Source organism: Streptomyces violaceorubidus (genome assembly GCF_000717995.1).
Lineage (GTDB): Bacteria > Actinomycetota > Actinomycetes > Streptomycetales > Streptomycetaceae > Streptomyces > Streptomyces violaceorubidus.
On the sequence record NZ_JODM01000001.1, the window covers coordinates 503891 to 560399 of the forward strand.

The following is a 56509-nucleotide window of genomic DNA, read 5'->3' on the forward strand; positions in this document are numbered from 1 at the left end:
GGAGGCCACGCCCTCCTGGATGCGGGCGCCGCCGGAGTCGTTGATGCCGACGACCGGGCAGCCGGTCTTCAGCGCGAAGTCCATCACCTTGACGATCTTCTGGCCGTAGACCTCGCCCAGCGCGCCGCCGAAGACGGTGAAGTCCTGGGAGAAGACCGCGACCGGGCGGCCGTCGACGGTGCCGTAGCCGGTGACGACGCCGTCGCCGTAGGGGCGGTTGGCGTCGAGGCCGAAGTTGGTGGAGCGGTGCCGGGCGAACTCGTCCAGCTCGACGAACGAACCCTCGTCGAGGAGGAGGTCGATGCGTTCACGAGCCGTCAGCTTGCCCTTGGCGTGCTGCTTCTCGACGGCGCGTGCGGAACCGGCGTGCGTCGCTTCCTCGATACGGCGCCTGAGATCCGCGAGCTTGCCCGCGGTCGTGTGGATGTCGGGCTGCTGCTCTTCCGGCTCGGACATCGGGATGCGGCTCCCTGCCTGCTCAAAAGGGGGGACGGTTACTCGTTCGTAGAGTAGTAGGGGGCCCTCCGTTCGGCAGTGCGGTGTTTCCCACACCTAGGGTGGGTTGCATGACGCCCCGAGATTCCTCCGGCTCCCCGGACGACGCCCCGACCAGCCGCTGGTCCGACCTGGACCGGCCGCCCCTCAACAGCACGGCCCTGCGCCGGGGGCTGGTGCGGGACGGCGGGCTGTGGCGGCAGGTGGACGTCGTGCAGCGCACCGGGTCCACCAACTCCGACCTCGTGGCGCGGGCCGCCGAGGGGGACCTGGCGGAGGGCGTCGTCCTCGTCGCCGAGGAGCAGAGCGCCGCGCGCGGGCGCCTGGACCGGCAGTGGACGGCGCCGGCCCGCTCCGGGCTCTTCTTCTCCGTGCTGCTGCGGCCCGCCGAGGTCCCGGTGACCCGCTGGGGCTGGCTGCCGCTGCTCACCGGCGTCGCCGTGGCGACCGGGCTGTCCCGCACGGCCGGGGTCGACACCGCCCTCAAGTGGCCCAACGACCTGCTGGTGACCGTCGGCGACGAGGAACGCAAGGCCGGCGGCATCCTCGCCGAGCGGGCCGGGGACGACGGCGTCGTCATCGGTGTCGGCATCAACGTCTCGCTCCGCGCCGACGAACTGCCCGTCCCGCGGGCCGGGTCGCTGGCGCTGGCGGGAGCCGTGAACACCGGCCGGGACCCGCTGCTGCGCGGGGTGCTGCGGTCGCTGGAGGACTGGTACGGGCGCTGGCGGGAGGCCGGGGGCGACCCGGCGGCCAGCGGGCTCCAGGAGACGTACGCGGCGGGCTGCGCGACGCTCGGGCGGATGGTGCGGGCGGAGCTGCCGGGGGACCGGTCGCTCGTCGGGGAGGCGGTGGCCGTGGACGGCGACGGGCGGCTGGTCCTGGCGACCGAGGCGGGCGTGCAGGAGCCGGTGGGCGCCGGGGACATCGTGCACCTGCGGTTGGCGTGAGCCGGACCCCGGGGCACGCTCGGAGTGCGGACCGCACGGGAGTGAGCTGGGGCACACCTGACGTAAAGTTGGGGCCGGTCGAACCTGACCGCGGCAGATCGGAAAGGCAGCAGGCGTGACCGTCGACGACAGCGGCTCCGGCGCGGACGGGGACGGCCGGGTGGACCCCGAGCCCGCCCCGGACTCCGCCGACCCCGGCGATGACCCGCTCGCGCTGCGCCTCGAAGGGCTCATCCTGGGCGCCGAGCGCCGCTACACCCCCTTCCAGGCCGCCCGCAGCGCGGGCGTCTCCATGGAGCTGGCCTCCCGTTTCTGGCGGGCCATGGGCTTCGCCGACATCGGCCAGGCCAAGGCGCTCACCGAGGCCGACGTCCTCGCCCTGCGGCGCCTGGCCGGTCTGGTGGAGGCGGGGCTGCTCAGCGAGGCGATGGCCGTCCAGGTCGCCCGGTCCACGGGGCAGACCACCGCCCGGTTGGCCGAGTGGCAGATCGACTCCTTCCTGGAGGGCCTGACCGAGCCCCCCGAGCCCGGGATGACGCGCACCGAGGTGACGTACCCCATCGTCGAGCTGCTCCTGCCCGAGCTCCAGGAGTTCCTCGTCTACGTCTGGCGGCGCCAGCTCGCCGCCTCGGCCGGCCGGGTCATCCAGGCCGGGGACGACGAGGAGATGGTGGACCGGCGGCTCGCGGTCGGCTTCGCGGACCTGGTCGGGTTCACGCGGCTGACCCGGCGGATGGAGGAGGAGGAGCTGGGCGAGCTGGTCGAGGCCTTCGAGACCACCTCCGCCGACCTGGTGGCCGCGCGCGGCGGACGGCTGGTCAAGACCCTCGGCGACGAGGTGCTCTACGCCGCCGACGACGCCGGTACGGCCGCCGAGATCGCCCTGCGGCTCATCGAGACGATGGCCCACGACGAGACCATGCCGGAACTGCGCGTCGGCATCGCCTTCGGCACGGTCACCACCCGGATGGGCGACGTCTTCGGCACGACCGTCAACCTGGCCTCCCGGCTCACCTCGATAGCCCCCAAGGACGCGGTCCTCGTCGACACCGCCTTCGCGGAGGAGCTGATCCGCACCCGGGACGCGCCCGCCTCGGAGGCAGCCGCGGCCGAGGAGGCCGCCGCCGCGGAGAAGGAGGGCGAGGAACCGCCGGTGTACCGCTTCGCGCTCCAGCCGATGTGGCAACGCCCGGTGCGCGGCCTCGGCGTGGTCGAGCCCTGGCTGCTCACGCGCAGGGACGGCGGCGGCGAGTCGTAGGGCGGGGCGGCGGGCCGTATGTCGCAGGCCGTCGGTCCGTCGGTCCGTCGGTCCGTCGGTCGTGAGTTGTCGGTCGTGGGGCGCCGGGCGCCGGTCGCCAGTCGTCGTTCGTCGTTCGTCAGTCGCGGAGCAGGTCCACGCAGAGGCCGATGACCGGCAGGCACAGGCCCGGGTCGTCGGGTTCCGGCTCCGGTGCGGATGTCGGTGGCGTGCCGTGGTCCGGTGGCGGGGTGGGCTCGGGGCGGTCGGACCGCGAGGGTTGCGGTGTTCCCGGGAGCGGGGTCCGGCCGTCGGTGTCCTCCGGCTGCTTCCCTCCGTCCCCCTCCGCCCTTTCCCCCGGACCACGGCCGTCGGGGGTCTCCCGGCCGCCCGGCCCGCTCGTGGCGCTGGGCACTGGGATGGCGAGGCCGCTCGCGGACGGGGCGGGCGCGGGGCCGGGTATGAGGGCCGGGCCGGGGGAGCCGCTCAGGCCGCCCATGGCGGACGTCGCCGAAGGGCCCGCTCCGGAGGGTCCGGCGGCGGTGGTCGCGGCGGCGGGTTCCGTCGACCCTCCCGAGGCCGTGCCCCGGGCGCCGCTCTCCACGCGCGGCACTGCCTCGGCGCCGAAGCCGCCCGGGTCGCCGCCGGGCTCGGGCAGCAGGCGTACGACGCTCAGGGCGCCCGCCGCCAGGGCGAGGCCGCCGGCGGCCAGCAGCACCTTGCGGGGACGGGGACGGCGGTGCCGACCGCGGCGGCACCACGCGATCCGCGGTTCCGTCGGCTCTGTCACCTCTGTCGGCTCTCTTGGCTCTGTCGGTGTGCCGGTCGTCGTCATGAACCCTCCCCGGTGCGCACGCGCCCCCGCTGCGCCGTGGCGGAGCGAGGCTACGGTCTGCCGTGGGCCGGGGTACGGCGGTCGCCCGCATGTCACTCGAACGGGTGGGCGGGGACGGTGTGCGGAGCGGGCCGGTCCGGCCTTCCCTCGCGCGGGTCCGCCTGCGATGATCGGTCGGTCGACTTGTTAACACGCGTTAACCGGAGGGTGTCATGAGCGAGGAGCGGTTCGGAGAGTTCGTCCTGGTGCGGCGGCACGCGGACGGGCATGTCGCGGAGCTCGCGCTCGACCGGCCGAAGGCCATGAACGCCGTCTCGACCGCGATGGCCCGGTCCCTGAGCGCGGCCTGCGCGACGCTGGCCGAGGACCGGGACGTGCGGGTGGTGGTGCTGACCTCGACGCACGAGCGGGCGTTCTGCGTCGGGGCGGACCTGAAGGAACGCAACTCCTTCTCCGACGCCGACCTGTTGCGGCAGCGGCCGGTGACGCGCGGGGCGTACACCGCGGTGCTGGAGCTGCCGCAGCCGACGGTCGCGGCCGTGCACGGGTTCGCGCTGGGCGGCGGGTTCGAGCTGGCGCTGTCGTGCGACGTGATCGTGGCCGACCGTACGGCCGTGGTGGGGCTGCCGGAGGTGTCCGTCGGAGTGATTCCGGGCGGCGGCGGTACCCAGTTGCTGCCGCGCCGGGTGGGGGCGGCGCGCGCGGCCGAGCTGGTGTTCACGGCCCGGCGGGTGGCGGCCGAGGAGGCGCGTGAGCTGGGGCTGGTGGACCAGCTGGTCGAGGAGGGGAAGGACCGGCAGGACGCGCTGGAGCTGGCCTCCCGGATGGCCGCGAACTCGCCCGTGGGGCTGCGCGCGGCCAAGCGTGCGCTGCGCCTCGGACACGGGCTCGACCTGCGGGCGGGGCTCGAGGTCGAGGACGCGGCATGGCGGTCGGTGGCGTTCTCGGGCGACCGCGCGGAGGGCGTGGCCGCGTTCAACGAGAAGCGGGCGCCGCGCTGGCCGGGTGAGTGAGGCGTCGCCGATCGTCGGTGGTCGGTGGTCGGTTGCCAGTTGTCGGTTGCCGGTTGCCGGTTGCCGGTGGTCGAGGGTCGGTTGCCGGTTGCCGGTTGCCGATGGTCGGTGATCGGGGGCCTGTCGTCTCTCGCCTGTCGCTGAGGCTTCGCCTGTTGCCTGTCGCCGGCCGTCTTCCCGACCTGCGGCGGGGGCTTGGCCTGTGCCGGGGTCCGTCTTGTGGCGGGGTTCGCCTGACGGCAGGGTCTGCCTCGTGCAGGGGTCGGCTTGCCGCCTTCGCGTCTCGCGTCGCCTTCGCGTCTCGCGTCGGGGGTCTCGCCCGTGCCGCGTGCCGCCTCGCTCTGGAGGGCTGCTCCGTGCCGGGGCCGCTCGCGTCAGGGTCTGTCTCCCCCGCGCGGGGGCCCGCTTCGCGCCTTCGCGCTTCGCGTCGGGAGCCCGCCGGCCACCTTCCCGCCCCGAGCCTGGAGCCCGCCTCGCGTCGGAGCCCGCCCGGTGCGGGGAGCCCGCCCCCGTACGGGGCTCCCCATCCGTGCCGGGAGCACCCGTCTTCCCAGACAATCGCCCGGTTCGCCCCGTTTGAGTAACGTTTCTTCTTGAATCTCCCTAGCCTGGAGTGATGGGTGACGACAGGCGGCTCGCGGCCGTGGTGGCGCTTGCGCAGGGGATGGCCGCCGCGCAGAGTGCGCGTGAGGCGTGGCGGGCGGCGGCCGTCGGTGGGTGTGTGGCGCTGGGCGGCAGCTTCGCCGCGCTGTCGGTGTGGGAGCGGGAGCTGGGGCGGCTCCGGGTGCTCGTGAACGTCGGACGGCGGGCCGAGGACGAGGAGGAGTTCCCGGAGGACGAGTCCTACCCGGTGCACCAGTTCGCGGAGATCACCGAGTTCCTGCACGAGCGCTGGGCGGGCGGCGGGGAGCCCGACGCCTGGGTCGAGACGGCCGCCGGGCCCGCCGCCGGGCGTCCCGGATACGTCCACCAGCGCGTCGCCGCCCTGCGCCGCCGGGGTCGCGGCTGCTGCGTGGTCGCGCCGATCGTGCTGCACGGGCGGGCCTGGGGCGAGCTGTACGTGGCCCGGCCGATGGGGGAGCGGGTCTTCGAGCGGGCCGACGCCGACTTCGCCACCGTGCTGGCCTCCGTCGTCGCCGCCGGGATCGCGCAGAGCGAGCGGCTGGAGGAGGTCAGGCGGCTCGCGTACACCGACGCGCTCACCGGGCTGGCCAACCGCCGTGCCGTGGACTCCGCGCTGGACGAGGCCGTCGAGCGGCACCGCGAGGAGGGCGTCGTCGTCAGCCTCGTCGTCTGCGATCTGAACGGCCTCAAGCGGGTGAACGACACGCACGGCCACGCAGTCGGGGACCGCCTCCTGGAGCGGTTCGGGTCGGTGCTGTCGCTGTGCGGGGCGATGCTGCCGGGGGCGCTCGCGGCACGGCTCGGCGGGGACGAGTTCTGTCTGCTCGCGGTCGGGCCGCCCGCCGACGCGGTGGTCAAGGCGGCCGAGGAGCTGTGCCGCCGGGCGGGCGAGCTGGAGCTGGGGGACGGCGTGGCCTGCGGGGTCGCGTCCACGGAGGACCCGGTCGGGCCCGTCCGTTCCGCCCGCCGGCTGTTCCGGCTCGCCGACGCCGCCCAGTACCGCGCCAAGGCCGGGCGCGCGGCCGGGCCGGTCGTCGCCGGGCGCGAGGGGCCCGACGACCCCGTCGTGCGGCTCGCGGACGAGCCCTCCCGGGAGGAGGACGGGGAGCGCAGGAGGTTCCGCGGGCGGCACTCGCCGTGACGCCGGGCCGGAGTCGGTGAGGGGCGCAGGCAGTGAGAGGCGGCAGGCAGTAAGGGGCGAAGTCCCGGTGCATCTGTGACGCACCCCCTCGTGACATCATCGAATTCACTGCGTACGCTCCTGAATATGGATATGCACACTGTGGTGGTGGGGACGTCCGGGGTCACCGCGTCCGACGTCCTCGCCGTGGCGCGCGGCGGCGCCCGGATCGAACTCTCCGAGGACGCGGTCGCCGCCCTGGCCGCGGCCCGCGGCATCGTGGACGCGCTGGCCGCCAAGCCGGACCCCGTCTACGGCGTGAGCACCGGCTTCGGCGCCCTGGCGACCCGGCACATCAGCCCCGAGCTGCGGGCCCAGTTGCAGCGCAACATCGTCCGCTCGCACGCCGCCGGGATGGGACCGCGCGTCGAGCGCGAGGTGGTCCGCGCGCTGATGTTCCTGCGGCTGAAGACCGTCTGCTCCGGACACACCGGGGTGCGCCACGAGGTCGCGCAGACCATGGCCGACGTGCTGAACGCGGGGATCACCCCCGTCGTGCACGAGTACGGCTCCCTCGGCTGCTCCGGCGACCTCGCCCCGCTGTCGCACTGCGCGCTGACCCTCATGGGCGAGGGTGACGCGGAGGGCCCCGACGGCACCGTACGGCCGGCCGGCGAGCTGCTCGCCGAACACGGGATCACCCCGGTCGAGCTGCGCGAGAAGGAGGGCCTCGCCCTTCTCAACGGCACCGACGGCATGCTCGGCATGCTGGTGATGGCCCTCGCCGACCTCGACACCCTCTACAAGTCGGCCGACATCACCGCCGCCCTGACCATGGAGGCCCTGCTCGGCACCGACAAGGTGCTCGCCCCCGAGCTGCACGCCATCCGCCCGCACCCGGGACAGGCGGCCAGCGCCGCCAACATGGCCGCCGTGCTCAAGGGCTCCGGTCTGACCGGGCACCACCAGGACGACGCCCCCCGGGTCCAGGACGCCTACTCGGTGCGCTGCGCCCCGCAGGTCGCGGGCGCCGGACGCGACACGATGGCCCACGCCGGCCTCGTCGCCGAGCGCGAGCTGGCCGCCGCCGTGGACAACCCGGTCGTCCTGCCCGACGGGCGGGTGGAGTCCAACGGCAACTTCCACGGCGCCCCGGTCGCCTACGTCCTGGACTTCCTCGCCGTGGCCGTCGCCGACCTCGGCTCCATCGCCGAGCGGCGCACCGACCGGCTCCTGGACAAGAACCGCAGCCACGGCCTGCCGCCGTTCCTCGCCGACGACGCGGGCGTCGACTCCGGCCTGATGATCGCCCAGTACACGCAGGCCGCCCTGGTCGGCGAGCTGAAGCGGCTCGCCGTACCGGCCTCGGCGGACTCCATCCCGTCCTCCGCGATGCAGGAGGACCACGTGTCGATGGGCTGGTCGGCGGCGCGCAAGCTGCGCACCGCCGTCGACAACCTGGCCCGCGTGATCGCCGTCGAGCTGTACGCCGCCACGCGCGCGATCCAGCTCCGCGAGGGGCTGACCCCGGCGCCCGCGTCGCGGGCCGTCATCGACGCCGTACGGGCGGCCGGCGTGGAGGGGCCGGGGCCCGACCGCCACCTGGCGCCCGACCTCGCCGCGGCGGACGCCTTCGTGCGCGCCGGGCACCTGGTCGCGGCGGCGGAGACGGTCACGGGGCCGCTGCGCTAGCGGACGCCGCGGGCGACGGGTGCGAGGGGCTCCGGCGGGACGACGCCGGGGCCCCTTCGTGCTGCCTCCTTTGGGGCGCTCCCGGTGATCGGGGCGGGCCGGAGGGTCGAGAGGGCCAGAAGAACGTCAAGCTCTCTCAAGAGCCGAGGCGTTCCCGGCGCACCGAGTAGCCCACGAAGCCGGCGCCGAGGCCGAGGCAGAGGGCGCCGCCGACGACGTACGGCGTGCTGTCGAAGCTGCCGGTGTCGGCCAGTCGGGTCGTGCCCTCGCCGGTCGCCGCGGTGTCCGCGGACGTGTCCGCGGAGGCGGCTCTCGCCTGGGCCGTGACCTGCGGGGACGGGGCCGCGGCCGCGGACTCGAGCACCGCTGTGTCGGGTGTCGCGTTCGCCGACGGGACGAACCACAGGGCACACAGCAGGCCGCCCGCGGAGGCGGCGGTCAGCAAGGAACGGCGAGCGGATGACACGGAATATCGATCCCCTTGTGGCGCTGGCGAATTGGCCGTGTGGGCAGATGTTAGTGAAAGGCGCGGGTCACAGGAAAGTCACGGGAGCGGTCGGCCTTACGCTCCGGGCATGAGTACTCCTGAGACATCACGGTTTGTACGGATTCGCGTCGAGCTGGTTCTCGAGGTCGGCGACGAGGAGGCCGTCACCGGGGCCGCGCTGCAGGCCCTCGCCGACGACACCGAGCTCTCCGACGCGGAACGGACCGACTCCGAGCGCGCTGTGACGGAGGACACCGCCGAGGCCCTGGCGCATCTGGTGGACCCGTTCGACCTGGTCAGCGTGGTGCCCGGGGTCGAGCTGCGGCAGGCCTCCTGGAGCAGTGAGCAGATCGACTACGACCCCGACTCGCCCGAGTGGGACCTCGACGAGGATGATGGCGGCGAGAACGACCCTGAAGACGAGGAAATGACGGTCGGCTGACGCGGTGTGGGGAAATTCCCGGCCCCGGGCGGCAACCGCCGCCCGGGGTTTCCTCGTCTCACGGTGCGCACTGACCGACACCTCCCCGCAAACCACCTCCGGCCTCCGGCACCAAACGTGGCATGCCCCACACCCGTGAGCGATGTGGAACGGGACGAACCGGTCGTAGCGTTGAAAGTTATTGACGGGGTATCTCGGGGTTTCGGGAATCGGCAACGATGGAGAAGCGTGTGATGACGGACGGTAAGCGGCGCAAGGGTCTGATGGCCGCGTCCGCACTGCTCGGCGGTGTGCTGGTGCTCTCGGCATGTTCCAGTAGCGACGCCGACACCTCCGGGGGTGGGGACGGCAAGACCTCGCAGGCCGAGGTCGACGAGGCGGCGGCCAAGAAGACGTCCGAGGCCCAGATCAAGATCACACCCCAGGACGGCTCGAACAACGCCTCCATCAACAACTCCGCCGGTGTCACCGTGAGCAAGGGCACGCTCACCGAGGTGAAGATGACCGCCTCGGACGGCACCGAGGTCAAGGGCGAGATATCCGCCGACAAGACCAGCTGGAAGCCCGAAGGCCAGCTGGAGCGCGCCACCAAGTACCAGATCACGGCCACCGCGCAGGACTCCGAGGGCCGCGCCGCCCACGAGAACGCGTCGTTCACCACGGTCTCCCCGGAGAACAGCTTCATCGGCACCTTCACCCCGGACGACGGCCAGACCGTCGGCGTCGGAATGCCCGTGTCGATCAACTTCGACAAGCAGATCACCAACAAGGCCGCCGTCCAGAAGGGCATCACGGTCAACAGCAGCAGCGGCCAGGAGGTCGCCTGCCACTGGTTCAGCACCCAGCGCATGGACTGCCGCCCCCAGGACTACTGGCAGGCCGGCTCGACCGTCACCCTCAAGCTGGCGCTCGACGGGGTCGAGGGCGCCCAGGGCGTCTACGGCGTGCAGCAGAAGACGGTCACCTTCAAGATCGGTCGCAACCAGGTCTCCTACGTCGACGCGAACACCAAGCAGATGAAGGTCACGCAGGACGGCAAGACCATCAAGACCATCCCGATCTCCGCCGGTTCCCCGGAGAACAAGACCTACGAGGGCCAGATGGTGATCTCCGAGAAGTTCAAGGAGACCCGGATGAACGGCGCGACCGTCGGCTTCACCGACGACGACGGCAAGGGCGAGTACGACATCAAGGACGTGCCCCACGCCATGCGCCTGACCAGCTCCGGCACCTTCATCCACGGCTCCTACTGGGGCGGCGACGTCTTCGGCCACACCAACACCAGCCACGGCTGCGTGGGCCTTTCCGACGCCAAGGGCGCCAACGACCCGAACACGCCGGGCGCCTGGTTCTACAGCCACTCGATCATCGGTGACGTGGTCGTCGTCCAGAACACCGGCGACAAGACCGTCTCCCCGGACAACGGCCTCAACGGCTGGAACATGGACTGGGCCCAGTGGAAGGCGGGTTCGGCGGTCTGACGCCGACTCCCCGCAGACCGAGAACACTTCGCACGGGCGCCCGCCACTCCCCGCACGGGAGCGGCGGGCGCCCGCGCCGCTCCCGGCTTCTCATCCTCCTCTTACGCGGGCCTTAACCCTTCATCACGGGCCGTCCCTAGCTTGCGGCCATGTTCTTCACCTACCTGAGGCGCGAGCTGCGCCGCCGCAGAAAGGCGGCCCTCGTCGTCGCCTCCGGCCTGGCGCTGGGCATCGCGCTGGTCATCGTCGTCGACTCCGTCTCCGCCGGCATGGGCCGCGCCCAGGACAAGGTCCTTCAGTCCCTGTACGGGCTGGGCACGGACATGACGGTCACCAAGGCCGCGGAGGCATCCTCCGGCACCACCGCCGAATGGCCGCGCTTCCGCTTCGACGCGCAGGACGACGGCTCCGAGAAGGAGCAGAGCACCGACCGCGTCATGGTGCAGGGCTTCCAGACGCTGGCGAGTTCCACCGTCGGCAAGGTCGCCGGACAGAGCGGTGTCGCCGACGCGGTGGGCGGTCTGAGCCTCCAGGTCGTCAAGGTCAGCGGCGAGTTCTCGCGCGGCCAGTTCCAGCAGGACGCCTCCGGCGGCGGCGCGGGCCAGGGCCGGGGCGGCGGTCCGGGCGGCGGCCAGTCCCCGCAGGGCCGGGTCCAGGGCGGCGGCGCCGACTTCGACGTCAACAGCTACTCCGTCTACGGCACCGACGTCGCCGAGCCCGCCCTCGGCCCGCTGACCACGTCCACCATCACCGGCGGACGCACCTTCAAGGAGTCGGAGACCGACGCCAAGGTCGCCGTCGCCGACGCGGCGTACGCCAAGGAGAAGAAGCTCAAGACCGGCAGCACGGTCACCGTCAAGGACACGAAGTTCGAGATCGTCGGCATCGCCACGGCCGACAGCGGTGACGCGGCGGCCGACCTCTACGTGCCGCTGAAGCAGGCCCAGACGCTGGGCGACGCGAAGGACAAGGTCACCACGATCTACGTCAGGGCGACCGACTCGCAGCGGATCGACGGCGTCAAGTCCGCGGTCCAGAAGAACGTCCCGGGTACGACGGTCACCACCTCCGCCGACCTCGCCGACACCGTCTCCGGCTCCCTGTCCACCGCCTCCTCGCTCGCCACCAGCGTCGGCAAGTGGCTGTCGATCGTCGTCCTCGTGGCCGCCTTCCTGGTCGCCGGTCTGCTCACCTCCTCCGCCGTCTCCCGCCGGGTGCGCGAGTTCGGCACGCTCAAGGCGCTCGGCTGGCGCTCGGGCCGGGTGACCCGGCAGGTGATCGGCGAGGCCGTCGTCAACGGCCTGGTCGGCGGCGCCCTCGGCATCGCGCTGGGGCTCGCGGGCGCCTGGGTCGTCACCGCCGTCAGTCCGACGTTGCAGGCCCAACTGGGCGGCGGCACGGGCGGTGGCCGGGGTGCGGGCGGGCCCGGCGGCTTCGGCGGCATGGGCGGCCCTGGCCGGCAGACCGCCGCCAGGACCCTGGACATCGCGCTGACCGCCCCCGTCAGCCTCACCACCATCGTCCTCGCGGTCGCCCTCGCCGTGGCCGGCGGGCTCGTCGCCGGCGGCTTCGGCGGCTGGCGCGCCTCGCGGCTGCGCCCGGCGGACGCCCTGCGCCGCGTCGAGTAACCGCCGCCCCGCACCCCATCGTTCGCTTCCCCAGGAGTCGCACCATGTACGAACTCAGCGGCGTCACCAAGCGCTACACCCGCGGCAAGGCCACCGTGCACGCCCTCGACGGCGTCGACCTGACCATCGCCGACGGCGACCGGCTCGTCATCCAGGGCCCCACCGGCGGCGGCAAGTCCACCCTGCTCCAGATGCTCGGCGCCCTCGACCGCCCCAGCTCCGGCGAGATCGTCCTCGACGGCACCGACCTCGCCACCCTGCCCGAGGCCAGGCTGACCCGGGTGCGCAGCGAGAGCATCGGCTTCGTCTTCCAGTCCTTCAACCTGATCCCGACCCTGACCGCCCAGGAGAACGTCGAGACCGCCCTGGTCCCGCTCGGTGTCCGGGCGAAGGACCGGCGCGAGAAGGCCGCCGAGGCCCTGGCCTCCGTCGGGCTCGGCGAACGCCGCGGTCACCTCCCCGGCGAGATGTCCGGCGGCCAGCAGCAGCGCGTGGCCATCGCCCGCGCCCTGGTCAAGCAGCCGAAGGTGCTGCTCGCCGACGAGCCCACCGGAAACCTCGACGAGTCGACCCGCGACGAGATCATGGACGTGCTCGACCGCATGTGGAAGGAGCTGGGCCTCACCTTCGTGATGGTCACCCACGACTCGGCGATCGCGAAGAAGGCCCCCCGCGTGGCGACCATCCGCAAGGGCCGCATCACCGTGAAGGAGAACGCGTCGGCCTGACCCCCACGCCACCGGCGGCCGGGACCGGGCCGCCGGGGGTTCGGCGGCGGCTGCGCGCGCCGTGGGCGGCCAGGGAGCCACCCGGAAGGACCGCTGCCGCCCGGCGCCCGGCTGACGGCCGCGGCGGGGGACAACGGTGAGCTGCCCGCCGGGTTCGACACGACCGGATCACGATCGAGGCCGTCGCGGCCGGGCCGACCCCGAACGCGGCGACGCGGCGCCGGCCCGGCCGGGCTGCCGCGGGCCGGGCCCGCCCCGCGATCGACCGGCGACGGACCAGTCCTGACGGGGATACCGGCGCCGGCCGTCCGAACGCGGGCCCGTCAGGTCGGCACCGAAGCCGCCGCGTCCGTCCCCCAGCTCGCCAGGAGCCGCAGCGCGTCCGCCGACGGGGAGCCGGGGTCGGCGTGGTACGTGACGAAGGCCTGCTCGTCGTCGTCGACCAGGCGGAACGTCTCGAAGGACAGGGTCAGGTCACCGACCAGCGGGTGCCGCATCCGCTTGACGCCGTAGCTCTTCTCCTTGACGTCGTGCGTGGCCCACAGCCGCCGGAACTCCTCGCTCTTCACCGACAGTTCGCCCACCAGCGCGGACAGCCGCGGGTCGTCGGGGTGCCGGCCCGCGTCCATGCGCAGGAAGCTGACCATGTCGTAGGCCTTCTGCTCCCAGTCGACGAACAGCTCGCGGTAGTCCGGGTTCAGGAAGACCAGCCGCGCCCAGTTCCGCTCCGCCGCCGGGAGCTTGCCCCAGTCGCCGAAGAGGGCGGCGGCCATCCGGTTCCAGGCGAGGATCTCCGAGCGGCGGCCCGAGACGTACGCCGGCACCGCCTCGATCGACTCCAGCAGCTGGAGCAGCGCCACCCGCACCGGCTGCCTGCCCCGCGGGGCACCGGCCCGTCGGCGCTGCGCGGCGGTCGCCGGCGCCCGAAACTGCCGGTGCGCATTCCCGGGAAAGCGGGTCGCGCGTACCGTTCTGGCGAGAACCTCACCCTGGAAGACGCGCTGGTCGGCAAGGTGACGTGGGCGGAATTCCTGGCGGAGAGGGCGGCCGTGTGAGGCGTTTTGGCATTTCTGGCCGAAAGTCGGCGCAGGTGAAGAATATGCGCATGACAACTATTGCAAAGCCAATGAAAACCTTCTCCCCCTCCTCCGCAAAGGCCACAGAAATACCGTTTCTGCATCGGATTACGGCGCGATGCTGAATGCGGCACACAGCGTGCCCGCCGCATTCCGGCGGGCATGGCCCCGTCGCGTTCGCAAGGAGATGGCAGCGTGGTGCGAAGCAGGGCGAAGGCCGCGGCCGACGCCGCCGACCGGCTTCTGAGGGCAGGTCAGCTGCTGCGGAAGTCGCCGACCACCCTCGATCTGAGGGCCGTGTACCGCACGGACCAGAAAGTCAACGACCGTCCCTATCGAGAGCGGTGGGCGCATGACAAAGTCGTGCGCTCCACCCACGGCGTCAATTGCACGGGCTCCTGCTCGTGGAAGGTGTACGTCAAGGACGGGCTGATCACCTGGGAGACCCAGCAGACGGATTATCCGAGCGTCGGCCCCGACCGTCCCGAGTACGAGCCGCGCGGCTGCCCCCGCGGCGCCTCCTTTTCCTGGTACACGTACTCGCCGACCCGCGTACGCCACCCGATGGCCCGCGGTGTCCTCGTCGAGATGTACCGAGAGGCCAAGCGGCGGCACGGCGGCGACCCCGTGGCCGCCTGGGCCGAGCTGACCGGTGACCCCGACAAGCGCCGGCGCTACCAGTCGGCCCGCGGTCACGGGGGCTTCGTCCGGGTCGACTGGGACGAGGCACTGGAGATCGCCGCCGCCGCCCAGGTGCACACCATCGCCGAGTACGGGCCCGACCGGGTCGCCGGGTTCTCCCCGATCCCCGCCATGTCCATGGCCTCGCACGCGGTCGGCGCCCGCTACCACTCCCTCATCGGCGCCCCGATGATCTCCTTCTACGACTGGTACGCCGACCTGCCCATCGCCTCCCCGCAGGTCTTCGGCGACCAGACCGACGTCCCGGAGTCGGGGGACTGGTGGGACGCCGCCCACCTGATGCTGTGGGGCTCCAACGTCCCCGTCACCCGCACCCCGGACGCCCACTGGATGGCGGAGGCCCGCTACCGCGGCCAGAAGGTCGTCGTCGTCTCGCCGGACTACGCGGACGCCACCAAGTTCGCCGACGAGTGGCTGCACCCGCACCCCGGCACCGACGGGGCGCTCGCGATGGCCATGGGGCACGTGCTGCTCACCGAGTTCTTCGTGCGCCGCCAGGTGCCGTACTTCACCGACTACGTGAAGCGCTTCACCGACCTGCCCTTCCTGGTCGCCCTCGACGAGCACGCGGAGGGCCGCCGGACGCCCGGCAAGTTCGTCACCGCCGCCGACCTCGGGCTCGGCCGGCACGCCGACCCGGGGGCGCGGGCCTGGATGCCGGTGCTGATCGACGCCGACACCGACGACGTCGTCGTCCCGAACGGCACCCTCGGCGACCGGTGGGGCAAGGGCGGCGAGGGGCGCTGGAACCTCGACCTCGGCGGGGTCGACCCGCTCCTCACCCTGCACGGCCACACCGACGGCCGGCGGGACAACGGGGTCGAGGTGGTGCTGCCCCGCTTCGACGAACCGGGGGCCACCGTCGTGCGCGGCGTACCGGCCCGGGAGATCGGCGGCCGACTCGTCACCACCGTCTACGACCTCCTCCTCGCCCAGTACGCCGTGGCCCGGCCCGGACTCGACGGCCACTGGCCCACCGGCTACGACGACGCCGACGAGCCCTGCACCCCCGCCTGGCAGGAGCGCATCACCTCCGTCCCGGCCGACGCGGCGGTCCGCACCGCCCGGGAGTTCGCGCGCACCGCCGAGCAGACCCGCGGCCGCTGCATGATCGTCATGGGCGCCGGTACCAACCACTGGTTCCACTCCGACACCATCTACCGCTCCTTCCTCTCCCTGCTCATCCTCACCGGCTGCCAGGGCGTCAACGGCGGCGGCTGGGCGCACTACGTCGGCCAGGAGAAGGTCCGCCCGTACACCGGCTGGCAGCAGCTGTCCACGGCCGCCGACTGGGTGAGGCCCTCCCGGCAGATGGCGGGCACTCCGTACTGGTACCTGCACACCGGCCAGTGGCGGTACGAGTCCCACGCCGCCGACGCCCTCGCCCCGCCCACCGCGCCCGGCACCCTCGCCGGGCTCCACACCGCCGACCTGGTGGCCCAGTCGGCCCGGCTCGGCTGGATGCCGTCGTACCCGACCTTCGACGCCAACCCGCTCGACCTCGGCCGCCGCGCCCGGGAGAGCGGGCAGGAGCCGGGCGACTGGATCGCGGAGCAACTGGGCTCGGGGGCCGTCGACTTCGCCTGCGAGGACCCCGACGCGCCCCGCAACTGGCCGCGCGTGCTGACCGTGTGGCGGGCCAACCTGATCGGCTCCTCCGCCAAGGGCAACGAGTACTTCCTGCGCCACCTGCTCGGCGCCCGGGACGGCGCCACCGCCGACGAGGCGCCGCCCGAGCACCGGCCGCGCTCCGTGGCCTGGCGCGAGGACGCCCCCGAGGGCAAGCTCGACCTGCTGCTGAGCCTCGACTTCCGGATGACCTCCACGACGCTCTTCTCCGACCTCGTGCTGCCCGCCGCCACCTGGTACGAGAAGCACGACCTGTCCTCCACGGACATGCACCCCTTCGTGCACGCCTTCAGTCCCGCGATCAACCCGCCGTGGCAGGCCCGCACCGACTTCGAGATCTTCCACTCCCTCGCCCGCCGCTTCGGCGAACTCGCCGCCGGCCGCCTCGACACGGCCCACGACCTGGTCGCCACCGCCCTCCAGCACGACACCCCCGACGAGAGGGCCCAGCCCGGCGGCCGGGTCACCGACTGGCGGGACGGCCGCACCCCCATCGAGCCGGGCCGCAACGCCCCTCGGGTCTGCCTGGTGGAACGGGACTACACGGCCGTCGCCGACCGGCTCGCCGCCTTCGGGCCGCTGGCCGAGGAACACGGCATGACCGTCAAGGGCGTCACCGTCAACCCGCACGAGGAGGCCCGCTGGCTCGCCGCCCGCTGCGGCACCGCGCCCGCCGGGCCGTCCCGCGGACGCCCCCTGCTCGACACCGACGTCAAGTTCTGCGAGGCGATCCTCGCCCTGTCCGGCACCACCAACGGCCGCCTCGCCGCCGAGGGCTTCGACCGCCTCGCCGACCGCGTCGGCCCCGGCACCGGGCTCGCGGAGCTGGCCGCGTCGGTGGGGGAGCGGCGCGTGGTCTTCTCCGACACCCAGGAACGGCCCGTACAGGTCGGCGCGAGCTTCGAGTGGTCCGGCAAGGAGGCACCCGACCGGCGCTACTCGCCCTTCACCGTCAACACCGAGCACCACAAGCCCTGGCACACCCTCACCGGCCGCCAGCACTTCTACGTCGACCACGACTGGATGGCCGAGCTGGGCGAGCAACTCCCCGTCTACCGGCCCCCGCTCGACCTCGCCGAGCTGGGCGACGCCCCGACCCCGCCCGGCGACGGCCGCGCGGTGACCGTCCGCTACCTCACCCCGCACGCCAAGTGGTCCATCCACAGCGAGTACCAGGAGAACCTGCTGATGCAGACCCTGGCCCGCGGCGGCCCCGTCATCTGGATGAGCCCCGCCGACGCCGACGCGATCGGCGCCGCCGACAACGACTGGGTCGAGGCCGTCAACGCGCACGGCGTCGTGGTCGCCCGCGCGATCGTCTCCCACCGCGTCCCGGACGGCACGGTGCTGATGTACCACGTCCAGGAACGCCTGGTGAACGTCCCCAAGTCGGAGGCGAACGGCCGCCGCGGCGGCGTCCACAACTCCCTCACCAAGCTGCTCGTCAAGCCCACCCACCTCATCGGCGGCTACGGCCAGCTCTCCTTCGCCCCCAACTACTACGGCCCGACCGGCAACCAGCGCGACGCCGTCACCACGATCCGGCGCCGCTCCCAGGAGGTCACCTACTGATGCGCGTCATGGCACAGGTGGCGATGGTCATGAACCTCGACAAGTGCATCGGCTGCCACACCTGCTCGGTCACCTGCAAACAGACCTGGACCAACCGCACCGGCACCGAGTACGCCTGGTTCAACAACGTCGAGACCCGCCCGGGCCAGGGCTACCCCCGCGGCCACGAGGACCAGGAGAAGTGGAAGGGCGGCTGGCGCCTCAAGGGCGGGCGCCTGGTCCCGCGCAGCGGCGGCCGGGCCCGCCGCCTCGCCCGCCTCTTCGCCAACCCCGAACTCCCCACCCTCGACGACTACTACCAGCCCTGGACCTACGACTACGAGAACCTCACCACCGCCCCCCTCGGCGACGACGTCCCCACCGCCCCGCCCCGCTCGGCGATCGACGGCCACCCCACCGCCATCACCTGGGGGCCCAACTGGGACGACGACCTCGGCGGCGGCCCCGAGCAGCTCGCCGCCGACCCGCTGCTCGCCCGCATGAGCGAGCGGGTCCGCCTCGACTACGAGCGGGCGTTCATGTTCTACCTGCCCCGCATCTGCGAGCACTGCCTCAACCCCTCCTGCGTCGCCGTCTGCCCCTCCGGCGCCCTGTACAAGCGCGTCGAGGACGGCATCGTCCTGGTCGACCAGGACCGCTGCCGGGGCTGGCGGATGTGCGTCAGCGGCTGCCCGTACAAGAAGGTCTACTTCAACCACGCCATCGGCAAGGCCGAGAAGTGCACCTTCTGCTACCCGCGCATCGAGGCCGGCGACCCGACCGTCTGCTCCGAGACCTGCGTCGGCCGGCTGCGCTACCTCGGCGTCATGCTCTACGACCCCGACAAGGTCGGCGCCGCCGCCTCCGTCACCGACGAGAAGGACCTCTACGAGGCCCAGCTCGGCTGCTTCCTCGACCCCGAGGACCCCGAGGTGGCCCGCGCGGCCCAGGCGTCCGGCATCCCGCACGACTGGGTCGAGGCCGCGCGCCGCTCCCCGGTGGGCGCCCTCATCACCCGCTACCGCGTCGCGCTCCCGCTGCACCCGGAGTACCGCACCATGCCGATGGTCTGGTACGTCCCGCCCCTCTCCCCGGTCGTCGACGCCCTCACCGGCAGCGGCCACGACGGGGAGGACCCGGCCGCGCTGTTCGGCGCGATCGACACGCTGCGCATCCCCCTCGGCTACCTCGCCGAACTCTTCACCGCGGGCGACCCCGGACCCGTCGAGGCCGCCCTGTGCCGGCTGGCCGCGATGCGCTCCCACATGCGGCGCGTCAACCTCGGCGAGGAGCAGGACCCGCGGATCGCCGGGGCGGTCGGTCTCGACGAGCCCGGCATCCTGGAGCTGTACCGGCTGCTCGCCCTCGCCAAGTACGAGGAGCGGTACGTCATCCCGACCGCCTACACCGGATCCGTCCCCGACCCCGGCGGCACCGGGGCGGGCTGCAGCCTGGACGGCGTGGGCGGGCCCGGGATGATGCCCGAGGGCGGAGGCTTCGACCCGGACTCCTTCCACGCGCCCCCCGCCGCGGACGCCGCCGGCACCTCCACGTCCCTGCGCGGCCGGGTCAACCTCCTGAACTGGAACGGGAAGGGACGCCCCGACGGCCTCTTCCCGCGGGCCCGCGGCACCGTGCGGACGGAGCCCGAGCTGTGACCCGCAGCCGTGGCCACAGCCGTGGTCGTGCCACCACCAACGCCCCGGTCGTCTTCCAGGCCGCCGCCCTGCTCCTCGGCTACCCGGACCGGGACTGGCCCCGCCGCCCGCGCACCGTCCGCGAGACGGTCGCCGCGCTCCCCGGACCCGAGATCCCGCTCCTGCTCTCCTTCTGCGACCGGGCGGAGCGGGAGGACCCCCTCGCCGTCGCCGCCCGCTACGTCGCCACCTTCGACCGCAGCCGCCGCCGCTGCCTCTACCTCACCTACTACACCGACGGCGACACCCGCCGCCGTGGCGCCGCACTGGCCCGTATCAAGTCCGTGTACCGCGCCCACGGCTGGCTGCCGCCGGACGACGAACTGCCCGACTTCCTGCCGCTGATGCTGGAGTTCGCCGCCCGCACCCCCGAGGCGGGCACCGCGCTGCTCGCCGAGCACCGTGCGGCGATCGAGGTCCTGCGCTACGCCCTCGAAGCCCACCGCAGCCCCTACGCCGCCCTCCTCCAGGCCGTCTGCCGGTGCCTGCCGGGCCAGGCGCCGGCCAGCCGCGAGGAGGCCCTGCGCCTGACCCGTACCGGCCCGCCGGCCGAGGCGGTGGGCCTGGACGTCCCAGAACCCCTCCCCGCCCGGTCGCGGCCTCGGCCGCACGACGAAGGAGCCCGCCGGTGAAGCACCTGCACACCGCCCTGTGGGGTGTCCTGCCGTACCTGACGCTGGTGGTGCTGGTGGCGGGCACCGCCTGGCGCTACCACTACGACCGCTTCGGCTTCACCACCCGCTCCAGCCAGCTGCACGAGAGCCGGCTGCTGCGGGTGGCGGGCCCGCTCTTCCACTACGGCCTGCTCTTCGTGATCGCCGGTCACGTGGCCGGGCTCCTGGTCCCCGAGTCGCTGACCGACCGCCTCCACGTCGGCGAGCGCGTCTACCACGCCAACGCCCTGATCGCGGGCGGCACGGCGGGCCTGGCCACGCTCGCGGGCCTCGCCCTCCTGCTGTACCGCCGCGTGCGCACCCCCGCGATCAGAGCGGCGACCAGCCGCAGCGACCGAGTGGTCTACCCGGTGCTGGCCACGGTCGTCCTCGCCGGACTGACGGCCACCGCATCCGGCGCGACGGCCGGGTCCGCGTACGACTACCGGCTCGGGGTCTCCGTCTGGTTCCGCAGCCTGTTCGCCCTGGACCCGGACGTGACCGCCATGGCCGGGGCGCCGCTGGTGTACCGCCTGCACGCGCTGCTCGCCATGGCCCTGTTCGCCCTGTGGCCCTTCACCCGCCTGGTCCACGCCTTCACGGTGCCGCTGGGCTACCTGGTCCGGCCGTACGTCGTCTACCGGCACCGGGGGCGCGGCGAGGTGCGGGCGGGCCGGCCGGTCCGCTGACGCTCAGCGGCGCACCGTCCGCCGGCGGCGCAGCGCCGGGTCGAGCAGCGCGGGCGTGGTGTCGAACTTCTCGTGCGCGGCCAGATCGGTGCCGGGCGGGACGACGGCGTCGATCGCGTCCAGTACGTCGGCGGAGAGCACGGTGTCGGCGGCGGCCAGCTGGGAGCGCAGGTGGTCCAGGGTGCGCGGCCCGACGAGCGCGGCGGTGACGCCCGGATGCGCGGTGACGAAACCGAGCGCGAGCTGGATCAGGGTGAGCCCGGCCTCGTCGGCGACCGCGGCCAGCTTCTCGACGGCGTCGAGCCGGGCGCGGTTGGCGGGCAGCGCGGTGTCGAAGCGCTCGGGAAGGACCGCGGACCGGTGTGTGCCGACCTCCCGCCCCGCGCGCACCGCCCCCGACAGCCATCCCGAGGCCAGCGGGCTCCACACCAGCACGCCGAGCCCGTACCGCTCGGTCACGGGCAGCACGTGGCTCTCGATCCCGCGCTGGAGGAGGGAGTAGCTGGGCTGCTCGGTGGCGTACCGGCCGAGCCGGTGCTCGTGGGCGGCCCACTGGGCCTCGACGATGCGGTAGGCGGGGTAGGTGGAGGAGCCGAAGTACCGGATCTTCCCGGCGCGCCGCAGATCGGTGAGCGCGGACAGGGTCTCCTCGTCACTCGTGTTCGGGTCCCACCGGTGGATCTGGTAGAGATCCACGTGGTCGACGCCGAGCCGGCGCAGGCTGTTGTCCAGCTCCGTGACCAGCCAGCGGCGGGAGGCGCCCTGGTGGTTGGGCTCGTCGCTCATCGGCATGTACGCCTTCGTGGCCAGCACGATGTCGTCGCGGCGCCCGGCGATCGCCTTGCCGACCATCTCCTCCGACTCACCGTGGCCGTACATGTCGGCGGTGTCGATCAGGTTGATCCCCGCCTCCAGGGCGGCGTCGACGATGGCGGTGGCCTCGTCCTGGGTGGTGCGCCCGATGCTGCCGAAGTTCATGGCGCCGAGCGCGAGCGAGCTGACCTGCACACCGGTGCGGCCCAAGGTGCGGTACTGCATGACGGTTCCTTCACTGGGGGCGGCTTGCGTAGGGGTCGAGGCATGACTTGGTGGCGGGCTCGACGCTCTGGCATCATGGGAGAGGCCAAGCGGAACACCGTCCCGTTTACTTGCCCCACGATACGGAACGCTGTCCCGTTTATCAATCGCGGCGGGTGCCGGCGCGGCGGCGACCACGGCCGGAACGGCTTGGGGGACGGCACACTTGGGCGGCACCCTGGGGCCGGTCCAGGGGAACGGCACCAGAACGGCACCGGGAACGGCACCAGGAACGGCACCAGGAACGGCACCGGGAACGGCACCAGGAACGGCGAAGGGAACGGAAACGGTGAAGGACGGCGAAGCGGCGACGGGGCGGACGGCCTCCCGGCCCAAGCGCGCGGACGCCCGGCGCAACGAGAAGACCCTGCTCGACGCCGCGGCCGCGGTGTTCGTCAGGTCGGGCGTGGAGGCCCCCGTGCGCGACATCGCGGCCGAGGCCGGCGTCGGAACGGCCACGATCTACCGCCACTTCCCGACCCGGGCGGACCTCATCATCGGCGTCTACCGACACCAGGTGGAGGCCTGCGCCGAGGCCGGCCCCGCCCTGCTGGCGAGCAGCCCCACCCCGTACGCCGCCCTCGCGTCCTGGATCGACCGGTTCGTCGACTTCCTGGTCACCAAGCACGGCCTCGCCGCGGTCCTCCAGTCCGACGACACCGGCTTCGAGGCCCTCCACGCCTACTTCCTCGACCGCCTCGTCCCCGTGTGCACCGACCTCCTCGCCGCCGCGACCGCCTCCGGCGAGATCCACACCGACGTCCCGGCGATCGCCCTCATGCGCGGCGTCGGCAACCTCTGCATCGGCGCGGAGACCCCCGACCCGCGCTACGACCCCCGACAACTGGCGGGGGTGCTGGTCGCGGGGTTGCGGGCGGGGGGCTGACCCCGGCGGGCGTACCGGGTGGCGTTCGTCCGCTCAGCGCGTCCACAGCGACAGGTCGCTGCTCGTCGCCACGGCGATGGTGCGCCCGGAGGGCGAGAAGCCCGCCGCTCGGAACGTGGAGCAGTCGCAGTGGAAGAGGTGCCACCACCGCTCTCCGTGCGGACCGGCGTGGGGGAGCCCGCCGTCGCGGGACAGCAGGACGCGTTCGTTCGGCCAGGCCGGGGTGACGACATTCAGCTCCCACCTGTCCCGAGTGCCGCTGTGCAGTCCTCCGCCGAAGAGCCCCGCGATCCGCACCCGGTCGCCTTCGACGGGGCCGAGGCCCGGGCAGGACAGGTCGGCTGCTTGATCGGGTGTGCTGCCGTCGGGGTCGGGGTCCCGGTTCCTGGCGATCCTCTCCCCGGTGACGGTGTCGAAGAGCCCGTGGCCGTCGTGCGAGACGACCATGACCAGGTCACGGCCGCTGTCGGGATGCGACACGAAACCGATGCCGAGCAGCCCGCCGACCGGGACGACCCCGACGGACCGCCAGGGCGCGGGGGCGGGCACCACGGGCGCCGCCAGCAGCCGGTCGCGCATCGCCACCTGATACGCCGACAGCTTCGGCTCGTGCTTCGACCGCACGGCGGAAGCCGACTCCCTCTCCCTCGCCCGGAACATCACCGCTCCGGCACCGTCCGGACCGGTGGCCGGACAGCAGGTCCACGCGACGGCGGCGCATCCGGCGGTCGTACGGTGCCCAGCAGCTCCTCCGCGGCGGGGTACGGCTGCTCCCGGGGCAGCAGGTCCCGTGCCGAGCCGAGGTCGCCTGCGCGTACGAAGCCGTGGATCTCGTGCGCCAGAGGGGTGACGTCACGGATCCCGACCGTCCACTCGTCGGCATAACGTCGGGCGGCCTCGCCGGAGAGGCCGAGTTGGAGGGAGCGGTACGGCAGGGGCCGCAGCCGCAGGTCGCGTTCGGGGTCCCACTGGACGCGGGTGGGTGAGCGCTTCAACTCGCGCTGCCAGGTGGCCCGGTCGGGGTGCACGCCGGGCCGGTAGCTCGACAGGCACGCGTGGCGCAGGGCCCACTCGAAGCCCTCGCGGCTGATCTCGACCGCCAGGACGGTCTCCTGGCCCTCCTTGGCGGCCCATCCGCAGCGGTACATCATCCACAGGAACGACGGCTTGATCCACGTCATCCTGTCCCGCTTCCAGGCGGTGGGAAAGCGTCCCTCGCGCGCGGCGGGGAGGCCGATCTCCGGGGCGTACGCCTGGTAGACGGTGACGGTGGACGCCGTGTGGACCGCCCGGACCTCGTGCTGTGGCTGTCGCATGGCCCACAGCTTGGGCCGGGGGTTCCGCATCGGGCCACCGGTTTTCGGCATGGACGGCGGCGACAGCGGCACAGACGGCTACAGCGCTTCGAACGGCGGGATGATGCGGACGACGACGATCAGCGGCTCGCGCGGCGCCACCAGGAAGTAGAACCATCCGCCGGCTGCGTCCATCCGTCGTAGGCCGCCCGGACGAGGCCCGTTACCGAGGTCGCTGATGTCGACGCCCGTACTGGCCAGGTCGACGAGTTGACCGGTCAGACGTTCCACTTCCGCCACGACGTGGGCCGGGACGCCGCCGGCCACATGGTCGTGGTCGGGGTCGTACTCCCATCGCCACTCCCTGCTCACCGGCGGTTGAGTCCGACGGCGGCGTGTGCCCGATCGAGGATGCGGCCGATCTCCGAGGCGGCCTCTCGCACCTGGGCGGCGTCTCCCGCTGCGGCGCGCTCCTCCCAGTCGTGCAGATCTGCGGCCAGGTCCGGCTGGCGCTGGATGTAGACGTAGGCCGCCCACTGAGCGACGAACCGCTGCAGCGGCGCCAGGTCCGAACCCTGCCGGGACTGGTCCGCCGCCTGGTCCAACTCCCGCGTGAACGCGGGCAGCGCCGCTGGCGTGATCTGCCTGACGGCCTGACGCAGAGCGGCCACAGTCGCGGGGGGCTGGGGGATGAGCGGTTGCCCGGCGGTGGAGGTGGTCATCGGTACTCCCATGGGCGCGATTCTGATCCCACGCATCAGGCTATCCGGCGCAAGCGCCGCCGTACCGCTCGAACGGGTGAGGCAGCGCCGACGCGTCCGTCCAGGGCGGTAGCCGGGTCGGGCGATCGGGCGTGGAATGGTTGGGGGTGCCCCGTGCGTTGCAGGAGGTGGGTATGGGAGGCCGGTCGGATGGGCCGCGTGCCCGAGTGACCGAGCCGAGACACTTTATGGAGGGCCGCGATGGCTGCGCAGACACAGAGGGCCGTGCTGGCGGGCGGATGCTTCTGGGGGATGGAGGAGCTGGTCCGCCGGCTCCCGGGCGTGACCGCGACCCGGGTCGGGTACACCGGGGGTGACGTGCCGAACGCGACGTACCGCAACCACGGCACGCACGCGGAGGCCATCGAGATCCTCTTCGACCCCGAGGTGACCGACTACCGCGCGATCCTGGAGTTCTTCTTCCAGATCCACGACCCGAGCACCAAGAACCGCCAGGGCAACGACATCGGTGTCAGCTACCGCTCGGCGATCTACTACGTGGACGACGAGCAGAAGCGGATCGCCGAGGACACGATCGCGGACGTGGACGCCTCCGGACTGTGGCCCGGCAAGGTCGTCACCGAGGTGGAGCCGGTCGGCCCCTTCTGGGAGGCCGAGCCGGAGCACCAGGACTACCTCCAGCGCTACCCGGACGGGTACACCTGCCACTTCCCGCGTCCGGGATGGCGGCTGCCCGCCCGCACCGAGGGCTGAGGCCGGGCGAAGAGAAGCGGGAAGCGGTCCGGCCGGGTGATCGGCCGGACCGTCCGTATGAGCGCGCCCGGCGCTCAGCGCGGCAGCGTCGCAGGGCTGCCCCCGTTCGCCTCGTACCCCGCCACCGCGAGTGCGCGGTAGACCGCGAACTCCGCCGCCGGGTCGGCCGACAGGGTCCAGGGCAGCGCGCCGACGTGGCCGTCGATGACCATCAGCTGGTTCATCGCCTCGGCCCAGCGCTCGCCGCGGACCAGGAAGAAGACCAGAAGGTGGCGGACGTGCGCCTGCATCGGGTCGTCCGGGCGGGCCGAGTGGACCGCGTGCAGCGCGCCGTGGACGGCCTTGGTGACGACCTCGCTTTGGTAGAAGCCGCTGACCAGGTTCACCTCCGGCAGGTGCTCGAAGACCGCGAACAGCGGCATCGCCGCCAGCAGGGACCCCCGCGGCGCACGCGCGGCCGCCGCCTCCGCGAAGGAGTACGCCAGCTCCCGCGAGCCGTGCCACTTCTCGCACCAGTACTGGAGGGCCGCCAGGTGCGCGCCCATGTGGTTCGGAGCGCGGTCCAGGATCTTCAGCCAGAGCTGCTCGAACTCCTCGCGCGAGTAACCGAGGCCCCGGGCCACCGACAGCTCGACGATGTACGGGACCGGATCGCCGGGCGCGAGCAGGGCCGCCTCGCCGCAGGCCGCCTTCGCCTCCTCCATGATGATCCGGAAGTCGTCCGCGCCCGGCGTCGCCGTGCGCCACGCCTGCTGCACCAGGAACTCGGCGTGCACCGCCGCGCCGCCCGCGTCCTTGGGCGCCTCCGCCCGCCACACCCGCAGCCACTGCCCGCCCGGTGTCTCCCCGACGCCACCGGGCCGCTGCCGCAGCTCCAGCGACGCGGCGCCCGCGAAGGCCTGCACGCGCTGCCAGCGCCGCTCGCCCTGCGCCTCCGTGCCGGCGAGGAGCTGCTGAGCCCCCCGGTAGTCCTGGGTGCGCTGCACCAGGTCCAGGACGTCCAGCAGGTCCTCGTCAGGGCCCGGCATGCGGATGTCCAGCTCCTCCTCGCGGGCGAAGCCGTAGTTCGCCGGGTCGGCGGCGTCCGGGTGGCCGGGCTCGACCAGGCCGACCGCGCCGCGCCGGCGCCGCGAGAGTTGGAGCAGCACGAAGCCGAGCATGACCAGTGCTATCAGGACCCACAGAATCTCCATGTCTCAAGCGAACCAGACGCCGACGACAATTGGCCAACCTGCCCCCCGCCCTGTGGAAAACGCGCGAGGCGTTCCGCACGGCTACCCTCGGTGCCCATGAGCGACAGGCACATCAGTCAGCACTTCGAGACGCTCGCGATCCACGCGGGCAACACCGCCGATCCCCTGACCGGCGCGGTCGTCCCGCCGATCTATCAGGTGTCGACCTACAAGCAGGACGGCGTCGGCGGCCTGCGCGGCGGCTACGAGTACAGCCGCAGCGCCAACCCGACCCGTACGGCCCTGGAGGAGAACCTCGCCGCCCTGGAGGGCGGCCGTCGCGGTCTCGCGTTCGCGTCCGGACTGGCGGCCGAGGACTGCCTGTTGCGCACGCTGCTGCGCCCCGGCGACCACGTGGTGATCCCCAACGACGCGTACGGCGGGACCTTCCGCCTCTTCGCCAAGGTCGCCACCCGGTGGGGAGTCGAGTGGTCCGTGGCCGACACCGGTGACGCCGCCGCCGTACGGGCCGCCCTCACCCCGAAGACCAAGGCGGTGTGGGTGGAGACGCCCTCCAACCCGCTGCTCGGCATCACCGACATCGCGCAGGTCGCGCAGGTCGCCCGGGACGCCGGCGCCCGGCTCGTCGTCGACAACACCTTCGCCACCCCGTACCTCCAGCAGCCGCTGGCGCTCGGCGCGGACGTCGTCGTGCACTCGCTGACCAAGTACATGGGCGGCCACTCGGACGTGGTCGGCGGCGCGCTGATCGTGGACGACCAGGAGCTGGGCGAGGAGCTGGCCTTCCACCAGAACGCGATGGGCGCGGTCGCCGGGCCCTTCGACTCCTGGCTGGTGCTGCGCGGCACCAAGACCCTGGCGGTGCGCATGGACCGGCACAGCGAGAACGCGACCAAGGTCGCCGAGATGCTCTCCCGGCACGCGCGCGTGACGAGCGTGCTGTACCCGGGGCTGCCCGAGCACCCGGGGCACGAGGTCGCCGCCAAGCAGATGAAGGCGTTCGGCGGCATGGTGTCCTTCCGCGTCGAGGGCGGCGAGCAGGCCGCCGTCGAGGTGTGCAACCGCGCGAAGGTCTTCACGCTCGGCGAGTCCCTGGGCGGCGTCGAGTCGCTGATCGAGCACCCGGGCCGGATGACGCACGCCTCGGCGGCGGGCTCCGCCCTGGAGGTGCCCGCCGACCTGGTGCGGCTGTCGGTCGGCATCGAGAACGTCGACGACCTGCTGGCGGACCTCCAGCAGGCGCTGGGCTAGGCAGGAAGCGGGCTCACCAGCCCTCCCAGCCGGTCACGGGCGGGGTCGTCTCCGAGGGCGGCTCCACCCACGGCCGCGCGGTCAGCGCCCACACCGTGAACGCGACGGCCGCGGCGCCCAGCAGCAGCCACATCAGGCGGCGGGCGGCGGTCCTGCGGCGCAGCATGCGGCCGCCCCGGCGGACGGCCTCGGCACAGAGGTCGGTCGGCACCCGCGGCGGAGACTGCTCCATGAGCTGCCGCGCGGCGGCCTCCCGCCGGGGACGGTTCACCGGTACCTCCCGGTCCGCCGCGCGCGCGTGCCGGTCGGCGCGCCGACCGTCGCGCACGCAGCCGTACGGCTGCTCCGGTCGCGTGCCGGGCCCGTCACGGCGTCGCCGCCTTCGCCTTCGCCGCCACCGGCCGGACTGGTGGCGGCGGGTGCAGCAGGGTGGCCGTCGCGCGGTCGCAGATCGTCCGTACCCGTTCCACGGGCAGGCCCAGCAGCGCGGCCGTCTGCTCCTCGGCGACGCCTTCGTACAGCCGGAGCACCAGGATCAGGCGTTCCTGCGGGGCGAGCGGGCCCAAGGGCCCCGCGGGCCGCCGGCGCGCCCGGCCGAGCACCCCGTACCGGTGCCAGGCCGCACGGGCGAAACGCGTGGCCAGGTACTGGCGGGCGCGGTCGTACGGATCCTCGCCGTGCAGCCGGTCCCAGTACGCGTACGTGTGGGCCAGGCTCAGGGCGAGCAGGCGCCGCGCGCGCGGGTTGGCGTCCGGGGCCTCAGCGGTGAGCAGGGTCGCGGCGTGCAGGAGCCGCCCTGCCGCGCCCGCGACGAACGCCTCGAACTCACGGGCCCGACGGGCGTTGTGGGACGCATGCCGTTCTCGCACCGCGCCTCCCGCCCAGCCGGCGACGACCCCTGACGTCCCATATCAGGCCAGGGCGGCCCACCGGTCAAGGGTTCGGTGCGAACCCCGCTCCGGAAAGCGCGGGAAAGTCCGCGAGGTCTCGCCGCGGTCGTGCCGCGGTCGCGCTCAGGAGCCCGCCGGAGCATCCGTGGGAGCCGCGCCGGAGGGGGCCATACGGGCGGACAGGGCGCCGTTGAAGCGCGCGAGGAGCGCGCAGAACGTCTCGCGCTCCTGCGGCGCCCAGTCGCGCGTCAGTTCGGCCATGAGCTGGCGCCGGGAGGAGCGGACCTCCTCCAGCCGCATCACGCCGCGCGGCGACAGCTGCAGGACGACCGCGCGCCCGTCCTCGGGGTGGGAGGTCCGCTTGACGAGTCCGGTGTCGACGAGCGGGGCCACCTGCCGGGTGACCGTCGAGGAGTCGATCCCCATGCTCGCGGCGAGCGCCTTCACGCCCATCGGGCCCTCGTTGTCGAGGCGGTTGAGCAGCAGGTAGGCGGCGCGGTCCATGGAGTTGCGGACCTGTCCGACCCCGCCGAGCCGGGTCTGTTCGGCACGTCGGGCGAAGAGCGCGACCTCGTGCTGGAGCGTCTCGAGAAGACCGGTGTCACCGGCGGTCGTCATGTCCATCGACATTTCAGGTGTTGTGGGCATGGCCGGGGGCTCACTTCGTGGAGGGCTGCTCATTGGGGGACAGGGTACGCGGCCGGGCGGCAAGGCGTACCGGGGCTGGGCAAAGCGGGTCTCGGAGGTTGGTCACAACGGTGCGGAGCGCCCGGGAACTGCGATGCTGGAGGGTATGAGCCACAGCACACCGTCCCTGGTCGCTCCCGTCACCCTCGACGACGTGCGCGGAGCTCAGAAGATGCTCGCGGGCGTGGCACGGGTGACGGCGATGGAGGGCAGCAGGCACCTGTCCCAGCTGGTCGGCTCCCCGGTGCACCTCAAGTGCGAGAACCTCCAGCGGACCGGTTCGTTCAAGCTCCGCGGCGCCTACGTGCGGATCGCCGGGCTGCTGCCCGAGCAGCGGGCCGCGGGCGTGGTCGCGGCGAGCGCGGGCAACCACGCGCAGGGCGTCGCGCTGGCCTCGTCGCTGCTCGGTGTGCGCTCGACGGTGTTCATGCCGCAGGGGGCGCCGCTGCCCAAGATCAGCGCGACCCGGGACTACGGCGCCGAGGTGAGGCTGCACGGCCAGGTGGTGGACGAGACCCTGGCCGCCGCGCAGGAGTACGCGGAGCGGACCGGCGCGGTCTTCATCCACCCCTTCGACCACCCCGACGTCATCGCGGGCCAGGGCACGGTCGGGCTGGAGATCCTGGAGCAGTGCCCCGAGGTGCGGACCGTCGTGGTGGGCATCGGCGGGGGCGGACTGGCGGCCGGGATCGCGGTCGCGGTGAAGGCGCTGCGGCCGGACGTGCGGATCGTCGGCGTGCAGGCGCAGGGCGCGGCCGCCTACCCGCCCTCGCTGGCCGCGGGGCGCCCGGTCGCCGTCGAGAACCCGGTGACGATGGCCGACGGGATCAAGGTGGGGCGGCCCGGCGACGTGCCGTTCGGGATCGTCGGCCGCCTGGTGGACGAGGTCCGCACGGTCTCCGAGGACGAGTTGTCGACCGCGCTGCTGCTGTGCCTGGAGCGGGCCAAGCTGGTCGTGGAACCGGCCGGGGCGAGCCCGGTGGCGGCGCTGCTGAGCGCGCCGGACACCTTCGAGGGCCCGGTCGTGGCGGTCCTGTCCGGGGGCAACGTGGACCCGGTGCTGATGCAGGGCGTGCTGCGCCACGGCATGGCCGCGCAGGGCCGCTACCTGGCCGTCCGGCTGCGGCTGACGGACCGGCCCGGGGCCCTGGCCACACTGCTCGGGGTGTTGTCGGTGGTCGACGCCAACGTCCTCGACGTGAGCCACGTCCGAACCCATCCGCGGCTCGGGCTCACGGAGGCGGAGGTCGAACTGCACCTGGAGACGAAGGGCCCCGAGCACTGCAACGAGGTCGGCCGCGCGCTGCGGGAAGCGGGATACACCGTCATCGCCTGAGCCCCGCAGGGGCCGGGGCTGGGGCTGGGGAGAGGCAGGGGCAGCCACTCCGTCACTCGTTCGGGGAACTGCATTGTGGAACGCGATACATCGCGTTATGGTGTGTCGTAAATCGCTCGCTGAGCGCGGCGAAACGTACAAACCTAGGCTTTCCGAAGAATCCCCGACGACGTGGAGACTCATATGCCAGGCGCCATCTATGCCGAAGGTCTGGTGAAGACCTTCGGTGACGTAAGGGCTCTGGACGGCGTCGACCTCGACGTTCCCGAGGGCACGGTCCTGGGCCTGCTCGGGCCGAACGGCGCGGGCAAGACCACCGCCGTCCGCTGCCTCACGACCCTGCTGCGCCCCGACAGCGGCAAGGCGGTCGTCGCGGGCCTAGACGTCCTCAGGCAGCCCAACGAGGTTCGCCGTTCCATCGGCCTCTCCGGCCAGTTCGCGGCGGTCGACGAATACCTGACCGGCCGGGAGAACCTGCAGATGGTCGGGCAGCTCTACCAGATGAAGGGCAGGGCCGCGAAGGCCCGCGCCGCCGAGCTGCTCGAACAGTTCCATCTCTCGGACGCCGCCGACCGTCCCACCAAGACCTACTCCGGGGGCATGCGCCGCCGGCTCGACCTGGCGGCGGCCCTGGTCGTCTCGCCGCCCGTCATGTTCATGGACGAGCCCACGACCGGCCTCGACCCCCGCAACCGCCAGGAGCTGTGGGAGGTCATCAAGCAGCTGGTCGCCGGCGGTACGACCCTGCTGCTGACCACGCAGTACCTGGAGGAGGCCGACCACCTCGCGCACGACATCGCGGTCGTCGACCACGGGCGCGTCATCGCCCGCGGCACCTCCGACCAGCTCAAGGCCCGCACCGGGGGAGAGCGCGTCGAGGTCGTCGTCCACGAGCGGGACCGCATAGCGACCGCCTCCGAAGTGCTCGCCGGATTCGGCAAGGGATCCACCACCGTCGAGGAGCACACCCGCAAGCTGACCGTCCCCGTCACCGGGGGCGCCAAGCTGCTCGCCGAGGTCATCCGCGAACTCGACACCAGGGGCATCGAGATCGACGACATCGGCCTGCGCCGCCCCACCCTCGACGACGTCTTCCTTTCCCTCACCGGCCACCTGGCCGAGATGGCGGACGAGGCCAACGGCTCGGCGGACGACGCCGGCCACGAGCAGGAGAAGGAGACCGCCAAGTGAGCGCCGCCACCGACGCCGCGCCGGTCACGGCGCCCGGCAACCCCATCGGCCAGTCCGTCCGGGACTCGCTGGTCATCGCCCGCAGAAACCTGATCCGGATGACCCGGATCCCGGAGATGGTCCTGTTCGGGATCATCCAGCCGGTGATGTTCGTCATCCTGTTCACGTACGTCTTCGGCGGTTCCATCAAGGTCGGCAGCACCACCGACTCGGACGTCTACAAGGACTTCCTGATGGCGGGCATCTTCGCGCAGACCGTCACCTTCGCCACCGCGGGATCGGCGGCCGGCATCGCCGACGACATGCAGAAGGGGCTCGTCGACCGCTTCCGGTCCCTGCCGATGGCGCGAGGCGCGGTGCTGACCGGGCGGACCGTCGCGGACCTGGTGCAGACGTCGATCACCCTGCTCGTCCTGGCGATCGTCGCGCTGCTCGTGGGCTGGCGTACCGGGTCGGCGGAGCCGACCAACATCGGGAGAGTGCTCGCGGGCTTCGGGCTGCTTCTGCTCCTGGGGTACGCCTTCACCTGGATCGGCGCCCTGATCGGCCTCTCCGTTCGGACGCCGGAGGCGGCGACGTCCGGGGGGATCATCTGGCTGTTCCCCGTCACCTTCGTGTCCAACGCCTTCGTCGACCCCACCCAGATGACGCCGTGGCTCCGCCATGTCGCCGAGTGGAACCCGTTCAGTGCGGTCGTCCAGGCGTGCCGCGAGCTGTTCGGGAACCCAGGGGTCGTGCAGTCGGACGCCTGGCCCATGCAGCATCCGGTCTGGGCGACGCTCACCTACTCGATCGTGATCGTCCTGATCTTCAGGACTCTGGCCGTGCGCAAGTACCGCAGAGCAGCCGGCTGACGGCGAGGTCCAGAAGGACGGAGGTCCAGAAGGACGACCGGTCGGCAGGGCGGCAGGACGACGACGAGCCCCGGTGTCGGGGACACCGGGGCTCGTCGGCCGTGGGCGGCGCGTCAGCCGTTGTACGGCTCGGCCTTGAGGATCCTCACCGAGGCGGGCTTGCCGTTGGGCAGCTCGTACTGCGCGTCCTCGCCGACCTTGTGGCCGAGGACACCCGAGCCCAGCGGGGACTGCGGGGAGTAGGTCTCGATGTCCGAGCTCGCGTACTCGCGCGAGGCGAGCAGGAAGGTCAGCGTGTCGTCCTCGTCGCCGTCGAAGGCGATCGTGACGACCATGCCGGGCGCCACCACGCCGTCGGCGGCCGGGGCCTCGCCCACCTTGGCGCTCTCGAGCAGCTGGGTCAGCTGGCGCACGCGGAGCTCCTGCTTGCCCTGCTCCTCCTTCGCCGCGTGGTACCCGCCGTTCTCACGCAGGTCCCCCTCCTCGCGAGCCGCGGCGATCTTGGCAGAGATCTCGGTGCGCGCAGGACCAGTAAGGTATTCAAGCTCCTCCTTGAGCTTGTTGTACGCCTCCTGGGTCAGCCAGGTGACGTTCTCGCTGGTCTGGGTCACGGGTGCTCCTCGTTGGTACTGGGAATACAAATCAACGCCCTACCCAGAAGGATGTTCCTTCACGGAAGGGCGAAACCACGAGCCTAACAATTCAGTGGGCAAAGGGGGAGGACATAAGCCACCAGATTCCTGTCGCCGCAGGTCAGGCGGGAGGTATTGGAGCCAGTGGGCCTCGCCGGATCACTCCGGATCACTCCGGATGGCAGCCGAGCAGCTCCGCCGACGTCCCCGCTGCCTTGGTGCGCAGCGTGACGACCTTGTCGATGCGGGTGTCGTCCCCGGCGAAGCGGAAATCGGCCCGGCCCACCTCGTCGCCGTCCTCGGCCTGGGAGCGCACCGTGCAGTAGCCGGTGACGCCGGCGTCCTTGCGGACCTCCAGGTGCACCTGCACCGAGTCCTCGGCGAGTTCGAAGCCGATCAGCTCGCCGCTGATCTTGTTCTGGCCGACGTAGTGATAGCCGAACCAGCCGATCAGTGCGAGCAGCAGCGCTCCGAGCACGGCGCCGACGACCTTGAGCGTGCGGTCGGCCTGCTCGTCGGAGGAGCGGCCGTAGCGTCCCTGGGGGGTCCGCGTGCTCGCCGTGCTCATGATCGTCCTCTCCGCGGAAGCGGGTCCGGGTTCCCGGGCCGCGGAATTATTCCGCTCCCGATTCGGTCACTATAGAAGCCGCCGATTGCGCCGCTGCACGCCGGGGCGCCGACTGACCGAGGATTTGAGTCTTGACTGACCAGCTGCGACTGATGGCCGTTCACGCCCACCCCGACGACGAGTCGAGCAAGGGCGCGGCCACCATGGCGAAGTACGTGTCCGAGGGGGTGGACGTGCTGGTGGTGACCTGCACGGGCGGGGAACGCGGCTCCATCCTCAACCCGAAGCTCCAGGGGGACGCGTACATCGAGGAGAACATCCACGAGGTGCGCAGGAAGGAGATGGACGAGGCCCGGGAGATCCTGGGCGTCGGGCAGGAGTGGCTCGGCTTCGTCGACTCCGGCCTGCCCGAGGGCGACCCGCTGCCGCCGCTGCCGGAGGGCTGCTTCGCCCTGGAGGACGTCGACAAGGCGGCCGGTGAGCTGGTGCGGAAGATCCGCTCCTTCCGGCCGCAGGTGATCACCACCTACGACGAGAACGGCGGCTACCCGCACCCCGACCACATCATGACCCACAAGATCACGATGGTGGCCTTCGAGGGCGCGGCCGACACCGAGAAGTACCCGGAGGCCGAGTACGGAACCGCGTACCAGCCGCTGAAGGTGTACTACAACCAGGGCTTCAACCGGCCCCGTACCGAGGCCCTGCACAACGCGCTGCTGGAGCGCGGCCTCGAGTCGCCCTACCACGACTGGCTCAAGCGCTGGTCGGAGTTCGAGCGCAAGGAGCGCACCCTCACCACGCACGTGCCCTGCGCGGACTTCTTCGAGATCCGCGACAAGGCGCTGATCGCGCACGCCACGCAGATCGACCCCGACGGGGGCTGGTTCCGGGTGCCGATGGAGATCCAGAAGGAGGTCTGGCCCACCGAGGAGTACGAGCTGGCCAAGTCCCTGGTGGAAACCTCCCTCCCCGAGGACGACCTCTTCGCGGGCATCCGGGACAATGCCTGACATGACTGCAAGCGCAAGCCAGGCAATGACGCACCTCGTCACTCTCGCCGAGCTGGACGAGGACAAGGTCACCCCCGGTGTCCTCGGGTTCATCGTGTTCGCGGTGTTGGCCCTGGCGGTGTGGGGACTGATGAAGTCCATGAACCGGCACATGGGCAAGGTGGACTTCAAGGAGACGGCGGAGCGGGACGCCTCCGGCGGGCCCGAGGCGAAGCCCCAGCGGGGCTAGCCGCCGCGGCGGTCCGGGCTCAGGCCGGTACCGCCACGCCCATCACCTCCCGCGCCTGGCGTCCCGGCACCATGCCCAGACGCCAGGCCTGCCAGCCCGCCTCCAGCTGGACACCGCGCTCCAGCAGGAGCTGGTAGGCGTCCACGTAGTCGTCCAGCTTGGGGTCGCGGGCCACGTGGCGGGCGCGGGACAGCTGGGCCAGCTCCTCCTGCGCCACCGCCGTGCCGATCTCCACCCCGCCGGGAGCGGCGTAGGGCAGCAGCGTGCAGCGCAGGAAGCGGGCCCAGTCCTCGCCGCGCCGGTCGCCGTACCCGGCGAAGAGGGCGGCGGCCTCGTCGCACAGGGCCAGCGCCTGCGGCGTACGCGCGTTGCCCGCGTCCACGACCGCCAGCTCCAGGCACGTCCACGCCTCCCCGTGCCCGACGCCGATGCGCTGGAAGTCGGCGCGCGCGTCGACCAGGAGCTGCCGGGCGAAGCCGGAGTTGCGAAGCGAGCCGGTCTGGGCGGCCCGCTGGTCCCGAGTGACCCGCGCCGAGTGGTGCCGGGCGCAGGCCAGGCCGTACACGTCCCGCATCCGGGAGAACATCGTGCGGGAGCGTTCCAGCTCGCGCACGGACTGGTCGAGGTCGCCGGTCTCCTCCAGCGCCTGGCCCAGGTAGTAGACCGTCCAGGCCTCGCCACGCGCGTCCTCGTTCTCGCGGTGCCGGGCCGCCGCCCGCCGCAGGTCCTCCACCGCCGGTGAGGCGTCGCCGTCCACGAGACGGGCCCGCGCCAGCTGGGTCAGCGCCCAGGCCTCGCCGCGGGCGTCCTGGGTGCGGCCGTACAGCTCCAGGGCCGCCCGCAGGTCCGACTCCGCCGCCGGCACGTCGCCCCTGCGCAGGTGCAGCTGGCCGAGCTGGAAGTGGGCCCACGCCTGGCCGTGCACCGACTCGCCCGCCCGGTGCAGCACCAGCGACTCGGTGAGCAGCTCCAGGGCCTCGGCCAGCCGGGCCCGGTCGCGCTGCACCGCCGCCAGCGCGTGCAGCGTCCAGGCCCGGTCCGTGGCCAGCTCCGGCGCGGCCTGGAGGTCCAGCGCCTCCCGGAGCTTGGCCGCCGCGTCGGTCAGGTTGCCCTGGTGGTGCAGCGTGATCCCCAGCGAGCACAGGGCCCGCGCCGCACCGGCGTCGTGGTGGGCGTCCCGGTACAGGTCGACCACGGAGGCCAGCGTCGTGCGCGCCTTGTCCAGCTCGCCCAGCTGCCGGGCCGCGATACCGGTGCGCCACTGCACCGAGCGCACCAGCAGCCCCTGGTCCACGGACTGCGCCAGCTCGCTGATCTCACCGAGCCGGTACAGGTCGCCGCGCAGCAGGCAGTAGTCGCACAGCGCGCCCAGCAGGTTCAGCACCGCGCCCTGGTCGACGCCCTCCGCGTGTCTGAGCGTCGCCGTGATGAAGCTCGACTCGTCGTCCAGCCAGCGCAGCGCCTCGTCCAGGGAGGTGAAACCGTACTGCCCGAACTGGTTGGAGCGGGTCGACATGTTGCCGTCGACCAGGCGCAGCACGGAGTCGGCCAGCTCGGCGTAGTTGGCGATGAGTCGTTCCTGCGCGGCCGTCCGGTCGGCGGGCTCCTCCTCGTCGGCGAGCCGGGCGCGGGCGAAGGCGCGCACCACGTCGTGCAGGCGGTAGCGGCTGCCCCGGACGTGGTCGATCAGCCCCGCCCGCGACAGCCTCGCCAGCTGCCGGATCGCCTCGGCCTCGTCCGTGGCCAGCAGCGCGGCGGCGGCGGCGGCGCCCAGCGAGGTGCGTCCCGCGAGCGCCAGCCGGCGCAGCAGCCGACGGGCCGGTTCCGGCTGGTCGGTGTAGCGCAGCCACAGTGCCCGCTCGGCCGGCTCCACCGGCCCGTAGGCGCCCAGGTCGGTCGCCAGCGCGCGCGGCGAGCGCGGGCCCAGCGACGATCCGGCGACCCGCAGCGCCAGCGGCAGCCCGCCGCACAAGCGCCGGATCAGCTCGCTCGACTCGGCGTCGTAGGGCCCCGAGGCGTCCTCGGCGGCGGCGCCCAGCAGCTCCTCCGCGCCCGCCGCGTCCAGCTCCTCGACGGGCAGGTCGTAGACCCGGGCGGACAGGTCGGCCGGGAGCCGCAGCGGCTCGCGCGCGGTGACCAGCACCAGGCTGTCCGAGCGCTCCGGCACCAGTGTGCGCACCTGCTCGGGGTCCGAGGCGTCGTCGAGGACGACGGTGACCGGGACGCCCGTCAGATGCTGGTGGTACAGCTCGCTGAGCCGCTTGACCTGCTGGTCCGCGGAGGAGCGCTCCCGGAACAGCAACTGCTCGCGCGGCGCCCCGAGCCGGTTCAGCAGGTGCAGCAGGGCGTCCCGGGTGCTCAGCGGCGACTCGCCGCCCTCCACCGAGCCGCCGGTGCCGGAGCCGCCGGTGCCGGAGCCGCTCGTGCCGGAGCCGCCGGTGCCGGAGCCGCCGGTGCCGGAGCCGCCCGCGGACCCGGCCCCGCGCAGGTCGACCAGGCAGGCCCCGCGGAAGTAGTCCCGCAGCTCGTGGACGGCCCGGACCGCCAGCGTCGTACGGCCGCTGCCGGGCGCCCCGTGCAGCACCACCACCGTCGGCTTGGTCTCCGTGCTCGCGCGGGCCGCCTGCACCCACTGCCGCAGCCGCGCCATCTCCTGCCGCCGCCCCGCGAACACGCCCTCCGGCTCCGGCAGTTGCCCGAACGACTGCTCCAGCGCGCTGCGTCCCCGGGCGGCCGCGCTCTTGTCCGCGCCCCGCAGCTTCGGCCCGGTCTTGGCCGGGCCGGTGGACGCGGCGAGCATCCGCTGCTGGTCGAGGAAGGGCCGGATGCCGCGCACCTCCAGCGCCGTGAGCCACTGCAGCCGCAGCTGCTCGGGCCCGCCGGGCTGGCTGACCGCCCCGGCGCGGTGGTGGGCGGCCGGCACATGGGACCCGACCACCTTGACCACGGTCGCCGCCGCGCCGACGACCCCGACCGTCACTCCCGCGCCCACCGCGGTGCCGGTGCCAGTGCCGAGCGCCACGTCGGCCACCACCGCGGCGAGGGCCGCCACGGCGGCCACCAGCAGGGGAGTGCCGGCGCCCTCGCGGGCGTAGCGCTGGCGGAAGGTGAGCTGCCCGGCCGCGGCCTCGTCGACGGCGCGGGTGTAGGCCTCGTACTCCTCGCCGGCCGTCCCCGCCATCGCGTCCAGCGCCGCGCGGGCCCGGGAGAGCAGTACGTTGCCGTCCGTGCGTCCGCCCGAGCGCCGTACCTCCTCCTCCACGGCCCGCCTGAGCAGCCCTTCGGCCTCCGCCCGATGACTGTCCCGCATGTCGCGCCCCCTCCGGCGGCATCGGTGTCCTGCCGGGGAGACCCGGGCGCCCCGGTGGCCCCAGGCGTCCCAGAGGCCCTCCCGGCCCATCCCCGGGTCCTTCCCCGGTTGGGCGCGAGTCAAGTGTCCCGCTACGGGGAGAACCTGGGGAGGTGCTTCGCACCGGTCCGGAAAGCGGGCGAATCCCCCTCTTGACCGCCGTGACGGCAGCCACTAATTTGCGGGGGAAGCAGACCCATGACTACCGACAGGAGGCGACCGCAGATGTGCACCAACTCTGACCTGAGTCGCCTCGCCCGCCGCACGGTGTGGGTTTCGGGCCGGGTCGCGCACGGCTGCTGACACGCCGTTCCGCCGTGCCCCCGCGTGGCACGTTCCGGTGTCCCCGCGTGGCACATTCCGGTTTTCCCTTTCACTTTCCCCCTTCACGGCATGCCGTTGACGCGTGCCGATCCGCGCCCGCTCGTCTGCCGCGGCGCGTCCGGACTCAGAAAGCTGCCTGAAATTGGCGAACATGATGCATCGACCTGCCCCGAGTCGACCTGTCCCGAGTCGAAATGAAGGTCTGTCATGGTGACGGCACGGATCACGGTCAACGGAGAAGAAACACCGATCGCACCGGCCCCGCCGCACACCACGGTGCTCGACTTCCTGCGCGAGCGCGGCCTCACCGGCACCAAGGAGGGCTGCGCGGAGGGCGAGTGCGGCGCCTGCTCGGTCCTGGTGGCCCGCCCCGGCGTGCACAAGCCCACCGACTGGGTGCCGGTCAACGCCTGCCTGGTCCCCGTCGCCGCGCTCGACGGCCAGGAGGTCGTCACCTCCGAGGGCCTCGCCACCGCCGGGACACCCGGAACCCCGCCCGTCCTGCACCCCGTGCAGGAGGAGATGGCGGTCCGCGGCGGCTCCCAGTGCGGCTACTGCACGCCGGGATTCGTGTGCAGCATGGCGGCCGAGTACTACCGGCCCGACCGCTGCGCCTCCGCGGACCGGGGCTCGCACCCGGACCGGGTCCGGGATGCGGCCGAGGACGCCGCCGGCGTCGCCGTTACCGACGCCGAGCACGGCCCGAACGGCTTCGACCTGCACGCGCTCAGCGGCAACCTGTGCCGCTGCACCGGCTACCGTCCCATCCGCGACGCCGCCTTCGCCGTCGGCGCGCCCACCGACGAGGACCCGCTGGCCCGGCGCCGCGAGCAGGACCCGCCCGCCCCGGTCGCCACCGAGTACCGCCGGGACGACAGCGCCTTCCTGCGCAGGAGCACCCTGGCCGAGACCCTGCGGCTGCTGCGCGAGCGGCCCGAGGCGGTGGTGGTCGCGGGCAGCACCGACTGGGGTGTCGAGGTCAACATCCGCTCCCGGCGCGCCGATTGCGTGGTGGCCGTCGACCGGCTGCCCGAACTGCGGGACCTGCGCGTCGAGTCCGACCACATCGAGATCGGGTCGGCGCTGACGCTCACCGAGATCGAACGCCGCCTGGACGGCACCGTTCCGCTGCTGGCACAGCTGTTCCCGCAGTTCGCGTCCCGGCTGATCCGCAACGGCGCGACCCTCGGCGGCAACCTGGGCACCGGCTCGCCCATCGGCGACAGCCCGCCGGTGCTGCTCGCGCTGGAGGCGTCGCTGCTGCTCGCCGACGCCGACGGGGAGCGCGAGGTCCCGCTGGCCGACTACTTCACCGGCTACCGGCAGAGCGTGCGCCGTCCCGGCGAGCTGATCCGCGCCGTGCGCCTGCCGCTGCCGCTGGCGCCGGTCACCGCCTTCCACAAGATCGCCAAACGGCGCTTCGACGACATCTCCAGCGTGGCGGTCGCCTTCGCGCTCGACGTCGAGGGCGGGACCGTCCGCAAGGCGCGCATCGGGCTCGGCGGCGTGGCCGCCACCCCGGTCCGCGCGCTCGCCACCGAGGCCGCCCTGGAGGGACGGCCGTGGACCACCGGGACCGCCGAGGCCGCGGCCGAGGTGCTGCGGGGCGAGGGCACGCCGATGAGCGACCACCGGGCCAGCGCCGGCTACCGTTCCGCGATGCTCGGCCAGAGCCTGCTGAAGCTGTACGCACAGACCACCGAGGCGGTGCCGTCATGAGCCACCTGTCCGAGCGTCCCGAGAAGGCCGTCGTCGGCGTCCCGATGCCGCACGAGAGCGCCGTCCAGCACGTCACCGGCACCGCGCTGTACACCGACGACCTGGTCCAGCGCACCAAGGACGTGCTGCACGCCTACCCGGTCCAGGTCATGAAGGCCCGCGCGAAGGTCACCGCACTGCGCACCGGGCCCGCCCTCGCGGTGCCCGGCGTGGTGCGGGTGCTGACCGGTGCCGACGTGCCCGGCGTCAACGACGCCGGCATGAAGCACGACGAACCGCTCTTCCCCGACGAGGTCATGTTCCACGGCCACGCCGTCGCCTGGGTGCTCGGCGAGAGTCTGGAGGCGGCCAGGATCGGCGCGGCGGCCGTGGAGGTGGACCTGGAGGAGCTGCCCTCCGTGATCACGCTCCAGGACGCCGTCGCGGCGGACAGCTACCACGGCGCCCGCCCCGTCATGACCCACGGCGACGTCGACGCGGGCTTCGCCGACTCCGCCCACGTGTTCACCGGCGAGTTCCAGTTCTCCGGGCAGGAGCACTTCTACCTGGAGACGCACGCGGCGCTGGCCCAGGTCGACGAGAACGGGCAGGTGTTCGTCCAGAGCAGCACCCAGCACCCGTCCGAGACCCAGGAGATCGTCGCGCACGTGCTCGGCGTGCCCGCCCACGAGGTGACCGTGCAGTGCCTGCGCATGGGCGGCGGCTTCGGCGGCAAGGAGATGCAGCCGCACGGGTTCGCGGCCGTCGCCGCGCTCGGCGCCAAACTGACCGGCCGGCCGGTGCGGTTCCGGCTCAACCGGACCCAGGACCTCACCATGTCCGGCAAGCGGCACGGGTTCCACGCCACCTGGAAGATCGGCTTCGACACCGAGGGCCGCATCCAGGCCCTCGACGCCACGCTCACCGCGGACGGCGGCTGGAGCCTGGACCTGTCCGAACCGGTGCTCGCCCGCGCGCTGTGCCACATCGACAACACGTACTGGATCCCCCACGCCCGCGTCGCCGGGCGCATCGCCAGGACCAACACGGTCTCCAACACCGCCTTCCGCGGCTTCGGCGGACCGCAGGGCATGCTGGTGATCGAGGACATCCTGGGCCGCTGCGCGCCGAGGCTCGGCCTGGACCCCAAGGAGTTGCGGGAGCGCAACTTCTACCGGCCGGGCCAGGGCCAGACGACCCCCTACGGGCAGCCGGTCACCCAGCCCGAGCGGATCGCCGCCGTCTGGCAGCAGGTCCAGGACAACGGCCGCGTCGCCGACCGCGAGCGCGAGATCGCCGCCTTCAACGCCGCGCACCCGCACACCAAGCGGGCCCTCGCGGTCACCGGGGTGAAGTTCGGCATCTCGTTCAACCTCACCGCCTTCAACCAGGGCGGCGCGCTGGTGCTGATCTACAAGGACGGCTCCGTCCTGATCAACCACGGCGGCACCGAGATGGGCCAGGGCCTGCACACCAAGATGCTCCAGGTGGCCGCGACCACCCTGGGCATCCCGCTGCACAAGGTCCGCCTCGCCCCGACCCGGACGGACAAGGTGCCCAACACCTCCGCCACCGCGGCCAGTTCCGGAGCGGACCTGAACGGCGGGGCGGTGAAGAACGCCTGCGAGCAACTGCGCGAGCGGCTGCTGCGGGTGGCCGCGAGCCAACTCGGCTGCAACGCCGCGGACGTGCGCATCGTCGAGGGCGTCGCACGCACCCTGGGCAGCGACCAGGAGCTGGCCTGGGACGACCTGGTGCGCACCGCGTACTTCCAGCGGGTCCAGCTCTCGGCGGCCGGCTACTACCGGACCGAGGGGCTGCACTGGGACGCCGAGACCTTCCGGGGATCGCCGTTCAAGTACTTCGCGATCGGCGCCGCCGCGACCGAGGTGGAGGTGGACGGCTTCACCGGCGCCTACCGCATCCGGCGGGTGGACATCGTGCACGACGTCGGCGACAGCCTGTCCCCGCTGATCGACATCGGCCAGGTCGAGGGCGGGTTCGTGCAGGGCGCAGGCTGGCTGACGCTGGAGGACCTGCGCTGGGACACCGGCGACGGCCCGCACCGCGGGCGCCTGCTCACCCAGGCGGCGAGCACGTACAAGCTGCCGAGCTTCTCCGAGATGCCCGAGGAGTTCAACGTCACCCTCCTGGAGAACGCCACCGAAGAGGGCGCGGTCTTCGGGTCCAAGGCGGTCGGCGAGCCCCCGCTGATGCTGGCGTTCTCGGTGCGCGAGGCGCTGCGGCAGGCTGCCGCCGCGTTCGGGCCGCGGGGGACCGCCGTCGAGCTGGCCTCGCCCGCCACGCCGGAGGCGGTGTACTGGGCGATCGAGTCGGCCCGCCAGGTGGGCGCCGCCGGGCACGGCCGCGCCCGCGACACGGCGGCCCCCGACGGCAGCGCGGCCCGCACCGGCGTGGAAGCGCTGAGCGGTGCCTGACATGACGTGGGTCGCCGCGGTCGCGCGGTTGCGGGCCCGCCGGGAGCCCGGCGTGCTGGTGACCGTCGCGACCGTGCGCGGCCACGCCCCGCGCGACGCCGGCGCCAAGCTCGTCGTGGGACGCACCGGGACGTGGGGCTCCATCGGCGGCGGCAACGTCGAGGCCGTCGCCGTCGACCGGGCCCGGGAGATGATCGCCGCGGCCGAGGCGCGACCGGAGCTGCTCGACTTCGCCCTGAACGACAAGGTCACCAACCGGCACGGCGTGCAGTGCTGCGGCGGCACCGTCTCGGTGCTGCTCGAACCGCTGCCGGTGGTCCGGGCGGTGGCGGTCTTCGGCGTCGGCCACGTCGGTCTGGAACTGGCGCGCATCCTGGCCCGCCAGGACCTCGACCTCCACCTGGTCGACAGCCGCGCCGACCTCCTGAGCGAGGAGCGCCTCGACGTGCTGGCGGACGCGGTGGCGCAGGTGCACACGCACCACACGCCGCTGCTGCCGGAGGAGGTGCTGGCCGAGCTGCCGCCCGGCACCCACGTCCTGATCATGACCCATGACCACGCCGAGGACGCCGCCCTGTGCGACGCGGCCCTGCGCACGGACCACCTCGGGTCCATCGGCCTGATCGGCTCGGCCGCCAAGTGGGCGCGGTTCCGGGGGCGCCTGGCCACCGAGGGCGGCCACGAGGACGCCGCCATCGACCGGATCAAGACCCCGATCGGGCTGGCCGACATCACCGGCAAGGAGCCCGCGACCATCGCCGTGAGCGTCGCGGCCGACCTGCTGCGCACCTTCGAGGCCGCGGGGGACTGACGCCCGGCGGGGCGGTGCCCGACCTCGTACGAATCTACGAAGTGTCGTTCGCGGTCGGTCCGTAGTTCATGTTTTCGGCCCCTGGCCGGGTCGCGGCGGCGAGCGGTGTACTGCTCCTACGCATCCTCCCCCGCGAAGCGCACCGGCCCGCACGCCGTACTCCCGCACGCTGCCCGCCCAAGAAGGAGCACGCATGACGACCGACACCCTCGAGACCGGCATCCGCGAGTCCGAGCGCGCCTGGATGGACAAGGCCATCGAGCTGGCCACCACCAGCGTCCGCGAGGGAGGCGGCCCGTTCGGCGCCCTGATCGCCAACGGCGGCGACATCGTCGCCCTCGGCAGCAACCAGGTCACCGCCGGCCTCGACCCCACCGCGCACGCCGAGGTCAGCGCCATCCGCGCGGCCTGCAAGACGCTCGGCACGTTCAGCCTGGAGGGCTGCACCCTCGTCACCTCCTGCGAACCCTGCCCGATGTGCCTCTCCTCGGCCCTGTGGGCCCGCGTCGACCGCCTCGTCTTCTGCGCCGACCGCCACGACGCCGCCGTGGCCGGTTTCGACGACCGCACGTTCTACGACCTGTTCGAGAAGCGGCCGCAGGCCGACTGGCCCATGACCGTGGAACACCTCGACCTGCCCCACCGCACCCAGCCGTTCGACGCCTGGATCGCCAAGTCCGACCGCGTCGACTACTGAGAACAGGCCACTGAGGCACTCCGGCCGCCCCGTCCCCGCGCCCCTGACCCGTGGCGTTCGGACGGGGCGGCGGCACGTGCGCGAGGATGGGGGCATGCCCAACCGACTTGCGCAGGCGACGTCCCCCTACCTCCTCCAGCACGCGGAGAACCCGGTCGACTGGTGGCCGTGGGAGGCCGAGGCATTCGAAGAAGCCCGGCGGCGCGGCGTCCCCGTCCTGCTGAGCGTCGGCTACAGCGCGTGCCACTGGTGCCACGTCATGGCGCACGAGTCGTTCGAGGACGAGGCCACCGCCCAGTACCTCAACTCGCACTTCGTGAGCGTCAAGGTCGACCGCGAGGAGCGCCCCGACATCGACGCCGTCTACATGGAGGCCGTGCAGGCGGCGACCGGACAGGGCGGCTGGCCGATGACCGTGTTCCTCACGCCCGACGCGGAGCCCTTCTACTTCGGCACCTACTTCCCGCCCGAGCCCCGGCACGGCATGCCCTCCTTCCGCCAGGTGCTCCAGGGCGTCCAGCAGGCGTGGGCCGAGCGGCGCGACGAGGTCGACGAGGTCGCCGGGAAGATCGTCCGGGACCTCGCCGGGCGGGAGATCTCCTACGGCGACGCCCAGGCACCGGGCGAGGAGCAGCTCGGGCAGGCACTGCTCGGACTCACCCGGGAGTACGACGCGCGGCGCGGCGGGTTCGGCGGGGCGCCGAAGTTCCCGCCGTCCATGGTGATCGAGTTCCTGCTGCGCCACCACGCCCGCACCGGAGCCGAGGGCGCCCTCCAGATGGCGGCGGACACCTGCGAGCGGATGGCCCGCGGCGGCATCTACGACCAGCTCGGCGGCGGCTTCGCCCGCTACTCCGTGGACCGCGAGTGGGTCGTGCCGCACTTCGAGAAGATGCTGTACGACAACGCGCTGCTGTGCCGCGTGTACGCCCACCTGTGGCGGGCCACCGGCTCGGACCTGGCCCGCCGGGTCGCGCTGGAGACCGCCGACTTCATGGTGCGGGAACTGCGCACCGCTGAGGGCGGGTTCGCCTCCGCGCTGGACGCGGACAGCGACGACGGCACGGGCCGGCACGTCGAGGGCGCGTACTACGTGTGGACGCCCGCCCAGCTCACCGAGGTGCTCGGGGCCGACGACGCGGAACTGGCCGCGCAGTACTTCGGCGTCACCCAGGAGGGCACCTTCGAGCACGGGGCCTCCGTGCTGCAACTGCCGCAGCAGGAGGGCGTCTTCGACGCCGCGCGGATCGCGTCGGTCCGGGAGCGGCTGCTCGCCGCCCGGGACGGGCGCCCCGCCCCGGGCCGGGACGACAAGGTGGTCGCCGCCTGGAACGGCCTGGCGATCGCCGCGCTCGCCGAGACCGGCGCCTACTTCGACCGCCCCGACCTGGTCGAGGCCGCCGTCGCCGCCGCCGACCTGCTGGTGCGGCTGCACCTCGACGAGCAGGTCCGGCTCACCCGCACCAGCAAGGACGGCCGGGCCGGTGCCAACGCCGGGGTGCTGGAGGACTACGCCGACGTGGCCGAGGGCTTCCTCGCGCTGGCCTCGGTCACCGGGGAGGGCGTCTGGCTGGACTTCGCCGGGTTCCTGCTCGACCACGTCCTCACCCGCTTCATGGACGAGTCGGGCTCGCTGTACGACACCGCCGCCGACGCCGAGCACCTGATCCGCCGCCCGCAGGACCCCACCGACAACGCCACCCCGTCCGGCTGGAGCGCCGCCGCGGGCGCCCTGCTCTCCTACGCCGCCCACACCGGCTCGGCGCCCCACCGCACCGCCGCCGAACGCGCCCTCGGCGTGGTCAAGGCGCTCGGCCCGCGCGTCCCGCGCTTCATCGGCTGGGGGCTGGCGGCAGCCGAGGCGCTGCTCGACGGCCCGCGCGAGGTCGCCGTCGTCGCGGCGGAGCCGGCCGACCCGGCGGCGCGCGGGCTGCACCGCACGGCGCTGCTCGGCACCGCGCCCGGAGCGGTCGTCGCCTTCGGCACCGAGGGGAGCGAGGAGTTCCCACTGCTCGCCGACCGGCCCCTGGTGGGCGGGGCCGCGGCGGCGTACGTCTGCCAAAACTTCACCTGCGACGCCCCCACCACCGACCCGGAGCGGCTGCGGGCGGCGCTGGGCGTCGCCGCCCCGCGCGGCTGAGGCGGCGCGAGGGCGAGGTCCACCCCGCAGCTCTCCCACCGCCCGGCGCCGCCCGGTACGCCGACCGCCCGGCACCGGTGGGCTGTTCAGCCGCCCTCAGTACTCCTGCTCACGGCGCGCTCCACGATCGCCTCCAACTGCTCGTGGTGCGCGCCCCGCCAGTAGGCGCGGCCGCACACGGTGCACTGGGCGAAGACGTCGTACGACCGCTGCGTGCCGTCCTTGAGCTGCTCCGCCACCTCCTCCTTGCCGGCCGCCCTGAGCAGCCCGTTGCAGGCGGTGCACCGCGTCCAGGGGTGCAGGGCGGGCCGGAACCGGTCCAGGAACTCCTGGAGCTGTTCGTCGGGGCGGGTGCTGTACACGTAGGCGCCGGCCCACAGTTCGCGGCGGCGCAGCAGTCCGCGGTCGCGGCTGAGCAGGACCCGCTTCTCGGCCGCCGACAGCGCGGCGAGCGCCGGATCGCCGAGGTCCGTCGACTCGTACGCCGTGTCCACGCCGAGCAGCCGCAGTCGGCGGGCGAGGGTGCCGAGGTGCACGTCGAGCAGGAACCGCAGGGGAGCGCCGGGGACCCGCTGGGGGTGCTGGACGGGCCGTACGCGCACCGACTCGCCGCCCGCCGGGACGTGTCCGGGCGGCACCTCGCGGCCGTCGACGAGCAGGGTGCCGACCTCGGTCAGCGGCACGCCGAGGGACTCGACGAGGTGGCCGAGGGTGGAGACGCCGTCGGTGGCCGTGCGGGCGGCGCCGGTGGGGCGGGCGCGCGGGACGAAAAGGTGCAGCTCGGGGGCGAACTCGACGTGGATCTCGGGACCGTTCACCCGGTCAGAATGCCACGGGGGCCGGGACCGGGTCCCGGCCTTTTCGCGACCTCGAGGGCGTCCGCGGCCGGGCCTGCAAGGTCGAGGACGACCCTCGGGAACGGCTAGTACGCGACCAGCGAGATGCCCACGTAGTGCGCGATGAAGGCGGCCAGCGTGAAGGAGTGGAAGACCTCGTGGAAGCCGAACCAGCGGGGCGAGGGGTTGGGGCGCTTGAGGCCGTAGATCACGCCGCCCGCGCTGTAGAGCAGGCCGCCGACGATCACCAGGACGAGGACGGCGATGCCGCCGGCCCGCATGAACTCGGGCAGGTAGAAGACCGCCGCCCAGCCCATGGCGAGGTAGCAGGGGGTGTAGAGCCAGCGCGGGGCGCCGACCCAGAAGACGCGGAAGACGATGCCCGCCGCGGCGGCCGCCCAGATGCCCCACAGCAGCCACTCGCCCTGGGCGCCGGGCAGCAGCAGCATCGTGAGCGGGGTGTAGGTGCCCGCGATGATCAGGAAGATGTTGGCGTGGTCGAGGCGGCGCAGGACGCCGTCCATGCGCGGGCTCCAGTTGCCCCGGTGGTAGAGGGCGCTGACGCCGAACAGCAGGCAGGCCGTCAGGACGTAGACACCGCAGGCTATGCGGCCCTCGGGCGTCTCGGCGAGGGCGGTGAGCACCAGACCGGCGACCAGGACGGCGGGGAACATGCCGAGGTGCAGCCAACCGCGCAGCTTCGGCTTGACCGGATGCGGGAGGGAGAGCGCTACGGGTCCGCGGCCGTCGGCCGGCAGGTCCCTGGGCGCGTCGGGGACGGACGCAGTCATGGGCGCATCGTACCTACGGTTCCGTAAGTTACGTATCAGTACGGGCGTATGCCGCAGGGCGAGTGGCCATCGTCTCACGAGAATTCGGGCGGCGCACTCCCGGTCCGGGGACGTGGCGATCCTCACGCCGCTCAGGTGTGACGCCCTCTGGACAGATGGGCGCTCGCGTCGGATGATCAAATGAGTGCGGTCGACACCGGATGAGCGCCCACGAGGTCAACGTCACGCATCCGGGTCGCAGCCCCCACGGGGCCTCCAACAAAAAACCCCTCATTTAGGAGCAATCGTGGCGCGCGACATCGCGGCTCCCTCCGTCCCCACCCAGCACCAGGAACTGATCTCGTGGGTGAACGAGATCGCCGAACTGACCCAGCCGGACGCAGTGGTCTGGTGCGACGGATCCGAGGCCGAGTACGAGCGACTGTGCGGGGAGCTCGTCGACAAGGGCACCTTCCGCAAACTGGACCCGATCAAGCGCCCCAACTCCTACTACGCGGCCTCCGACCCCTCCGACGTCGCCCGCGTCGAGGACCGGACCTTCATCTGCTCCGCGAAGGAGGAGGACGCCGGCCCGACCAACCACTGGAAGGACCCCGCCGAGATGCGGGAGATCTTCACCGGTGAGCAGGGCCTGTTCCGCGGTGCGATGCGCGGCCGGACCATGTACGTCGTGCCCTTCTGCATGGGCCCCCTCGGCTCCCCGCTCTCCGCGCTCGGCGTCGAGATCACCGACTCCGCGTACGTCGCGGCCTCCATGCGCACCATGACCCGCATGGGACAGCCGGTCCTGGACGAGCTGGGCGAGGAGGGCTTCTTCGTCAAGGCCGTGCACTCCGTCGGAGCCCCGCTCGAGCCGGGCCAGGAGGACGTCCCCTGGCCCTGCAGCAGCACCAAGTACATCTCGCACTTCCCCGAGGACCGCGAGATCTGGTCCTACGGCTCCGGCTACGGCGGCAACGCCCTGCTCGGCAAGAAGTGCTACGCCCTGCGCATCGCCTCGGTCATGGCCCGCGACGAGGGCTGGCTCGCCGAGCACATGCTGGTGCTGAAGCTGACCCCGCCCACCGGGGAGCCCAAGTACGTCGCCGCCGCCTTCCCCTCGGCCTGCGGCAAGACCAACCTCGCCATGCTGGAGCCCACGATCTCCGGCTGGACCGTGGAGACCATCGGCGACGACATCGCCTGGATGCGCTTCGGCGAGGACGGCCGCCTCTACGCCATCAACCCCGAGGCCGGTTTCTTCGGCGTCGCGCCCGGCACCGGTGAGCACACCAACGCCAACGCCATGAAGACCCTGTGGGGCAACTCGGTCTTCACCAACGTCGCCCTCACCGACGACGGCGACGTGTGGTGGGAGGGCATGACCGAGGAGACCCCGGCCCACCTGACCGACTGGAAGGGCAACGACTGGACGCCCGAGTCCGGCACGCCCGCCGCGCACCCCAACGCCCGCTTCACCACACCCGCCGCGCAGTGCCCGATCATCGCGCCGGAGTGGGAGGACCCCAAGGGCGTGCCGATCTCGGCGATCCTCTTCGGCGGGCGCCGCGCCACCGCCGTACCGCTGGTCACCGAGTCCTTCGACTGGAACCACGGCGTCTTCCTCGGCGCCAACGTGGCCTCCGAGAAGACCGCCGCCGCCGAGGGCAAGGTCGGCGAGCTGCGCCGCGACCCCTTCGCCATGCTGCCGTTCTGCGGCTACAACATGGGCGACTACATGGGGCACTGGATCGACGTGGCCAAGGACAAGGACCAGTCCAAGCTGCCCAAGATCTACTACGTCAACTGGTTCCGCAAGGACGACGAGGGCCGGTTCGTCTGGCCCGGCTTCGGCGAGAACGGCCGCGTCCTGAAGTGGATCGTGGAGCGCCTGGAGGGCAGGGCGGACGGCGTCGAGACCCCGATCGGCGTGCTGCCGACCAAGGAGTCCCTGGACACCGACGGCCTGGATCTGCCCGACTCCGATCTGGAGTTCCTGCTCAGCGTGGACAAGGAGGTCTGGCGCGAGGAGGCGGCACTCGTCCCCGAGCACCTGAACACCTTCGGCGACCACACGCCCGCCGAGCTGTGGGACCAGTACCGGGCGCTGGTGCGGCGCCTGGGCTGAGCACCGTCACCCTCCAGCTCCGTGGCCGGTCCGACTAGCCCTGACCCGCGAAGTCGTCACGAAGGCCGGTCACGAGGGGGTCTCCCCGCGCTCCCGTAGCTCATCGCAATTGCGGAGCGCGGAGAAGCCCCGCTCGGGCCGGGTCCCCGCACAACGGCGTGCGACGGACCCGGCCCTTCGACGTGTCCGGGCGGCCCGCCGGCGCGGCCACTCAAGTGCGCCGGTACCCGCGGGCATGCGCCGCTTCCCGCGGGTACCCGAGGGGAGCGGAACCGCGGAGAACAGGAGAGGAAGGAGGGACCCGCCATGGCAGACGGTGGTGATTTCTACTCGCGCGACCGGCCGCGGGACCCCGACCCGCAGCTGGCGGAGGACCGCCCGCGCGGCGGTGGCCCGGAGGATCCGCACAGCCGCGGCAACTGGCCCGTGTGGGCGATCGTCCTCGCGGTCATCCTGGTCTTCGTCGTCCTGACGGTGATCTTCGGCTGACCGGCCGGACGGTGGGGTGTGTGGCGCCCGGTCCGCGCGTCGCTGCGGGTGCGCGCGGACCGGGGCCGTACCGGGGCCCGGGTGGGCTCAGCTCGCCGCGAACTCGCGCGGGTCCAGGGCCGCGGAGTGGGCGTCCATGCGCTCGGCGGCCAGGATCGCGACCGCCGTGTCGGCGCGGGAGGCCGCGACCACCAGGGCGCGGGCAGCCAGGGTGTGCGCCCGCCGGTGCAGGGCCGCCGGACGCGGCTCCGGGCGGGTGGCGGCCACCTGGAGGCGGACCGGGGCCTGACCTCCGCGCAGCCGGGTCATCTGCCCGGCGAGCCGGTCGGCGGCGGCGTCCAGGTCCGCGTCGGGTGCCAGCGCGCGCAGCTCGTCCGTGACCGCGAGCAGCGCCGCGAGATGGCCCGCGAGCTGGATGTCCAGCTCCTCGTCCCGGGACCGGTGGGGGAAGTCCGTGGTGCCGTCGGCCATCGTGCTGTGGACCGACTTACTGCGGATCGGCTCGTACATGGGATGGCCTCCTGAGCGGTCAGGAAACCATCCTACATTGGATTCGATCTAAAGTTGACGGAGTTCGTGGCACGGCTCGGAACCGGCCGCGGCTCAGGGCTGGCCGTACCCGTCCAGGAAGCGCCCGATCCGGTCCACCGCCTCGCGCAGGTCCGCGGCCGTCGGCAGGGTCACCACCCGGAAGTGGTCGGGCTCCGGCCAGTTGAACCCGGTGCCCTGGACGACCATGATCTTCTCCTGGCGCAGCAGGTCCAGGACCATCCGCCGGTCGTCCTTGATCTTGAAGACCTTGGGGTCGAGCCGCGGGAAGAGGTACAGCGCGCCCTTCGGCTTCACGCAGGTCACGCCGGGAATGCTGGTCAAAGCCTCATGGGCGGCGTCCCGCTGCTCGCGCAGCCGGCCGCCGGGCAGCACCAGCTCGTTGATGGTCTGCCGTCCGCTGAGCGCCGCGACCACGCCGTGCTGGCCGGGCATGTTCGCGCACAACCGCATGTTCGCCAGGATCGTCAGGCCCTCGATGTAGGACTCGGCGTGCGCGCGCGGCCCCGAGATCGACATCCAGCCGACCCGGTAGCCGGCCACCCGGTACGCCTTCGACATGCCGTTGAAGGTGAGGGTGAGCAGGTCGGGGGCGATCGCGGCGGTCGGGGTGTGGGTGGCCTCGTCGTAGAGGATCTTGTCGTAGATCTCGTCGGAGCAGACCAGCAGGTTGTGCCGGCGGGCGATGTCCGTCAGCCCGCGCAGCATCGCGTCGTCGTAGACCGCGCCCGTCGGGTTGTTCGGGTTGATGATCACGAGCGCCTTGGTGCGGTCGGTGATCTTCCGCTCCACGTCCGCGAGGTCGGGCATCCAGTCGGACTGCTCGTCGCAGCGGTAGTGCACCGCCGTGCCGCCGGACAGCGAGACGGCGGCCGTCCACAGGGGGTAGTCGGGTGCCGGGACCAGCACCTCGTCGCCGTCGTCCAGCAGGCCCTGCATCGCCATCACGATCAGCTCGGAGACGCCGTTGCCGATGAAGACGTGCTCGACGTCCGTCTCGATGCCGAGGGTCTGGTTGTGCATGACGACCGCCCGGCGCGCCGCCAGCAGGCCCTTCGCGTCGCCGTAGCCGTGTGCCGTGGAGACGTTGCGGAGGATGTCCTCCAGGATCTCCGGCGGGCACTCGAAGCCGAAGGCGGCCGGGTTGCCCGTGTTCAGCTTCAGGATGCGGTGCCCGGCCGCCTCCAGCCGCATCGCCTCCTCGAGCACCGGGCCCCGGATCTCGTAACAGACGTTGGCGAGCTTGGTCGACTGGATCACCTGCATGTCCGCGAGCTTACGACCCGGTTGCGTCCTGTGGGCGGTGTTGTCCGCCACGCGAGACCCCGCGGTTTGCCCGGATATCGTCCCCGGTGCCCGCGGAAGCCGCCCCGGGGCCTCGGCGAGCGGGTAGTTTGGCGCGCCGGGAGGGGAGGGGACACCGTGGACTTCTCACTGCTCAACGACGAGCCCGTCACCGAGCCCGGCGCCGATCTGCTGGGCACCGGCCGGGCCGCCGGCGAGCTGGCCCGGCTGCTGCACGACTCGCGCGCCGCGACCCCGTTCACGCTCGCCGTGGACGCCGGGTGGGGCATGGGCAAGAGCACGCTGATGCGGCTGGTCCAGGCCGAGCTGGAACAGCGCCGGGACGTCGAGACCGTCTGGTACAACGCCTGGACTTCCTTGGGGGCGGACGCGCTGGAGGGGCTCATCAAGTCCGTCCTGATGCGCTTCGACCGGCGCTTTTTGCGGCGCGCCGTGCAGCGGGTGTCCGAGCGCGGCACGCTGGTCAACGCCGTGGGGGCCACGCTGACCGTGCTCGGCGCGCCCTTCGGGGCGGCCCATCTCGTCGACCGGTTCTGGACCGCGATGTCCGTCGACGCCTCCGCCCGCAACGCCATGCGGGACGCGCTGCGGGACCTGGCCACCGAGTGGGCCGAGTCCGCCGAGCACGAGCCCCGGAGACTCCTGGTGGTCTTCCTCGACGACCTCGACCGCTGCTCCGAGGAGACCGTGCTCGCGGTCTGCGAGGCCGTGAAGGTCTACCTGGACGTACCCGGCCTCGCCTTCGTCATCGGCTGCGACCGCTCCGCCCTCGGCCCCTCGGGCCTGTTGCGGGACCTCGGGCCGGCCGGTTCGGCGTTCATGGAGAAGGTCTTCCAGACCAGCTACCGGCTGCCGGTGCCCGCCGACGCCGGGGTCGAGGCCTACGTCCGGCACTGCGCCGAACGCTCCGGGCTCAGGGAACTGCTGGACGACGATCTGGTGCGGCTGATCGCCGACCGCTCCGCCCGCAACCCGCGCCGGATCAAACGCCTGATCAACGGCTTCGGACTGGAGTGCGCACTCAACCCGGTGTGGGCCCGCTTCCCGCCGGAGGCGGTGCTCAGGACCCTGCTGCTCCAGCACCTGTACGGCGACTTCTACCGGATCCTCGTCGCGGGCGACGGCCTGTACGCACACGCGGCCCGCGAGTTCCTCGACTACCGGGTGGCCCGGCGGGTGCTCAGCCAGTGGGCGCCCCCGGACCCGGAGGCATGGCGCACCACGACGGCCTCGGTGACCGGCCACGGCCTCGCGGCACCGAGGCCCGACGCGCCGGACGACTGGGCGGCGGTGCTCGCGCGGCTGGAGGAGGAACTGCCCACGGTGTACCCGGCACTCGCCCGCGACCTGGGCTTCGTCCACCTCGTCGAGGAGTGGATGCGGCTGGACCAGGTGGACGAACTGGTCACCCAGTTGCAGAGGGGCGGTGCGGTGTCCGTGTCCCCGCGCGGCGGACCCGGCCCGGACGACGAGGACGCGGGCGGCGCCCGCCCGGGGCGGGAGTACGCGGGCATCCGGGTCCTGTGGGTGGACGACCACCCGCACAACAACACGGACTACGTGCGCTACCTGACCCGGCGGGGCGCCGACGTGGTGCAGGCCGAGAACGGGCACACCGCCGAGCGGGTGCTCACCACCCTCCCCGTCGACGTGCTGGTCTCCGACGTCGCCCGCGGCACCGGCCGCGAGGTCGGCTTCACCGACCTCGCCCGCTGGCGGGCGGCCGGCACCTACGACGGACCCGCCGTCTTCTTCTCCGGCCGCGTCACACCCGCCCGGGAGCAGCGGTGCCGCGAACTGGACGCCCGCATCGCGGACGGCGGCACGGAGCTGCTGCGGTACGTCGACGCGGCGGTCGCGGACGTCCGGCGGAACCGGGCCTGAATCGGCCGCTCCGCCCGGGGCGCCCGGGGCCGGGCCGGTGTGCCGCGCGGTGCGTCACCGCGCGGTGCGGCGCACCGACCGCCCCGCCAGGACGTCCGTGCGCCGTCCGTCCTCCATCACGAAACGTCCGTCGACCAGCACGTACGGGATGCCCGTCGGCAGCACCCTCGGGTCCTCGTAGGTGCTGCCCGCCGCGACCGTCGCGGGGTCGAAGAGCACCAGGTCGGCCCGGTAGCCCTCGCGGACCAGGCCCCGGTCCGGCAGCCGCAGCCGGGCCGCCGGGCGCGAGGTGAGGTGGGCGACGCACTCCTCCAGCGGGAGCACGCCCAGCTCGCGCACGTAGTGGCCCAGGTAGTGCGGGAAGGTGCCGTAGGCGCGCGGATGCGGCTTGGCGCCCTGGAGGATGCCGTCCGAGCCGCCGGTGTGGACCCGGTGCCGCATGATCGCGCGGACGTTCTCCTCGTGCCCGACGTGCTGGAGGATGGTCGGCGCCAGCCGGTCGGCCAGCAGCAGGTGCCGGGCGACGGTCCAGGGGCTCTCGCCGCGCAGCCGCGCCGACTCCAGCACCGTACGGCCGACGTACTCGAAGAGCGCCGGGTCGCCCGTGCCGGAGATCTCGACCGTGTCCCACTCCATGGGCACGCCGTGGCAGCCGTCGGAGCCGATCTCCTCGACGTGGTGGCGGATGCGCTCCGCGGTGTCCTCGTCCGCCAGCCGCTCCATGATCCGTTCCGGGCCGCCCTCGCTCGCCCAGCTCGGCAGCAGCGCCACGAGGGTGGTGCAGCCGGGGGTGTACGGGTAGGTGTCGAGCGTGATGTCGGCGCCGCCGGCCAGCGCCTCGTCGAGCAGGGTCAGCAGCTCGGGCGCCCTGCCCTTGTTCACGCCGAAGTTCATGGTGGCGTGCGCCAGGTGCAGCGGGCAGCCCGCCTCCCGGGTCAGCTCCACCATCTCCTCGTACGCCTTGAGGGCCCCGGCCCCGTACGAGCGGTGGTGCGGGCAGTAGTAGCCGCCGTACGACGCCACCACCCGGCACAGCTCGGTCAGCTCGGCGTCCTTGGCGTACATGCCGGGCGTGTACGTCAGCCCGGACGACATGCCGACCGCGCCCTGCTCCAGGCCCTCGGCGACCAGCCGCCGCATGTGCTCCAGCTCCGCCCCGGTCGCCTCCCGGTCGTCCCAGCCGACGGCGAGGGCGCGCACGGTGCCCTGCGGGATCAGGTAGGCGGCGTTGACCGCGATGCCCCCGTCCAGCCGGTCCAGGTACTCGCCGACCGACCGCCAGTCGAAGTCGATGTCGTCGCCCGAGCCGTTCCACCCGGCGATCGCGCGGCGCACCTCGCCGAGGGTGCGGTCGTCGACCGGGGCGTAGGACAGGCCGTCCTGGCCGACGACCTCCAGGGTGACGCCCTGGGCGGCCTTGGCGCTGTGGTCGGGGTCCCGCAGCAGCGCCAGGTCGCTGTGGGCGTGCATGTCGATGAAGCCGGGGGAGAGGACCAGGCCCTCGGCGTCCAGCTCGCGGCGCGCCTCGGGACGCTGGCAGCCGGCCGCCGCCGCCTCCTTGACGATCGAGACGATCCGGCCGCCGTCGACCACGACGTCGGCGCGGTAGGAGTCGGCGCCCGAGCCGTCCACGACGTCGGCGTCCCTGATGACCAGCTCTTCCATGTCCCGCTCCCTCAGAAGAACGTGCGGATGTAGTCGACGACCGTCCCGTCCGCCTCGGCGAGGGGGATGAGCTGCCACTTGTCGAAGGAGGTGCACGGGTGGGACAGGCCCGTCCCGAGC

Annotated in this window: 50 protein-coding genes and 1 pseudogene (2 of these 51 cut by a window edge); 29 read left to right on the top strand and 22 right to left on the bottom strand. The window is 72.8% G+C overall.

Going from position 1 to position 56509, the window contains the following annotated elements; translation table 11 throughout:
- A protein-coding gene (locus IE94_RS0102425; protein WP_030145665.1) for an acyl-CoA carboxylase subunit beta crosses the window boundary here: on the bottom strand, positions 1–456 show its 5' portion. It extends 1137 nt beyond the left edge of the window; the window shows 456 of its 1593 coding nt (coding positions 1–456); the start codon lies at positions 454–456; its stop codon lies beyond the left edge, outside the window.
- 110 nt (positions 457–566) lie between these two features.
- Between IE94_RS0102425 and IE94_RS0102430 the strand changes: the two genes are divergently transcribed.
- Together IE94_RS0102430 and IE94_RS0102435 are read left to right on the top strand one after the other, a co-directional pair.
- Complete coding sequence (locus tag IE94_RS0102430) at positions 567–1445, top strand: biotin--[acetyl-CoA-carboxylase] ligase (protein ID WP_030145666.1); 879 nt, start codon at positions 567–569, stop codon at positions 1443–1445.
- Between the two features lie 115 nt (positions 1446–1560).
- Positions 1561–2703: an adenylate/guanylate cyclase domain-containing protein gene (locus IE94_RS0102435; protein ID WP_030145667.1), complete on the top strand. Its 1143-nt coding sequence runs from the start codon at positions 1561–1563 to the stop codon at positions 2701–2703.
- 118 nt (positions 2704–2821) lie between these two features.
- On the opposite strand, the gene IE94_RS0102440 is transcribed toward IE94_RS0102435, so the two are convergent.
- Positions 2822–3472, bottom strand: a complete 651-nt coding sequence (locus IE94_RS0102440; protein WP_245235152.1) for a hypothetical protein — start codon at positions 3470–3472, stop codon at positions 2822–2824.
- A 257-nt stretch (positions 3473–3729) separates the two neighbouring features.
- Between IE94_RS0102440 and IE94_RS0102445 the strand changes: the two genes are divergently transcribed.
- The 3 genes from IE94_RS0102445 (at position 3730) to hutH (ending at position 7966) form a co-directional block, all read left to right on the top strand.
- The gene (locus IE94_RS0102445) at positions 3730–4530 is read left to right on the top strand and encodes an enoyl-CoA hydratase/isomerase family protein (RefSeq protein ID WP_030145669.1); all 801 of its coding nucleotides are present in this window, start codon (positions 3730–3732) and stop codon (positions 4528–4530) included.
- Positions 4531–5146: 616 nt separating this feature from the next.
- Positions 5147–6295 carry a GGDEF domain-containing protein gene (locus tag IE94_RS0102450; protein WP_030145670.1) on the top strand — a complete coding sequence of 383 codons (1149 nt, stop codon included), beginning with the start codon at positions 5147–5149 and terminating at the stop codon, positions 6293–6295.
- A gap of 132 nt (positions 6296–6427) precedes the next feature.
- Positions 6428–7966, top strand: coding sequence for a histidine ammonia-lyase (gene hutH / locus IE94_RS0102455; protein ID WP_030145671.1), 1539 nt, complete (start codon positions 6428–6430; stop codon positions 7964–7966).
- Between the two features lie 136 nt (positions 7967–8102).
- On the opposite strand, the gene IE94_RS40240 is transcribed toward hutH, so the two are convergent.
- Positions 8103–8432 (bottom strand): hypothetical protein, encoded by a 330-nt coding sequence (locus IE94_RS40240; RefSeq protein ID WP_030145672.1) that lies wholly within the window; start codon positions 8430–8432, stop codon positions 8103–8105.
- A gap of 109 nt (positions 8433–8541) precedes the next feature.
- Here IE94_RS40240 and IE94_RS40245 point away from each other — a divergent pair, with 109 nt between their 5' ends.
- The 4 genes from IE94_RS40245 to IE94_RS0102480 all read left to right on the top strand — a co-directional run bounded on the left by IE94_RS40245 (position 8542) and on the right by IE94_RS0102480 (position 12732).
- Complete coding sequence (locus IE94_RS40245; protein ID WP_030145673.1) at positions 8542–8895, top strand: hypothetical protein; 354 nt, start codon at positions 8542–8544, stop codon at positions 8893–8895.
- Between the two features lie 233 nt (positions 8896–9128).
- On the top strand, positions 9129–10376 hold the full coding sequence (locus IE94_RS0102470) for a L,D-transpeptidase (protein WP_030145674.1): 1248 nt from the start codon (positions 9129–9131) through the stop codon (positions 10374–10376).
- Positions 10377–10525: 149 nt separating this feature from the next.
- A complete protein-coding gene (locus IE94_RS0102475; protein ID WP_030145675.1) occupies positions 10526–12004 on the top strand; it encodes an ABC transporter permease in 1479 nt (492 codons plus the stop codon).
- A gap of 44 nt (positions 12005–12048) precedes the next feature.
- Complete coding sequence (locus IE94_RS0102480) at positions 12049–12732, top strand: ABC transporter ATP-binding protein (RefSeq protein ID WP_030145676.1); 684 nt, start codon at positions 12049–12051, stop codon at positions 12730–12732.
- A gap of 323 nt (positions 12733–13055) precedes the next feature.
- Here IE94_RS0102480 and IE94_RS0102485 read toward each other — a convergent pair.
- Positions 13056–13607, bottom strand: a pseudogene (locus IE94_RS0102485) (MmyB family transcriptional regulator); the annotation flags it as partial.
- A 363-nt stretch (positions 13608–13970) separates the two neighbouring features.
- Between IE94_RS0102485 and IE94_RS0102490 the strand changes: the two are divergent.
- The 4 genes from IE94_RS0102490 to narI are packed head-to-tail and all read left to right on the top strand — an operon-like array spanning position 13971 to position 20729.
- The gene (locus tag IE94_RS0102490; RefSeq protein ID WP_051777169.1) at positions 13971–17711 is read left to right on the top strand and encodes a nitrate reductase subunit alpha; all 3741 of its coding nucleotides are present in this window, start codon (positions 13971–13973) and stop codon (positions 17709–17711) included.
- Complete coding sequence (narH, locus tag IE94_RS0102495; protein WP_030145679.1) at positions 17711–19348, top strand: nitrate reductase subunit beta; 1638 nt, start codon at positions 17711–17713, stop codon at positions 19346–19348. The genes IE94_RS0102490 and narH overlap by 1 nt, the downstream gene beginning before the upstream one ends.
- Entirely contained in the window at positions 19345–20019 is a 675-nt protein-coding gene (narJ, locus tag IE94_RS0102500) for a nitrate reductase molybdenum cofactor assembly chaperone (RefSeq protein WP_030145680.1), read from the top strand. The genes narH and narJ overlap by 4 nt, the downstream gene beginning before the upstream one ends.
- Positions 20016–20729: a respiratory nitrate reductase subunit gamma gene (gene narI, locus IE94_RS0102505; protein ID WP_030145681.1), complete on the top strand. Its 714-nt coding sequence runs from the start codon at positions 20016–20018 to the stop codon at positions 20727–20729. The genes narJ and narI overlap by 4 nt, the downstream gene beginning before the upstream one ends.
- Positions 20730–20732: 3 nt before the next feature.
- On the opposite strand, the gene IE94_RS0102510 is transcribed toward narI, so the two are convergent.
- Complete coding sequence (locus tag IE94_RS0102510; RefSeq protein ID WP_030145682.1) at positions 20733–21767, bottom strand: aldo/keto reductase; 1035 nt, start codon at positions 21765–21767, stop codon at positions 20733–20735.
- A 328-nt stretch (positions 21768–22095) separates the two neighbouring features.
- On the opposite strand from IE94_RS0102510, the gene IE94_RS0102515 reads away from it, so the two are divergent.
- Positions 22096–22692 carry a TetR/AcrR family transcriptional regulator gene (locus IE94_RS0102515; protein WP_030145683.1) on the top strand — a complete coding sequence of 199 codons (597 nt, stop codon included), beginning with the start codon at positions 22096–22098 and terminating at the stop codon, positions 22690–22692.
- Positions 22693–22725: 33 nt separating this feature from the next.
- Here the strand turns inward: IE94_RS0102515 and IE94_RS0102520 are convergent, their stop codons facing one another.
- The 4 genes from IE94_RS0102520 to IE94_RS0102535 form a co-directional block, all read right to left on the bottom strand.
- The gene (locus tag IE94_RS0102520; RefSeq protein WP_030145684.1) at positions 22726–23271 is read right to left on the bottom strand and encodes a hypothetical protein; all 546 of its coding nucleotides are present in this window, start codon (positions 23269–23271) and stop codon (positions 22726–22728) included.
- Positions 23272–23351: 80 nt separating this feature from the next.
- Positions 23352–24008, bottom strand: coding sequence for a DUF4291 domain-containing protein (locus tag IE94_RS0102525; RefSeq protein ID WP_051777235.1), 657 nt, complete (start codon positions 24006–24008; stop codon positions 23352–23354).
- A 78-nt stretch (positions 24009–24086) separates the two neighbouring features.
- Positions 24087–24359: a hypothetical protein gene (locus IE94_RS0102530; protein ID WP_030145686.1), complete on the bottom strand. Its 273-nt coding sequence runs from the start codon at positions 24357–24359 to the stop codon at positions 24087–24089.
- A complete protein-coding gene (locus IE94_RS0102535; protein WP_030145687.1) occupies positions 24356–24709 on the bottom strand; it encodes a DUF6247 family protein in 354 nt (117 codons plus the stop codon). Before IE94_RS0102535 ends, IE94_RS0102530 begins: the two co-directional genes overlap by 4 nt.
- Before the next feature lie 240 nt (positions 24710–24949).
- Here IE94_RS0102535 and msrA point away from each other — a divergent pair, with 240 nt between their 5' ends.
- On the top strand, positions 24950–25462 hold the full coding sequence (gene msrA, locus IE94_RS0102540) for a peptide-methionine (S)-S-oxide reductase MsrA (protein WP_030145688.1): 513 nt from the start codon (positions 24950–24952) through the stop codon (positions 25460–25462).
- A 74-nt stretch (positions 25463–25536) separates the two neighbouring features.
- Here msrA and IE94_RS0102545 read toward each other — a convergent pair whose 3' ends face one another.
- Positions 25537–26655, bottom strand: a complete 1119-nt coding sequence (locus IE94_RS0102545; RefSeq protein WP_030145689.1) for a hypothetical protein — start codon at positions 26653–26655, stop codon at positions 25537–25539.
- 96 nt (positions 26656–26751) lie between these two features.
- On the opposite strand from IE94_RS0102545, the gene IE94_RS0102550 reads away from it, so the two are divergent.
- Positions 26752–27906: a cystathionine gamma-synthase gene (locus IE94_RS0102550; protein ID WP_030145690.1), complete on the top strand. Its 1155-nt coding sequence runs from the start codon at positions 26752–26754 to the stop codon at positions 27904–27906.
- Between the two features lie 13 nt (positions 27907–27919).
- Here IE94_RS0102550 and IE94_RS0102555 read toward each other — a convergent pair whose 3' ends face one another.
- From IE94_RS0102555 to IE94_RS0102565, 3 genes are all read right to left on the bottom strand, one after another.
- Positions 27920–28177, bottom strand: a complete 258-nt coding sequence (locus tag IE94_RS0102555) for a hypothetical protein (RefSeq protein WP_030145691.1) — start codon at positions 28175–28177, stop codon at positions 27920–27922.
- 94 nt (positions 28178–28271) lie between these two features.
- Complete coding sequence (locus tag IE94_RS0102560) at positions 28272–28775, bottom strand: sigma factor-like helix-turn-helix DNA-binding protein (protein ID WP_030145692.1); 504 nt, start codon at positions 28773–28775, stop codon at positions 28272–28274.
- Between the two features lie 144 nt (positions 28776–28919).
- Positions 28920–29420 (bottom strand): MarR family winged helix-turn-helix transcriptional regulator, encoded by a 501-nt coding sequence (locus IE94_RS0102565; protein ID WP_030145693.1) that lies wholly within the window; start codon positions 29418–29420, stop codon positions 28920–28922.
- Positions 29421–29589: 169 nt separating this feature from the next.
- Here IE94_RS0102565 and ilvA point away from each other — a divergent pair, with 169 nt between their 5' ends.
- The 3 genes from ilvA (at position 29590) to IE94_RS0102580 (ending at position 32864) form a co-directional block, all read left to right on the top strand.
- Positions 29590–30819 carry a threonine ammonia-lyase gene (gene ilvA, locus IE94_RS0102570; RefSeq protein WP_030145694.1) on the top strand — a complete coding sequence of 410 codons (1230 nt, stop codon included), beginning with the start codon at positions 29590–29592 and terminating at the stop codon, positions 30817–30819.
- A 183-nt stretch (positions 30820–31002) separates the two neighbouring features.
- Positions 31003–32010, top strand: coding sequence for a daunorubicin resistance protein DrrA family ABC transporter ATP-binding protein (locus tag IE94_RS0102575; RefSeq protein ID WP_030145695.1), 1008 nt, complete (start codon positions 31003–31005; stop codon positions 32008–32010).
- The gene (locus IE94_RS0102580) at positions 32007–32864 is read left to right on the top strand and encodes an ABC transporter permease (protein ID WP_030145696.1); all 858 of its coding nucleotides are present in this window, start codon (positions 32007–32009) and stop codon (positions 32862–32864) included. The genes IE94_RS0102575 and IE94_RS0102580 overlap by 4 nt, the downstream gene beginning before the upstream one ends.
- A 113-nt stretch (positions 32865–32977) precedes the next feature.
- Here the strand turns inward: IE94_RS0102580 and greA are convergent, their stop codons facing one another.
- Both greA and IE94_RS0102590 read right to left on the bottom strand, forming a co-directional pair.
- On the bottom strand, positions 32978–33475 hold the full coding sequence (gene greA / locus IE94_RS0102585) for a transcription elongation factor GreA (RefSeq protein ID WP_030145697.1): 498 nt from the start codon (positions 33473–33475) through the stop codon (positions 32978–32980).
- Between the two features lie 190 nt (positions 33476–33665).
- Complete coding sequence (locus IE94_RS0102590) at positions 33666–34064, bottom strand: DUF4307 domain-containing protein (protein WP_030145698.1); 399 nt, start codon at positions 34062–34064, stop codon at positions 33666–33668.
- Positions 34065–34216: 152 nt separating this feature from the next.
- Between IE94_RS0102590 and mca the strand changes: the two genes are divergently transcribed.
- Together mca and IE94_RS0102600 are read left to right on the top strand one after the other, a co-directional pair.
- A complete protein-coding gene (mca, locus tag IE94_RS0102595) occupies positions 34217–35077 on the top strand; it encodes a mycothiol conjugate amidase Mca (RefSeq protein ID WP_030145699.1) in 861 nt (286 codons plus the stop codon).
- A 1-nt stretch (position 35078) separates the two neighbouring features.
- Entirely contained in the window at positions 35079–35306 is a 228-nt protein-coding gene (locus IE94_RS0102600) for a hypothetical protein (protein ID WP_030145700.1), read from the top strand.
- 19 nt (positions 35307–35325) lie between these two features.
- Here IE94_RS0102600 and IE94_RS0102605 read toward each other — a convergent pair whose 3' ends face one another.
- The gene (locus IE94_RS0102605; RefSeq protein ID WP_030145701.1) at positions 35326–38616 is read right to left on the bottom strand and encodes a tetratricopeptide repeat protein; all 3291 of its coding nucleotides are present in this window, start codon (positions 38614–38616) and stop codon (positions 35326–35328) included.
- 570 nt (positions 38617–39186) lie between these two features.
- Between IE94_RS0102605 and IE94_RS0102610 the strand changes: the two genes are divergently transcribed.
- The 5 genes from IE94_RS0102610 (at position 39187) to IE94_RS0102630 (ending at position 46763) form a co-directional block, all read left to right on the top strand.
- Complete coding sequence (locus IE94_RS0102610) at positions 39187–40698, top strand: xanthine dehydrogenase small subunit (RefSeq protein WP_030145702.1); 1512 nt, start codon at positions 39187–39189, stop codon at positions 40696–40698.
- On the top strand, positions 40695–43115 hold the full coding sequence (gene xdhB, locus IE94_RS0102615; protein WP_030145703.1) for a xanthine dehydrogenase molybdopterin binding subunit: 2421 nt from the start codon (positions 40695–40697) through the stop codon (positions 43113–43115). The genes IE94_RS0102610 and xdhB overlap by 4 nt, the downstream gene beginning before the upstream one ends.
- Before the next feature lies 1 nt (position 43116).
- A complete protein-coding gene (gene xdhC, locus IE94_RS0102620; RefSeq protein WP_030145704.1) occupies positions 43117–43926 on the top strand; it encodes a xanthine dehydrogenase accessory protein XdhC in 810 nt (269 codons plus the stop codon).
- Positions 43927–44119: 193 nt separating this feature from the next.
- Entirely contained in the window at positions 44120–44623 is a 504-nt protein-coding gene (locus IE94_RS0102625; protein ID WP_030145705.1) for a nucleoside deaminase, read from the top strand.
- 94 nt (positions 44624–44717) lie between these two features.
- Positions 44718–46763, top strand: a complete 2046-nt coding sequence (locus IE94_RS0102630; protein ID WP_030145706.1) for a thioredoxin domain-containing protein — start codon at positions 44718–44720, stop codon at positions 46761–46763.
- Positions 46764–46849: 86 nt separating this feature from the next.
- Here the strand turns inward: IE94_RS0102630 and IE94_RS0102635 are convergent, their stop codons facing one another.
- Positions 46850–47581 (bottom strand): Mut7-C RNAse domain-containing protein, encoded by a 732-nt coding sequence (locus IE94_RS0102635; RefSeq protein WP_030145707.1) that lies wholly within the window; start codon positions 47579–47581, stop codon positions 46850–46852.
- A gap of 104 nt (positions 47582–47685) precedes the next feature.
- Positions 47686–48390, bottom strand: a complete 705-nt coding sequence (gene trhA, locus IE94_RS0102640; RefSeq protein WP_030145708.1) for a PAQR family membrane homeostasis protein TrhA — start codon at positions 48388–48390, stop codon at positions 47686–47688.
- Between the two features lie 286 nt (positions 48391–48676).
- Between trhA and IE94_RS0102645 the strand changes: the two genes are divergently transcribed.
- Both IE94_RS0102645 and IE94_RS0102650 read left to right on the top strand, forming a co-directional pair.
- A complete protein-coding gene (locus IE94_RS0102645) occupies positions 48677–50497 on the top strand; it encodes a phosphoenolpyruvate carboxykinase (GTP) (RefSeq protein ID WP_030145709.1) in 1821 nt (606 codons plus the stop codon).
- A gap of 306 nt (positions 50498–50803) precedes the next feature.
- Positions 50804–50986, top strand: a complete 183-nt coding sequence (locus IE94_RS0102650; RefSeq protein ID WP_030145710.1) for a hypothetical protein — start codon at positions 50804–50806, stop codon at positions 50984–50986.
- A gap of 87 nt (positions 50987–51073) precedes the next feature.
- Here the strand turns inward: IE94_RS0102650 and IE94_RS0102655 are convergent, their stop codons facing one another.
- Entirely contained in the window at positions 51074–51496 is a 423-nt protein-coding gene (locus tag IE94_RS0102655) for an SCO4983 family protein (RefSeq protein ID WP_030145711.1), read from the bottom strand.
- A gap of 93 nt (positions 51497–51589) precedes the next feature.
- Positions 51590–52801, bottom strand: coding sequence for a pyridoxal phosphate-dependent aminotransferase (locus IE94_RS0102660; protein WP_030145712.1), 1212 nt, complete (start codon positions 52799–52801; stop codon positions 51590–51592).
- Between the two features lie 156 nt (positions 52802–52957).
- On the opposite strand from IE94_RS0102660, the gene IE94_RS0102665 reads away from it, so the two are divergent.
- On the top strand, positions 52958–54724 hold the full coding sequence (locus IE94_RS0102665) for a P-loop NTPase fold protein (protein WP_051777175.1): 1767 nt from the start codon (positions 52958–52960) through the stop codon (positions 54722–54724).
- Between the two features lie 54 nt (positions 54725–54778).
- Here IE94_RS0102665 and IE94_RS0102670 read toward each other — a convergent pair whose 3' ends face one another.
- Positions 54779–56389: an N-acyl-D-amino-acid deacylase family protein gene (locus tag IE94_RS0102670; RefSeq protein ID WP_030145714.1), complete on the bottom strand. Its 1611-nt coding sequence runs from the start codon at positions 56387–56389 to the stop codon at positions 54779–54781.
- A gap of 11 nt (positions 56390–56400) precedes the next feature.
- Positions 56401–56509, bottom strand: the end of a protein-coding gene (locus tag IE94_RS0102675; RefSeq protein ID WP_030145715.1) for an amino acid deaminase. 1187 nt of this gene lie beyond the right edge of the window; the window shows 109 of its 1296 coding nt (coding positions 1188–1296); its start codon lies off the right edge, out of view; its stop codon occupies positions 56401–56403.

Excerpts from the sequence above, each read along its gene's own strand:
- IE94_RS0102610 (WP_030145702.1), top strand. The coding sequence starts at position 39,187 with ATGGTGACGGCACGGATCACGGTCAACGGAGAAGAAACACCGATCGCA.
- trhA (WP_030145708.1), bottom strand. The coding sequence starts at position 48,390 with ATGACTGCGTCCGTCCCCGACGCGCCCAGGGACCTGCCGGCCGACGGC.
- IE94_RS0102590 (WP_030145698.1), bottom strand. The coding sequence starts at position 34,064 with ATGAGCACGGCGAGCACGCGGACCCCCCAGGGACGCTACGGCCGCTCC.
- IE94_RS0102630 (WP_030145706.1), top strand. The coding sequence starts at position 44,718 with ATGCCCAACCGACTTGCGCAGGCGACGTCCCCCTACCTCCTCCAGCAC.
- IE94_RS0102430 (WP_030145666.1), top strand. The coding sequence starts at position 567 with ATGACGCCCCGAGATTCCTCCGGCTCCCCGGACGACGCCCCGACCAGC.
- IE94_RS0102655 (WP_030145711.1), bottom strand. The coding sequence starts at position 51,496 with ATGTACGAGCCGATCCGCAGTAAGTCGGTCCACAGCACGATGGCCGAC.
- hutH (WP_030145671.1), top strand. The coding sequence starts at position 6,428 with ATGCACACTGTGGTGGTGGGGACGTCCGGGGTCACCGCGTCCGACGTC.
- IE94_RS0102480 (WP_030145676.1), top strand. The coding sequence starts at position 12,049 with ATGTACGAACTCAGCGGCGTCACCAAGCGCTACACCCGCGGCAAGGCC.
- IE94_RS0102445 (WP_030145669.1), top strand. The coding sequence starts at position 3,730 with ATGAGCGAGGAGCGGTTCGGAGAGTTCGTCCTGGTGCGGCGGCACGCG.
- IE94_RS0102670 (WP_030145714.1), bottom strand. The coding sequence starts at position 56,389 with ATGGAAGAGCTGGTCATCAGGGACGCCGACGTCGTGGACGGCTCGGGC.
- IE94_RS0102565 (WP_030145693.1), bottom strand. The coding sequence starts at position 29,420 with ATGGACATGACGACCGCCGGTGACACCGGTCTTCTCGAGACGCTCCAG.
- IE94_RS0102450 (WP_030145670.1), top strand. The coding sequence starts at position 5,147 with ATGGGTGACGACAGGCGGCTCGCGGCCGTGGTGGCGCTTGCGCAGGGG.
- IE94_RS0102600 (WP_030145700.1), top strand. The coding sequence starts at position 35,079 with ATGACTGCAAGCGCAAGCCAGGCAATGACGCACCTCGTCACTCTCGCC.
- IE94_RS0102660 (WP_030145712.1), bottom strand. The coding sequence starts at position 52,801 with ATGCAGGTGATCCAGTCGACCAAGCTCGCCAACGTCTGTTACGAGATC.
- IE94_RS0102625 (WP_030145705.1), top strand. The coding sequence starts at position 44,120 with ATGACGACCGACACCCTCGAGACCGGCATCCGCGAGTCCGAGCGCGCC.
- xdhB (WP_030145703.1), top strand. The coding sequence starts at position 40,695 with ATGAGCCACCTGTCCGAGCGTCCCGAGAAGGCCGTCGTCGGCGTCCCG.
- IE94_RS0102525 (WP_051777235.1), bottom strand. The coding sequence starts at position 24,008 with ATGCGACAGCCACAGCACGAGGTCCGGGCGGTCCACACGGCGTCCACC.
- ilvA (WP_030145694.1), top strand. The coding sequence starts at position 29,590 with ATGAGCCACAGCACACCGTCCCTGGTCGCTCCCGTCACCCTCGACGAC.
- IE94_RS40245 (WP_030145673.1), top strand. The coding sequence starts at position 8,542 with ATGAGTACTCCTGAGACATCACGGTTTGTACGGATTCGCGTCGAGCTG.
- xdhC (WP_030145704.1), top strand. The coding sequence starts at position 43,117 with ATGACGTGGGTCGCCGCGGTCGCGCGGTTGCGGGCCCGCCGGGAGCCC.
- IE94_RS0102520 (WP_030145684.1), bottom strand. The coding sequence starts at position 23,271 with ATGCGCGACCGGCTGCTGGCGGCGCCCGTGGTGCCCGCCCCCGCGCCC.
- narH (WP_030145679.1), top strand. The coding sequence starts at position 17,711 with ATGCGCGTCATGGCACAGGTGGCGATGGTCATGAACCTCGACAAGTGC.
- IE94_RS0102545 (WP_030145689.1), bottom strand. The coding sequence starts at position 26,655 with ATGGAGATTCTGTGGGTCCTGATAGCACTGGTCATGCTCGGCTTCGTG.
- IE94_RS0102605 (WP_030145701.1), bottom strand. The coding sequence starts at position 38,616 with ATGCGGGACAGTCATCGGGCGGAGGCCGAAGGGCTGCTCAGGCGGGCC.
- IE94_RS0102490 (WP_051777169.1), top strand. The coding sequence starts at position 13,971 with ATGGCCCCGTCGCGTTCGCAAGGAGATGGCAGCGTGGTGCGAAGCAGG.
- IE94_RS0102535 (WP_030145687.1), bottom strand. The coding sequence starts at position 24,709 with ATGACCACCTCCACCGCCGGGCAACCGCTCATCCCCCAGCCCCCCGCG.
- msrA (WP_030145688.1), top strand. The coding sequence starts at position 24,950 with ATGGCTGCGCAGACACAGAGGGCCGTGCTGGCGGGCGGATGCTTCTGG.
- IE94_RS0102470 (WP_030145674.1), top strand. The coding sequence starts at position 9,129 with ATGACGGACGGTAAGCGGCGCAAGGGTCTGATGGCCGCGTCCGCACTG.
- IE94_RS0102575 (WP_030145695.1), top strand. The coding sequence starts at position 31,003 with ATGCCAGGCGCCATCTATGCCGAAGGTCTGGTGAAGACCTTCGGTGAC.
- IE94_RS0102510 (WP_030145682.1), bottom strand. The coding sequence starts at position 21,767 with ATGCAGTACCGCACCTTGGGCCGCACCGGTGTGCAGGTCAGCTCGCTC.
- IE94_RS0102650 (WP_030145710.1), top strand. The coding sequence starts at position 50,804 with ATGGCAGACGGTGGTGATTTCTACTCGCGCGACCGGCCGCGGGACCCC.
- IE94_RS0102550 (WP_030145690.1), top strand. The coding sequence starts at position 26,752 with ATGAGCGACAGGCACATCAGTCAGCACTTCGAGACGCTCGCGATCCAC.
- mca (WP_030145699.1), top strand. The coding sequence starts at position 34,217 with ATGGCCGTTCACGCCCACCCCGACGACGAGTCGAGCAAGGGCGCGGCC.
- IE94_RS0102475 (WP_030145675.1), top strand. The coding sequence starts at position 10,526 with ATGTTCTTCACCTACCTGAGGCGCGAGCTGCGCCGCCGCAGAAAGGCG.